Annotated in this window: 54 protein-coding genes and 1 other RNA gene (1 of these 55 running past the window's edge); 33 read left to right on the forward strand and 22 right to left on the reverse strand. The window is 50.5% G+C overall.

Annotation, left to right across the window (positions count from 1 at the left end; genetic code table 11):
- Window positions 1-211: 211 nt before the first annotated feature.
- The 3 genes from ACFSW8_RS13515 to ACFSW8_RS13525 all read right to left on the reverse strand — a co-directional run bounded on the left by ACFSW8_RS13515 (window position 212) and on the right by ACFSW8_RS13525 (window position 2,479).
- On the reverse strand, window positions 212-541 hold the full coding sequence (locus ACFSW8_RS13515; protein WP_377088874.1) for a hypothetical protein: 330 nt from the start codon (window positions 539-541) through the stop codon (window positions 212-214).
- A gap of 263 nt (window positions 542-804) precedes the next feature.
- Window positions 805-985, reverse strand: a non-coding RNA gene (gene ssrS / locus ACFSW8_RS13520) — 6S RNA.
- 72 nt (window positions 986-1,057) lie between these two features.
- Complete coding sequence (locus ACFSW8_RS13525; RefSeq protein ID WP_377088875.1) at window positions 1,058-2,479, reverse strand: glycerol-3-phosphate dehydrogenase/oxidase; 1,422 nt, start codon at window positions 2,477-2,479, stop codon at window positions 1,058-1,060.
- Window positions 2,480-2,533: 54 nt separating this feature from the next.
- Between ACFSW8_RS13525 and ACFSW8_RS13530 the strand changes: the two genes are divergently transcribed.
- Window positions 2,534-3,253, forward strand: a complete 720-nt coding sequence (locus tag ACFSW8_RS13530; protein WP_377088876.1) for a glycerophosphodiester phosphodiesterase — start codon at window positions 2,534-2,536, stop codon at window positions 3,251-3,253.
- Window positions 3,226-4,011 (forward strand): hypothetical protein, encoded by a 786-nt coding sequence (locus tag ACFSW8_RS13535; RefSeq protein ID WP_377088877.1) that lies wholly within the window; start codon window positions 3,226-3,228, stop codon window positions 4,009-4,011. Before ACFSW8_RS13530 ends, ACFSW8_RS13535 begins: the two co-directional genes overlap by 28 nt.
- Before the next feature lie 41 nt (window positions 4,012-4,052).
- Here ACFSW8_RS13535 and ACFSW8_RS13540 read toward each other — a convergent pair whose 3' ends face one another.
- The 5 genes from ACFSW8_RS13540 to tgt all read right to left on the reverse strand — a co-directional run bounded on the left by ACFSW8_RS13540 (window position 4,053) and on the right by tgt (window position 8,392).
- Window positions 4,053-4,742, reverse strand: a complete 690-nt coding sequence (locus ACFSW8_RS13540) for an SDR family NAD(P)-dependent oxidoreductase (RefSeq protein WP_377088878.1) — start codon at window positions 4,740-4,742, stop codon at window positions 4,053-4,055.
- Between the two features lie 38 nt (window positions 4,743-4,780).
- Window positions 4,781-5,566: a hypothetical protein gene (locus ACFSW8_RS13545; protein ID WP_377178501.1), complete on the reverse strand. Its 786-nt coding sequence runs from the start codon at window positions 5,564-5,566 to the stop codon at window positions 4,781-4,783.
- Window positions 5,567-5,666: 100 nt separating this feature from the next.
- On the reverse strand, window positions 5,667-6,800 hold the full coding sequence (gene lpxB / locus ACFSW8_RS13550) for a lipid-A-disaccharide synthase (protein WP_377088880.1): 1,134 nt from the start codon (window positions 6,798-6,800) through the stop codon (window positions 5,667-5,669).
- Window positions 6,801-6,902: 102 nt separating this feature from the next.
- Window positions 6,903-7,211, reverse strand: coding sequence for a preprotein translocase subunit YajC (gene yajC / locus ACFSW8_RS13555; RefSeq protein ID WP_377088881.1), 309 nt, complete (start codon window positions 7,209-7,211; stop codon window positions 6,903-6,905).
- 11 nt (window positions 7,212-7,222) lie between these two features.
- On the reverse strand, window positions 7,223-8,392 hold the full coding sequence (gene tgt / locus ACFSW8_RS13560) for a tRNA guanosine(34) transglycosylase Tgt (RefSeq protein WP_377088882.1): 1,170 nt from the start codon (window positions 8,390-8,392) through the stop codon (window positions 7,223-7,225).
- Between the two features lie 648 nt (window positions 8,393-9,040).
- Here tgt and ACFSW8_RS13565 point away from each other — a divergent pair.
- Window positions 9,041-9,394, forward strand: a complete 354-nt coding sequence (locus tag ACFSW8_RS13565; protein WP_377088884.1) for a hypothetical protein — start codon at window positions 9,041-9,043, stop codon at window positions 9,392-9,394.
- A gap of 477 nt (window positions 9,395-9,871) precedes the next feature.
- Here ACFSW8_RS13565 and ACFSW8_RS13570 read toward each other — a convergent pair whose 3' ends face one another.
- The 4 genes from ACFSW8_RS13570 to pyrB all read right to left on the reverse strand — a co-directional run bounded on the left by ACFSW8_RS13570 (window position 9,872) and on the right by pyrB (window position 12,713).
- Entirely contained in the window at window positions 9,872-10,300 is a 429-nt protein-coding gene (locus ACFSW8_RS13570) for a hypothetical protein (RefSeq protein WP_377178503.1), read from the reverse strand.
- Between the two features lie 346 nt (window positions 10,301-10,646).
- Window positions 10,647-11,291, reverse strand: coding sequence for a hypothetical protein (locus ACFSW8_RS13575; RefSeq protein WP_377178505.1), 645 nt, complete (start codon window positions 11,289-11,291; stop codon window positions 10,647-10,649).
- 232 nt (window positions 11,292-11,523) lie between these two features.
- Window positions 11,524-11,811 (reverse strand): hypothetical protein, encoded by a 288-nt coding sequence (locus ACFSW8_RS13580; protein WP_377088887.1) that lies wholly within the window; start codon window positions 11,809-11,811, stop codon window positions 11,524-11,526.
- Window positions 11,812-11,813: 2 nt separating this feature from the next.
- The gene (gene pyrB / locus ACFSW8_RS13585) at window positions 11,814-12,713 is read right to left on the reverse strand and encodes an aspartate carbamoyltransferase (protein WP_377088888.1); all 900 of its coding nucleotides are present in this window, start codon (window positions 12,711-12,713) and stop codon (window positions 11,814-11,816) included.
- Window positions 12,714-12,874: 161 nt separating this feature from the next.
- On the opposite strand from pyrB, the gene ACFSW8_RS13590 reads away from it, so the two are divergent.
- From ACFSW8_RS13590 to ACFSW8_RS13725, 28 genes are all read left to right on the forward strand, one after another.
- Complete coding sequence (locus ACFSW8_RS13590; protein ID WP_377088892.1) at window positions 12,875-13,933, forward strand: M42 family metallopeptidase; 1,059 nt, start codon at window positions 12,875-12,877, stop codon at window positions 13,931-13,933.
- Between the two features lie 138 nt (window positions 13,934-14,071).
- A complete protein-coding gene (locus ACFSW8_RS13595; RefSeq protein ID WP_377088893.1) occupies window positions 14,072-15,331 on the forward strand; it encodes a 3-keto-disaccharide hydrolase in 1,260 nt (419 codons plus the stop codon).
- Between the two features lie 32 nt (window positions 15,332-15,363).
- A complete protein-coding gene (locus ACFSW8_RS13600) occupies window positions 15,364-16,689 on the forward strand; it encodes a Gfo/Idh/MocA family protein (RefSeq protein ID WP_377088894.1) in 1,326 nt (441 codons plus the stop codon).
- A 241-nt stretch (window positions 16,690-16,930) separates the two neighbouring features.
- On the forward strand, window positions 16,931-18,031 hold the full coding sequence (locus ACFSW8_RS13605) for a formylglycine-generating enzyme family protein (protein WP_377178507.1): 1,101 nt from the start codon (window positions 16,931-16,933) through the stop codon (window positions 18,029-18,031).
- Between the two features lie 38 nt (window positions 18,032-18,069).
- Window positions 18,070-19,047, forward strand: coding sequence for an FAD:protein FMN transferase (locus ACFSW8_RS13610; RefSeq protein ID WP_377088897.1), 978 nt, complete (start codon window positions 18,070-18,072; stop codon window positions 19,045-19,047).
- A gap of 5 nt (window positions 19,048-19,052) precedes the next feature.
- Window positions 19,053-20,438, forward strand: coding sequence for an MFS transporter (locus ACFSW8_RS13615; RefSeq protein ID WP_377088898.1), 1,386 nt, complete (start codon window positions 19,053-19,055; stop codon window positions 20,436-20,438).
- A 31-nt stretch (window positions 20,439-20,469) separates the two neighbouring features.
- Window positions 20,470-21,540, forward strand: coding sequence for a Gfo/Idh/MocA family protein (locus tag ACFSW8_RS13620; protein ID WP_377088899.1), 1,071 nt, complete (start codon window positions 20,470-20,472; stop codon window positions 21,538-21,540).
- Window positions 21,541-21,630: 90 nt separating this feature from the next.
- Window positions 21,631-22,554, forward strand: coding sequence for a 2-dehydropantoate 2-reductase (locus tag ACFSW8_RS13625; RefSeq protein WP_377091442.1), 924 nt, complete (start codon window positions 21,631-21,633; stop codon window positions 22,552-22,554).
- 287 nt (window positions 22,555-22,841) lie between these two features.
- Entirely contained in the window at window positions 22,842-23,828 is a 987-nt protein-coding gene (locus ACFSW8_RS13630; RefSeq protein ID WP_377088901.1) for a 2-hydroxyacid dehydrogenase, read from the forward strand.
- Between the two features lie 265 nt (window positions 23,829-24,093).
- Window positions 24,094-24,840: a cytochrome c3 family protein gene (locus tag ACFSW8_RS13635; RefSeq protein WP_377091443.1), complete on the forward strand. Its 747-nt coding sequence runs from the start codon at window positions 24,094-24,096 to the stop codon at window positions 24,838-24,840.
- Window positions 24,841-24,876: 36 nt separating this feature from the next.
- Window positions 24,877-28,302, forward strand: coding sequence for a TAT-variant-translocated molybdopterin oxidoreductase (locus ACFSW8_RS13640; RefSeq protein WP_377088902.1), 3,426 nt, complete (start codon window positions 24,877-24,879; stop codon window positions 28,300-28,302).
- Between the two features lie 50 nt (window positions 28,303-28,352).
- On the forward strand, window positions 28,353-29,837 hold the full coding sequence (nrfD, locus tag ACFSW8_RS13645) for an NrfD/PsrC family molybdoenzyme membrane anchor subunit (RefSeq protein WP_377088903.1): 1,485 nt from the start codon (window positions 28,353-28,355) through the stop codon (window positions 29,835-29,837).
- 41 nt (window positions 29,838-29,878) lie between these two features.
- Window positions 29,879-30,433: a DUF3341 domain-containing protein gene (locus tag ACFSW8_RS13650; protein ID WP_377088904.1), complete on the forward strand. Its 555-nt coding sequence runs from the start codon at window positions 29,879-29,881 to the stop codon at window positions 30,431-30,433.
- A gap of 29 nt (window positions 30,434-30,462) precedes the next feature.
- On the forward strand, window positions 30,463-31,125 hold the full coding sequence (locus ACFSW8_RS13655; RefSeq protein WP_377088905.1) for a c-type cytochrome: 663 nt from the start codon (window positions 30,463-30,465) through the stop codon (window positions 31,123-31,125).
- A gap of 43 nt (window positions 31,126-31,168) precedes the next feature.
- Complete coding sequence (locus ACFSW8_RS13660) at window positions 31,169-32,659, forward strand: hypothetical protein (RefSeq protein ID WP_377088906.1); 1,491 nt, start codon at window positions 31,169-31,171, stop codon at window positions 32,657-32,659.
- A 61-nt stretch (window positions 32,660-32,720) separates the two neighbouring features.
- Window positions 32,721-33,053 carry a hypothetical protein gene (locus tag ACFSW8_RS13665; RefSeq protein ID WP_377088907.1) on the forward strand — a complete coding sequence of 111 codons (333 nt, stop codon included), beginning with the start codon at window positions 32,721-32,723 and terminating at the stop codon, window positions 33,051-33,053.
- Between the two features lie 40 nt (window positions 33,054-33,093).
- Window positions 33,094-34,554 carry a cbb3-type cytochrome c oxidase subunit I gene (locus ACFSW8_RS13670; protein WP_377088908.1) on the forward strand — a complete coding sequence of 487 codons (1,461 nt, stop codon included), beginning with the start codon at window positions 33,094-33,096 and terminating at the stop codon, window positions 34,552-34,554.
- A 40-nt stretch (window positions 34,555-34,594) separates the two neighbouring features.
- Window positions 34,595-35,359, forward strand: coding sequence for a cytochrome c family protein (locus ACFSW8_RS13675; protein WP_377088909.1), 765 nt, complete (start codon window positions 34,595-34,597; stop codon window positions 35,357-35,359).
- Between the two features lie 76 nt (window positions 35,360-35,435).
- Window positions 35,436-36,212 carry a c-type cytochrome gene (locus ACFSW8_RS13680; RefSeq protein WP_377088911.1) on the forward strand — a complete coding sequence of 259 codons (777 nt, stop codon included), beginning with the start codon at window positions 35,436-35,438 and terminating at the stop codon, window positions 36,210-36,212.
- Between the two features lie 42 nt (window positions 36,213-36,254).
- Window positions 36,255-38,102, forward strand: coding sequence for a cytochrome c oxidase subunit I (locus ACFSW8_RS13685; protein WP_377088912.1), 1,848 nt, complete (start codon window positions 36,255-36,257; stop codon window positions 38,100-38,102).
- Between the two features lie 47 nt (window positions 38,103-38,149).
- Window positions 38,150-39,859 (forward strand): cytochrome c oxidase subunit 3, encoded by a 1,710-nt coding sequence (locus ACFSW8_RS13690; RefSeq protein WP_377088913.1) that lies wholly within the window; start codon window positions 38,150-38,152, stop codon window positions 39,857-39,859.
- A 72-nt stretch (window positions 39,860-39,931) separates the two neighbouring features.
- Window positions 39,932-40,282 carry a cytochrome C oxidase subunit IV family protein gene (locus tag ACFSW8_RS13695; protein ID WP_377088914.1) on the forward strand — a complete coding sequence of 117 codons (351 nt, stop codon included), beginning with the start codon at window positions 39,932-39,934 and terminating at the stop codon, window positions 40,280-40,282.
- Window positions 40,283-40,310: 28 nt separating this feature from the next.
- Window positions 40,311-40,514: a hypothetical protein gene (locus ACFSW8_RS13700; protein ID WP_377088915.1), complete on the forward strand. Its 204-nt coding sequence runs from the start codon at window positions 40,311-40,313 to the stop codon at window positions 40,512-40,514.
- A 14-nt stretch (window positions 40,515-40,528) separates the two neighbouring features.
- Complete coding sequence (locus ACFSW8_RS13705; RefSeq protein WP_377088916.1) at window positions 40,529-40,732, forward strand: hypothetical protein; 204 nt, start codon at window positions 40,529-40,531, stop codon at window positions 40,730-40,732.
- 30 nt (window positions 40,733-40,762) lie between these two features.
- Entirely contained in the window at window positions 40,763-41,587 is an 825-nt protein-coding gene (locus tag ACFSW8_RS13710; RefSeq protein ID WP_377088917.1) for a cytochrome c oxidase subunit II, read from the forward strand.
- A gap of 144 nt (window positions 41,588-41,731) precedes the next feature.
- Window positions 41,732-45,046 carry a C25 family cysteine peptidase gene (locus ACFSW8_RS13715; protein ID WP_377088918.1) on the forward strand — a complete coding sequence of 1,105 codons (3,315 nt, stop codon included), beginning with the start codon at window positions 41,732-41,734 and terminating at the stop codon, window positions 45,044-45,046.
- A 157-nt stretch (window positions 45,047-45,203) separates the two neighbouring features.
- Window positions 45,204-45,596 (forward strand): response regulator transcription factor, encoded by a 393-nt coding sequence (locus ACFSW8_RS13720; RefSeq protein ID WP_377088920.1) that lies wholly within the window; start codon window positions 45,204-45,206, stop codon window positions 45,594-45,596.
- Between the two features lie 79 nt (window positions 45,597-45,675).
- The gene (locus ACFSW8_RS13725) at window positions 45,676-46,590 is read left to right on the forward strand and encodes an SPFH domain-containing protein (protein WP_377088921.1); all 915 of its coding nucleotides are present in this window, start codon (window positions 45,676-45,678) and stop codon (window positions 46,588-46,590) included.
- A gap of 11 nt (window positions 46,591-46,601) precedes the next feature.
- Here the strand turns inward: ACFSW8_RS13725 and ACFSW8_RS13730 are convergent, their stop codons facing one another.
- Both ACFSW8_RS13730 and ACFSW8_RS13735 read right to left on the reverse strand, forming a co-directional pair.
- A complete protein-coding gene (locus ACFSW8_RS13730) occupies window positions 46,602-47,417 on the reverse strand; it encodes a PEP-CTERM sorting domain-containing protein (RefSeq protein WP_377088922.1) in 816 nt (271 codons plus the stop codon).
- A gap of 201 nt (window positions 47,418-47,618) precedes the next feature.
- Window positions 47,619-48,494, reverse strand: a complete 876-nt coding sequence (locus ACFSW8_RS13735) for a hypothetical protein (RefSeq protein ID WP_377088923.1) — start codon at window positions 48,492-48,494, stop codon at window positions 47,619-47,621.
- A gap of 175 nt (window positions 48,495-48,669) precedes the next feature.
- Here ACFSW8_RS13735 and pyrE point away from each other — a divergent pair, with 175 nt between their 5' ends.
- The gene (pyrE, locus tag ACFSW8_RS13740) at window positions 48,670-49,239 is read left to right on the forward strand and encodes an orotate phosphoribosyltransferase (RefSeq protein ID WP_377178509.1); all 570 of its coding nucleotides are present in this window, start codon (window positions 48,670-48,672) and stop codon (window positions 49,237-49,239) included.
- A gap of 162 nt (window positions 49,240-49,401) precedes the next feature.
- Here the strand turns inward: pyrE and ACFSW8_RS13745 are convergent, their stop codons facing one another.
- The 5 genes from ACFSW8_RS13745 to pssA all read right to left on the reverse strand — a co-directional run bounded on the left by ACFSW8_RS13745 (window position 49,402) and on the right by pssA (window position 54,061).
- Window positions 49,402-50,409, reverse strand: a complete 1,008-nt coding sequence (locus tag ACFSW8_RS13745; RefSeq protein WP_377178511.1) for a PEP-CTERM sorting domain-containing protein — start codon at window positions 50,407-50,409, stop codon at window positions 49,402-49,404.
- 203 nt (window positions 50,410-50,612) lie between these two features.
- Window positions 50,613-50,828, reverse strand: a complete 216-nt coding sequence (locus tag ACFSW8_RS13750; protein ID WP_377088927.1) for a hypothetical protein — start codon at window positions 50,826-50,828, stop codon at window positions 50,613-50,615.
- Between the two features lie 161 nt (window positions 50,829-50,989).
- Entirely contained in the window at window positions 50,990-52,426 is a 1,437-nt protein-coding gene (locus ACFSW8_RS13755) for a glycoside hydrolase family 10-like protein (protein ID WP_377178513.1), read from the reverse strand.
- Between the two features lie 84 nt (window positions 52,427-52,510).
- Window positions 52,511-53,110 (reverse strand): N-acetylmuramoyl-L-alanine amidase, encoded by a 600-nt coding sequence (locus ACFSW8_RS13760; protein ID WP_377088929.1) that lies wholly within the window; start codon window positions 53,108-53,110, stop codon window positions 52,511-52,513.
- Between the two features lie 108 nt (window positions 53,111-53,218).
- Window positions 53,219-54,061, reverse strand: coding sequence for a CDP-diacylglycerol--serine O-phosphatidyltransferase (pssA, locus tag ACFSW8_RS13765; RefSeq protein WP_377178515.1), 843 nt, complete (start codon window positions 54,059-54,061; stop codon window positions 53,219-53,221).
- Between the two features lie 77 nt (window positions 54,062-54,138).
- Here pssA and ACFSW8_RS13770 point away from each other — a divergent pair, with 77 nt between their 5' ends.
- Entirely contained in the window at window positions 54,139-54,681 is a 543-nt protein-coding gene (locus ACFSW8_RS13770) for a rhodanese-like domain-containing protein (protein ID WP_377088931.1), read from the forward strand.
- A gap of 58 nt (window positions 54,682-54,739) precedes the next feature.
- On the opposite strand, the gene ACFSW8_RS13775 is transcribed toward ACFSW8_RS13770, so the two are convergent.
- The 3 genes from ACFSW8_RS13775 to dprA all read right to left on the reverse strand — a co-directional run.
- On the reverse strand, window positions 54,740-55,813 hold the full coding sequence (locus ACFSW8_RS13775) for a peptidylprolyl isomerase (protein ID WP_377178517.1): 1,074 nt from the start codon (window positions 55,811-55,813) through the stop codon (window positions 54,740-54,742).
- An 81-nt stretch (window positions 55,814-55,894) separates the two neighbouring features.
- Complete coding sequence (locus ACFSW8_RS13780) at window positions 55,895-56,242, reverse strand: P-II family nitrogen regulator (RefSeq protein WP_377088933.1); 348 nt, start codon at window positions 56,240-56,242, stop codon at window positions 55,895-55,897.
- A 146-nt stretch (window positions 56,243-56,388) separates the two neighbouring features.
- Window positions 56,389-57,347 carry the 3' portion of a DNA-processing protein DprA gene (dprA, locus tag ACFSW8_RS13785; protein WP_377088936.1) on the reverse strand. Its footprint extends 157 nt past the window's final position, so the window shows 959 of its 1,116 coding nt (coding positions 158-1,116); its start codon lies beyond the right edge, outside the window — the gene reads right to left on this strand; the stop codon is at window positions 56,389-56,391.

The following is a 57,347-nucleotide window of genomic DNA, read 5'->3' on the forward strand; positions in this document are numbered from 1 at the left end:
GATGGATCGAAGAAGTCGTAAGTCGCTGATGGATAAACTACAGCTCCTTAAGTGAACGCGCATGTGTGTGTGCCTGGCAATTCGGGAAGTGATTCTTGGTTGCCAGGCATTGTTTTACGAATGAGAAGGCAGAAAAAAGCCACCAATCTGAGGAGAATGGTGGCCGTTGTTATGGCCGCTGGGGGTGCGTGCGGCCTGGGTTATGAGTTGTTTAGAGTTGGCTTTTGAGTACTGCGTATTCTTTGCGCAGAGTGCTGAGTTCTTCCTCGACTTTAGCCATTTTCTTGTGGATTTCACCAAGTCGTTTGAGAGTTTTTGTGATATCTCCTGACTTAGCTTTACGTCGAGGTGATGGGGAGCCAGCTTCTTTAAGCCAGTTACCGATGGTGAGTTGGGAAACCTTGAATTGACGGGAAGCAGCGGCAGCTCCGCCACGGCCTTTTTCAGCGTTATGCTTATCCACAAAAGTGAGGATTTCAGCTTTTTCAGCGTTGGTGTAGCGCTTGCCTCTACTTTGTGCTTTAGGTGCTTTCTTTGCCATAATGATATGATTTATTAGTGAGCTAACAAGTTAATGCAAGTATTATTTATATCATGCTTACTGAGTGAGCTGTTGGAGATATAGTTGGTGAAGTTATCACAGTGAGTATTATTGGGGGGAGGACGCGACCAAGCGGTGAGAAGGAAGCTTGCTACGAGAGGGGAGATATCAACGCAAAGGTTATGGGCATTCCCATTCTATGAGTGGGGGCGAGAGGTGTGGCGGAGTTCTATTGCCAAGGGGCGCGTTGCTACTAGGAAGGAAAAAACACCGCCATGCCGTCCACAGAACTGTGGCCACTGATCCGAAAGCTCAGTAGGTGGGAACATCCATTGGTCCTTTGTCTTCCTGAAAAGGCGTGACATCAAACCTCCGGGGCAGCTCCCGTAATATATATATCGGCCTGGGCACGTACTGTGATAGTGACGAACATGGCAGCAGAAGGAATATAGGGAGTAATGCGCTTAGAGCAACAGGAATCGCTAACAAAACGTGTGTAGATTTTTGAGGGGGTGGTTAAGTACCTGATTTCAATGATTCTAGGGTAGCGGCAATTGAGGGAGTGAGTGCTTTCGTAGTTTGTGAGTCGAGCATGGCGTGGCGGGTTCTTCTAGCAAGGATATCGTCGGGGGTTCTAGCGTAGAATTGGTGAAAGAATTCGTGGATATGCGGGGTGGGGTCGATAGGAGGGTCATCGACTTTGTGTAGTGGGGGGAGAGCACCATGATCAGTGAGGACGCGTTGTTTTGTTTGGCAGGCTTTTGGTGAGAGGGAGTGGGATTTGATGGCAGCATCGATGGTGTCTTCAGCCATTTTCCTGCAAGTTGTCCATTTGCCACCGAGGATCGAGATGAGACCGTTGCTGGAGATATCTATGATATGTTTACGAGAGAGGGCGGCGGTGGAGCTTTTTTGAGCTCGGCTGACAAGCGGTCGGAGGCCTGCCCAGCTCGAGGTGATGGTAGAGGGATCGAGTTGGAATGCGCATTGAGCCTCATTTACGAGAAAGGCAATTTCTTGTTCGGATGGAATGGGGTGGAGCTCGGGAGCTTCGGTGGCTACATCTGTTGTGCCTATGAGGGTGTGGGCTTTCCAGGGGATGGCGAAGAGGACTCTACCGTCAGTAGTTTTTGGTATAATGAGGGCGTTCGTTGAGCCGAGGGCATTGCCGGGTACGACGATGTGTGAACCACGGGAGGTTTGAATTTTCCAGTGGATACTGGATGCGGTGGATTGTCGGAAATCGTCGGAAAAAATACCCGTGGCGTTAATGACAAGCTTTGAACGCATTTTCCATGTTTGTTGGGTTTCGGTGTCGCGGACGTGCACTCCATGGACTTTGTGATTTTGAGTGAGGAGGGAGTCGACGCTGAGGTAGTTGACTGCCAGGTTGCCTGAGGCATTGATGCACTGGGCGAAAGCGACAGCTAAGGCAGCATCATCGAATTGGGCATCAGAATAGGCGACTCCACCTGTAGGGGAGGGTTTGGAATATTGGGGGAGAGCTTCGTGTAATGCTTTTTGGCTAAGTAGTTGTGCGGGGTGGATATTTTGGTGGCCAGCGAGTGTGTCGTAGAGCCACATTCCGAAGCGGTAATAGTATTTTGCGAGGGGGGAGTGGGTTGGGAGGATGAAGCGTTGAGGGCGAGCAAAGGCGGCAGCATTGTTTAGGAGAAGGTGGCGTTCTTCGAGAGCTTCACGGACGAGACCTATTTCCCCTTTTTGTAGGTAGCGAACGCCTCCGTGGATGAGTTTAGTGGAGCGGCTGGATGTGGCATTTGCGAAGTCGTTGGCTTCTAGGAGAGCCACTTTATAGCCACGGCTAGCGGCATCCCAAGCCGTGGCTAGGCCTGTGGCTCCACCGCCGATCACGATGATGTCCCAGAGTTTTTCATTCTGAGCTTGTGCAATGAGTGAAATACGTGGGTCTGGGAGCATGATGGGATGAAGTAAGGGATTGAAATTTCAGCTTAGACTATGAAATAGTTAGATGTGAATGAGAAATTACCATTGATGGTGATAGGGCACAGGGGCTGTGTTGGTAGAGCGGCTGAAAATACGCTAGCAGCAGTCAAGTTAGCGATTGAGCAGGGATGTCGCTGGGTGGAGGTGGATGTCCATTTGTTAGGTGAGAGGCTTGTTGTGATTCATGATGAGAGGGTAGATAGGACAACGGACGGAGTGGGTTGTATCGGTGACCTAGGTTTAGATCGGTTACGAGAGTTAGATGCGGGGGGGGGAGAGAAGGTGCCATTCATTGAGGAGGTTCTCGATGTTTGTGAGGGGAAAGTGGGGGTGAATATTGAGCTTAAAGGCAAGGGGGTAGCTGAGGCTGTAGTTAATATGTTAGAGGGGCGAAGGTGGGAAGATGAAGTGATAGTTTCGAGTTTTGATTGGGAGATGCTGAAGCGTGTTAGGGAAATGCATGATAGTGTGCCCATAGCGGTGTTATTTTCGAAAGCGCGGGAGTGGGAGGGGGCGATTCAGCAAGCTTTGAGCTTAGGAGCTAGGTGGGTGAACCCTAGTTTGAGGGCTTTGGACAAAGGGTGGGTAAGGTATGCTCAAGGGGAGGGATTGATGGTGGCTGTGTATACGGTTCGTGGAACGGGGGATTTAAGAAAAGTGATCGATAGTGAAGCTGACGCTTGCTTTGTGGATGATCCCAAGATGGTAATGGAGGCGTTATGGAATGGCTACGACATGGATGGTTAGTGATGATTTGTGTATTGGGGGTCTCGTGTTCTTCCTCGATTGATGTGGAGACGATTGAGCAAAACAAGCCGGTGATTCGGGCGATCAACAAGATGCCGAGTGGTGGTGGTTATTCGACGATGGCAGTCGCGCACAATGCATTGGCGAGGTCGATTCAGGTATCAGAAGGTGGGTTGGACCTTTCACCTAAAGTGGCGCGTCCAAGTTATTGTTCGGGAGCAACCTATTTAGTTTTGTTAGGGATGGTGGAGGAGGCGCTTGAGGGGGGGCAGTTGCAGTTGAGTGCTGCTGAGTTGGAGGCGCTAAGGATGCGAGGTGAGGCCGATGGTGTGGGGATGTGGGGGCGATGGAATGCCAATGGGCCTGGAGCGGCGAAGGTGCTGAAAGATTTAGGAATGGGGGTGAACTTTGAATCATATGCTGATGCACGGCCTGGAGACTTCATGAAGATTTTTTGGACTGATGAGATTGGGCGCAATGAGTTTGGGCATTTGGTTGTTTACTTAGGCACCAGCGAACGTGGAGGTGAGGAATATGTGACATTTTGGTCGAGCAACCAAGCTCGTGGTTACGGGGTGAAGTCGGTACCCAAGTCCTCTATCAAGTGGGCAATCTTTTCGCGTGTCACGCATGTGGCCGGTGTCAAAGGAGTGGATACGTTAGAGAGGGAGGATCGTTATCTATCGAGCATGTTGATGCGATCCTACACAAGGGACAATGTTCGGTCTCGCTGTAGGGTGCGCCGCTCGTTAAAATAGCTGTGTTGGGGTAGCGCGGGAATATAGATCACGGAGTGGTATTATTTGGTAATTGAGCTGATACCTCCGTCGGCGGTGATGATTTGGCCAGTGATAAATTGGGCTTGGGAGCTGAGAAGGAAGCTCGCAATGGCAGCGAGATCTTCAGGGTTTCCCACCTTATGGAGTGGGTGGCGTTTGGCGGCGGCTTCCTGTTTTGCCTCGGAATTGAGGAGAGGGGAAGCGAGAGTGGTATTGGTGAGAGATGGGGCAATAGCATTGACTCTGATACTTGGAGCCCACTCGGCAGCGAGGGCTAGGGTAAGACCTTCGACGGCAGCCTTGGCGGCGGAGATAGAACTGTGAAAGGGAAGGCCATGTCGTGCGGCGACGGAGGAAAAAAGGACGACTGAGGGGGAGGGTGATTTTTTGAGTGAGGGGAGGGCAGCCTGAAGAATATGGACTGCACCGAGGTAGTTGATTTCCAAGTCATGCATGAAATCTTCGCGAGTGAGCCGGTGGAAGGGCTTCAGGGTGATGGTGCCTGGGCAGTAGACTAGGCCATCTAGGGAGTTAGGAAGTTGAAGCTCTGAGGGGATTGTTGCATCGAAACTCTGGATGGAGCAGAGTCCAGGGGGGAGGTTAGTTTGGCTACGCGTGGCAGCGTGCACTTTGTGGTTTTGTTCTAGCAGCTGGGCAATGAGAGCTTGGCCAATCCCAGAGTTTCCTCCGACAACGAGATAGTTTTTCATCTAGCATAGATACACCCAAGTTGGGGCATATGCACGGATTACTTTGCTGCTTGGAGGATGAGTTTGCGCAGTTGTTCTGTCGCATTGAGGGCGGCAGTGCTGATCGCGGGGGTGAGCTCGTTTAGGGGAGAGCTTTCTAGAATCGGGTGTGTGATGGCGAGGAATGGGGGGGATTGTTGGCTAAGCATTTGGCTGACTGGGAGATTAGAATCTACTAGGGACCAATCATTGATATCGTTGATAGAAACAGACTCTTGTTCCTTGATTACGAGCAGGCATGCAATGGATTGGTCGTGCTTGAAGACGGATTTTCCGAGTTGTTTGGCGTGTTGTGCGGGAGATGCTTGTTCAGGGGTGAGCACGAAGCGGATGCTTTTAAAGTTCGAGGACTCAAGTAGTGAGCGGATGAGAGAAGGAGTGATGCCGAGTTTGACGGCAGCGCCTTTTGATTTTGAGCCCGCAAGTTCGATGACGACGACCAGGAAGGAGTCTTTTTCGGCACCTGGGATGTCTGTGTATGAGAGTTTTATCGTTTCTTCTCCGTGGAGTGAGGAATTTACCTCATGAAAGGAAAGTCCGGTTCCGCCCGGGCTGGTGGCGCCTTGGATGAACTTTCTGGCTGACTGGGTATTGCGTCTTCCCAGTGGGGTGGAGGTGTTACGGGTGCCGAGGATGAGAGCACGTTCAATACCTGAATCAATGTGAGGGGCATTGAGGGTGACGGCTACTTGGAATTGTTCTTGGGCTTGTTCTTCCTCATTTTGGCGAAGGTGGTGGAAGAGGCTAGTGACTGTGCCAAGAGCTAGGCCGACTGGAAGCAGCATAATGATCCACCAGTATTTGCGGGCACTTTTCTTATTGGACTCTTGGGACATAGGATGCGCTGTCTGGATTCAGGTTGCCAGAGCTGTCGTCTGAAAGTGTCTATTGTGCAAGTACTTTTGCAATGCAGTCAGCAGCGCGCTGGTGGCAGCCTGGGGTGCCGAGTTTTTCGGCGGTGGCTAGGAGCTCGGACTGCACTTTATGTGTGTAGTCAGGGTCCGCGAGGAATTTGTCGAGTGCGTGTTGGATGTGGCAGGGGTCTGCGTCACCTTGGACAAATTCTTCCACGACTTGTTTGCCAGCGAGGATGTTGACGAGGCCGATGTAGTCGACTTTGACTAGCATTTTGCCAATGAAGTAGGTTGGCCAAGCGATACGGTACATCAGGCAATAGGGGAGTCCGTAGTAGGCGGCTTCTAGGGTAGCTGTACCGCTGGCGATGACACCACAGGCGGCTTTTTGCATGAGCGAGTGGCTATCTCCGGTGCTGATGGAGACTAGGCCATCAGGGAGCTTTGCTTTGTCAAGGTAGCTCTGCATGCTCTGGGCTAATTTGGGGGAGGCTGCAGGAGCTTGAAATCTGATGGAGGGATGTTCGCTATTGAGCCTACGAGCGGCTTCTAACATCACTGGGAAGAGTCGAGCAACCTCGCGTTCTCTACTACCAGGGAAGAGGCCAACGAGTTTCGGGTCCCTTTCGGTGGATATGGATTTTTCGCGGAGTTCATCGACGATGGGATGGCCGACGAATTCGGTAGGGAGGCCAGCGGATTCGAAGATTTCTTTTTCAAATGGGAAGATGCAGATCATTTGATCGAGCAAGTTTGCCATTTTGGGGATGCGGCCTTTATTCCACGCCCAGACTTGTGGGCTGATGTAGTAGATAATTTTGGTTTGGGGGAGGGCGTCGCGCACGGCTTTAGCCATGCGGAGGTTGAAGCCTGGGTAATCGATGAGGACGAGAGCGGTGGGGGCGGTGGCGATGATCTCCTTAAGCATGAGATCAAATTGTTTTTTGAACCAGGAGTATTGTTTGAGTACTTCCCAGATTCCCATGACAGCAGCATCTTCGACCCAGTCACGTATCTTACCATCGCTGGCTTTTTGCATCTCGGGGCCACCGGTGCCGAGAATTTGGGCATTTGGGATGGTATCTTTGAGCGCGTGGATGAGTTCGGCGCCGTGGGTGTCCCCGCTGACCTCGCCCGCAATCAAATAGATGGAAGTATTCTTCACTGGTTAGGGTGTATAGAACGGGGCGTTAGAAGTTTCAAGTTTCAAGCTCAAAAAGAAAAGGCCTCTCGGTTAGGAGAGGCCTTTGTGGAGGGTGGAAAGGGATTACTTATCGTCTTTTTTGGTGACGACAGTGGCAATAGCAGAGCGGTCGTATTTAACGAAGGTGTTATCTGCGATGCGAAGTGAGACAGTGGAGTCACTGACGGAGTTTACTGTGGCGTGCATTCCGCCGATAGTGATGACCTTATCTCCTGCTTTAAGAGAGTCTTGTTTCGCTTTGAGTTCTTTTTGGCGTTTTTGTTGTGGGCGGATCATGACGACCCACATGACAACAAAGAGGATACCAAACATGATAAAGGTCTGAGCGGGGTTGCCGCCTCCGCTCTGGGCGAGTGTGGTGAATGTGTTCATAGTGCTATTTATTATTTAGAATTTGCGGTGTAGCGAGCGATGAAGGCGTCTTTGAACTCGGTGAAGTTTCCGTTGTCGATGGCCTCACGTGCTTGCTCCATGAGTTGTAGGTAAAAATGCAGATTGTGGAAGGAAAGCAATCTTAAAGCGAGCATTTCCTTGGCGCGCCAGAGGTGGCGGATGTAGCTGCGAGAGAATCGGGCGACGCTGGGGTGGGTGGTTTCTGTCAGCGGGCGTTGGTCGAGCTCGAATTCTTTATTTTTGATATGGATGGGGCCATCGTGTGTGAAGGCGAGTCCATGGCGGGCGACACGGGTAGGCATGACGCAATCGAACATGTCGACTCCCCGGGCGATCATTTCGAGCATTTGCGGTGGGGTGCCGAGGCCCATTGCGTAGCGTGGCTTATCCTGGGGGAGGTGGGGGACGGCATTGTCGATGGCGCGGATCATTTCGTATTCCGGTTCACCCACTGAGATGCCGCCGACGGCGTAGCCATCGAAGCCGATTTCGATAAGTTCTTTAGCGGATTGTTCACGGAGGTCGGCGTAGGTGGAACCTTGAACGATGCCGAAGGCGAGCTGGCGTGAGACTTCAGTGGGGTTAGCGATGAGGCTATTGTCGAGTTGCCAAGGGACGATGGAGCTGCGATTTTCTTCATGCCATTGTTTGCAGCGTTTGGCCCAACGCGTTGTGAGGGCGAGTGAGTCGGCAGCGTATTTTTCATCGCATGGGTAGGGGGGGCATTCGTCGAAGAGCATGGCGATGTCGGAACCGAGGGTGGCTTGGATTTCCATACTCGATTCAGGGGAGAGCATCATTTTGGAGCCATCGAGGTGGTTGGCAAAAGCGACGCCTTCTTCTGAGATCTTGCGTAATTTTGCAAGTGACCAAACTTGGAAGCCGCCTGAGTCTGTGAGGATTGGCATATCCCAGCTGGAGAATTTATGTAGGCCTTGGGCTGCGCGGATGACATCGAGTCCGGGGCGGAGGTTGAGGTGGTAGGTATTACCGAGGATGATTTGTGAGCCTAGATCGACGAGATCATCTGGGTGGAGAGTTTTGACTGTGCCTTGGGTGCCGACGGGCATGAAGATGGGGGTCTGGATGACACCGTGGGCGGTGGTGAGTTGGCCGCGTCTAGCCTTGGTTTTGTCGTCGGTTTTGAGAAGTTTGAACATAGCTTAGATGGGAGGGTTTGAAGCATTTTATTGAGAAATGTGCCACAGAATAAACTGATAATGAGGTGTGTAGGTGTTGCTATAACTTCGATTTTGCTGAAAGGTGTGGAAAATGTGACAGGTTTGTGTCATAAAATAATAACTTTAGGGTTGCGCGATTTGAAAAATGCGCGTAGTTCTCAAAGCATCAAACGATTCAACTGATGAGCAACCACTATCCATATGCCTACTTTATCAAGTTTTCCTCCGGGAAGTCTTGGGCAGGTATGATGTCGGGTGGCATTCAGAAACATTCCAAGATTTCCCAGTGGTCCTCCAAACAGAAAGGAGGAACGCGAGCTGCATAAACAAGTATATTTCAACAGATACGAATTCAATGTGGCTCGCTTTCCAAAACAGGAAGCGAGTTTTTTTATGCTTAGTTTCCGGAAAATGAGCTCACTGGAATAGAAGATGACGCGACACGGTGAAAGACCAGCACAGCCAACAACGTCTTTCTGGTGTCCGTCGATGACCTCCCAAATGGGCTAACTTTAAAATGACTGAATGGATCAGTCGAACTCTCCTTGTTTGTATAACTGGGAGTGTGTATAATGCTATCAATAAAATTTAATAACGAGGGGAATCTCTCAATCTAGACTCAGAAAAATGACAACTTTAGTAGATAATAATGATAAGGAAGTGGCAGTAGATGCGGTAGTTGCTGCAACGGAACTTGAGCTTTTAGTGGAGCTCACAGCGAAGGAGCGGATTGGGCCGGCAATGTTGGTTCAGAATCTTTTGCCGATTTTAGAGGAAGAGCCTGGTCTTTTGGTAGACGTGGTTTTGCAACTTACTGATCCCAATCGGGATTTCACAGTAGTGGCACCCGAGGAATACCAGAAGGCGTATGCGGCGGTGTTGACCGCTCCACGCGTGCGGGCGCGCCAGGTCTTGCTACGTGCATTGGCCGACAGTGCCAATCGAGCGGGTTATGCGGGGCTTGAGAATCAGGCAGCGTAATGCGGCTCTCATGCACCTTTACTTATGGTGAATAGGCCAAAGCGTTTATTCTTTCACCTTTTCTCTTTTTGACCCCGTAGTGGGATAAGAAATCTATACGCCATGTATTGTGTTGAACCCACCCTTTGCCGAGGGTGAAATAGAACGAGCCACGGGTGGTGACCTGTGGCTCGTTTTTTGTCTATGAGATGAAGGGGCTTATTTTTGCGTAGATTTTTGGGAGCCTTTGGCTTCGGTGAGGGTGATTTTGCGGAAACTCACTGATTTTTTGATTTCGCTTCAAAGCTCAATTTGTACTTAGTGTTAGATTTGAGTTGGATGGGGCGTTTACGCTGAGTGTGCGTTCTCTGTTGTCATTGAGTGCGTTTCCTGTGAATGAGGGTGGGCGGCGCGGAGTTGAGCTTTGGGGGCTCGTGTCAAGGAGTCGGCTGAATGAAAAAATCAGTGGGGATGTGTGATTGCGTCACTAGGACGAGGTTAGTCGCTCTGTGTCATATTTTTTGTTTTTGTTAGTAGCTGTCGGAATTGTGCTTCGTCAATGAGCTCGACGGAGGTGTTTGCTCGGGCAACGAGCCATTTGCCGGAGAAGGAGGGAGTGCTGCTGTGGAGTACGATATTCTCCAGGGTTGTGTCTGCAGGGCTTGGTGGGCAGTAGACCCATGGTTCTGGGAGTTTGGCTTTGTCAGCTGGCTGGTAGTAGAGCTCTTTTGTTGTGAGTTCTTGGGAGGAGTGAACGAGGCTTTCAAGGTTTTCAGGAAAATCTTCTAGATTGCCACGAGAGGCAAGATGGAGGTGGGTGATGAGGATTCTTGCCTGAGTTATAGCTGTATTGGCTGGACTATAGCGATTGCTCTGAAGGATGGGGCTTTTCGCAACCCAGATGGTTTGGTGGACGATTCCAGTCATGGCTACTGACATCCCGAAGAGCATGAGGGTGAGGGCGCATAGACTGAGTGTGTTTTTTAACGGCCAGTGAGGTGATCGGGGGCTCTGTTTGTGAAACCACAGAATCATTTTGTGAAGTAAGTATGTGGCTGAGAAGAGGGCAAAGATGAAACAAAAGATGAGTTCAAAGTTCCAAGAAAGGAGTGGGAATACTCTGAGAATATGGAGCGCCCAGCCAATTACGAGCATCACAAAAAACTGCAAAACCCCAATTTGGACAAATGTGGCGCAGAATAACACTGCAAAGAGTATGGCTGTTATACGTGCGATTCTCGGCCCTAAGCGGCGAGGAGGTTTTGTTGGTTGTTTACTCACGGAATAAAGCCTCCTGAATTTTTGTAGTTGGCCAGAGTGTAACTGTTCCGTCTGTTAGGATGACGATATGGTTAGAGTTTTGGGGCTCTGAAGCGTACGCGAGTAGAGTGGGGGTGGAGGTGTTGATGCTGAGCCCAGCGCGGTAGGAAAAGTTAGATTGAGCATTTGTTAGGAGCATTGCATCAGTGAAGAGTGAGGCTGGGAAGGCTCCGTCGTGTCGTTTAGCGGATTCCATTAGAGAATCGCGCAGCTCAAAAGCGATAGGGAATAAGTCGACTTGATGTAGCTCTTTGGATGTGTCCTTTAGTTTATAGCCGTATCCATTTTTTTGCCAAGCGCCGGGAGTGAGGAGTTCACGAGCACCGGAAATCATAGTCAGGATGACATAGAGAAAGAGCCCTGAGACAAGTGCTAGAGCGAGAGCTTGTCGGTATTTTAGGTGGGGTATTTTTTCAAATGACTTGGCGAGGTAGTTCCAGAGCCATTTGACGAAAAGGGCCATCAAGAGGTAGCTGGCGATGAAGAAGGAGAGCGACTGGAGTCGCATTTCCGCCACATCAGTTAGGGTGATGACTGTCATGCCAGCGCGAGCAACGCCACAGAGGAGGAAGAAAGTTAGAAAAGCAAGACGCATCATTGGGAGTGTATGGTTGGAGCTCAGGGGCGGGCAATATAAAACCATCTCTCGACTCGGAATAGACGAATGAAGGAAGGTTAAATCTTGCGAAATTTGCGCTATGCGATTTTAGAGTAAATCAGATTACCTAACAAAATCTGATCTTTGTCCTTTAGTTGCCTCGCGCGTTGAGTGAAGTGGCCCGTACTAACAAAGATGATGGTGATGGGGGGAGTTTATCTAGTTGTGGGGCTTAGGCGAGAGCTTCGGCGATTTGCAGCCATTCTTGTTCGAGGCTGCACGTGGGGAGTTCTTTACTTGCTCTATGGTACCAGTAGGAGGCGTTGGACAGGTCGCCTTCGACGCGGTGGAGGTAGGCGTGGATCCAGGCGCCGGCTGGGTCGGGTATTTCATTGCACATATCGTGGGCGAGGTGCCAGTTACCGGCTTGTTCGGTCCAGAGGGCTTGGTGGGCGGGGTTGAGATTTTCAGGCATCGGGGAGCCTGAGTGTGCTGAGAGGAGGAGTTGGCTGGCGTTCATTGTTAGATTTCTAGAGCTTCGGCGATGAGGGCCATACGTACGGGGACGCCATTGAGTGCTTGTTCGAAGTAGCGTGCTTGTGGGAGGTGGTCGACGCGTTGCATAATTTCGTTCACGCGTGGGAGTGGGTGCATGAGAGTGGCGTCGGGTTTCATGGTGCTGACCATTTCAGGGGTGAAGATGAAGGCATTTTTGACTTGGTTGTATTGTTCGATGTCTTCGAAGCGTTCTTTTTGCATACGGGTATCGTAGATGACATCGGCATTGGTGAGCACTTCATCGCTAAGTTCGTAGTGGATGGAGTCTGCAGGGCTGAGGTATTCAGCCGGCATTTGGATGGTTTCAGGTGCGACGAACTGGAGTGAGACGCCCTCGAACTGACGTAGGACTTTGGCGAGTGAGTGGACTGTACGTCCGTACTTGAGGTCGCCGACAAAAGCGACTTTGAGGGGTTCTTGGCCGATTTTGTGATGTTTGACGATGGTGTAGAGGTCTAACAACGACTGGGTGGGATGTTCACCACTGCCGTCGCCACCATTGAGGACGGGAACGGGTGAGTAGTGGGCTGCGACTTTGGCTTCCCCTTTATTTTTGGTACGGATGGCGATGACATCGGCATAGCCGCCGACGATACGGATGGTATCTTCGATGACTTCACCTTTCGACTGTGAGGAAAATGTGACGTCACTTTCAGAGATGACATTGCCACCGAGTCGGAGCATGGCTGTCTCAAAGGAGAGGCGAGTACGGGTGGAGGGTTCGTAGAAGAGGGCGCCGAGGATTTTACCATCGCACATTTTTGAGCCACCCTGTTGGAGGATGTGTTCCATTTCGGCGGAGCGCTGCATAATGCGGTCGAGGTCCGACTTATTAAATTGGTCAGCAGTGAGGACGTGATTCATGGTTGGCGGGAGTGTGGCTTGGCATGTTGGATCATGGAAGTCGGAAATCAGAGATTGCCGAGAATCTGTGTTCTTTCGGTGCACGGTTGCTAGAGTGGTTTTGGAACGGAACAGGCACTTTGTCCTTTCCTCGGTGTCATGAATGGGACTAGATCCGACTCATGGCTATAGATGTAGATTTGCTTGCCCGCGTATGTAAGGCGCCAGGAGCGCCGGGATATGAGATTGAGATTCGCGAATTGGTTCTCAAAGAATTAGAAGGATTGGTGGATGATGTACGCATTGACAGTATGGGGAATGTGGTGGCGTTGAAGAAGGGGAAGGATTCTTCCAAGAAGGTGATGGCTGCTGCGCACATGGATGAGATTGGATTTATTGTGACGCACATCGACGACCAGGGTTTTGTGCGTTTTGCGCCGCTTGGTGGATTTGATCCAAAGACTCTCACGGCTCAGCGTGTGTTGATTCACGGCAAGAAGGACGTACTAGGGGTGATGGGGTGTAAACCGATTCATATTATGACTCCTGAAGAGCGTGGAGCTAAGTTGAGTTTGGACGATTACTTTATTGATACAGGCTTAACGAAGAAGCAGCTGGAGAAGATTATCCAGCCGGGCTCACCGATCACGCGTGAGCGTGAGCTCGTGGAGATGGGAGATACTGTGAATGTGAAGTCACTGGACAATCGAGCATCAGTCTTTGTGTTATTGGAGGCATTGAGAAAGCTTAAGAGCACGCGTCGCAAGCCGGCATATGATTTTTACGCGGTATTTACGGTGCAGGAAGAAATTGGCATTCGAGGTGCGAATGTTTCGACCTTGGAGGTGCAGCCTGATTTTGGGATTGGCTTAGACATTACATTGGCGTGTGACACGCCGGGTGTACCAGACCACAAGAAGATAACGCGTTTGGGCGAGGGTGCAGCGATCAAGGTGATGGATTCCTCCTGTGTGTGTGACTACCGGATGGTGGAATTCATGAAGAAGACTGCTACGGCGAAGAAGATCAAGTGGCAGACTGAGATTTTGCCAGCGGGCGGCACGGACACAGCGGGTCTGCAGCGTATGACTCCTGGTGGTTCTATCGCAGGAGCGATTTCGATTCCGACGCGCTATGTGCATCAGGTCATTGAGATGGCGCACAAGAAGGACCTCGATGATTGTATCAAGCTGTTGGCAGCCTGTGTTTGTGACCTCGATAAGTACGATTGGTCGTTCTAGTAGACCACTCGAATTAAGATGTAAGAAAAGGGTAGGTGTGAGAGCCTGCCCTTTTTTCTTGTGTCATTTTTGGTAAATATTCGTGATATTGTAAGATCTTTGATAAAAGTGCGTACTTGGATCACACTACGAGAAAACATGAAATTGATTAAAACACTGATAGTAGCAGGCCTTTGTTCTCAGTTAAGTCTTGCTGAGGAAGGGTTTATCGAGCTCTTCAATGGGAAAGACCTCACTGGATGGCAAGGTGAAGGGTATGAAGTGAAGGATGGAGCGATTTATTGCACTCCTAAGGGGAAGAATTTGATGACGGCTAAGGAGTACTCGAACTACGTACTCGATTTTGAATTTAAGTTGCCTCCTGGTGGCAACAACGGCTTGGGGATTCACTACCCAGGTAAGGGGGATGCAGCCTACGTCGGGCTCGAATTACAGATCCTTGATGACACTGCTAAGAAGTACGCCAAGCTCAAGGATTCCCAGTATCATGGTGGGATTTACCAGCTTCAAGCGGCTAAGCGTGGGCATTTGAAGCCAGTCGGCGAGTGGAATAAGCAACGTGTGATTGTGAATGGTAATCACGTGACAATTGAGCTCAATGGGGTGGTTATCAATGATGCGAACCTTGATGAGTTGGCTGAGAAGTTTCCTAAGCATAAGGGCGTGAAGCGTCGTTCAGGTTTTGTCACATTCTGTGGTCATGGCGATCCAGTGGGGTTCCGCAATATTAAGATCAAGGACACCACGCTGCCTGAAGTAGATCTCACTGGCTTCAGCGCTATGTATGACGGCAAGAGTCTTGCAGGTTGGAAACAAGATCCCGGTCACGAAGGCCACTGGCAGCCGCGTGGCGAAGTGCTCTATTATGACAGCCAGTCTAAGGCAAAGGATAAGAATCTCTGGACTGAGAAGAGCTACAAAGATTTCACGATGGTCTTTGATTGGCGGTGGGCTGATTATGCCAATGCGCGTCGCTTGGACCGTCCTGTTCTCGATCCAGCAACAGGAGAGGCGAAGAAGGATGCCAATGGCAAAGCGATTACGAAGAATGTGATCGAGCTCGACAGTGGGATCTACATGCGTGGCAACAACCGTTCGCAGGTGAATCTCTGGAATTGGCCATGTGGTTCAGGTGAAGTTTATGGCTACCGTACGAATCGTAATTTCAGTCAAGAGATTCGAGCAGCGTTGACACCAAAGGTGCCAGCTGACAATCCGATTGGTGCATGGAACAGAATGGCGATCACGCTCAAAGGTGATCGTTTGACAGTCGTGCTAAACGGTAAGACAGTGATTGAGAACGCACAGCTACCGGGAGTGCCAGCTGAGGGACCTATTGCCCTGCAGCACCATGGCAGTGCCCTAGAATTTAAGAAATTATATATCAAAGAACTTTAATACACAACAAAACAGCAAACCACACACCTATTATGTCTGATCAAGATACATCAAAGATCCTCAGTGAAATCACGCGACGTGATTTTACGAAGAAGGCAAGCGTTGGCGCCGCAGCAGTCGGCATGGCACCTCTCCTGTTCCCCAATGTGGGAGCCGCAGAAGGTGGAGCAAAGAAGAAGTTTAAAGTTGGGGTTGTCGGCCTAGGTGGTCGCGGTTCTGGTGCCGTTAAGGATATCCTTAGGGCTGACCCAGACACGATCCTATGGGCAGCGGGCGACATTTTTGAAGATCGCATGAAGCGCATTGGATCATTTGAGAAGCAATTTTCTGGTCGTGTTGACACAGATGGTGGCAAGCGTCACTTTGTGGGTTTTGATGCATACCAGAAGGTGATTGATAGTGGAGTGGACATTGTTTTGCTCACCTCGACACCTGCTTTCCGACCATTGCATTTCGAAGCTGCTGTTGCAGCTGGGAAGCACGTTTTCTTGGAGAAGCCGATTGCCTTGGACATCCCAGGATTGAAGAGCGTGGTTGAGAGTGCCAAGAAGGCTCAGAGCAATGGTCTTTCCGTGCTTACAGGCTTAGTATGGCGTTACAGCCCGCACTTGATGGAGCTTCACAAGCGCATTCAGGATGGAGAAATTGGTGATGTTCTCACCGCGTCATCTGCCTATTCTGGTGGTGGTCGTCCAAACAAAATGCCGGACATCAAGTACAAGCCGGCAAGTATGTCTGACATGGAGTGGGCGCAGCGTTACTGGCAGAGCTATCTTGAGCTCGGTGGTGACGGAATCTTGGAATTCATGATTCACGGCATCGACCGTATGTCATGGGCGATGGGAGATGGCATTCCAGTGAAGTGTTATGCGAATGGTGCGAACATCCATCCGGTGAAGGGAGCGAACAGCTGGGATAGCTTCAGCTTGCGCTACGAATATGCTGACGGTCGCATTGCTGACTTCTTAGGGCGTCAGATTCCTGGCACTTATTCACCAAGTGGTGATACCATCGTTGGTACGAAGGGGCAGGCCTTGGCGAAAGGTCACAATATGTCCATCGTTCGTGACGGAAAGACTGTCTGGCAGAAGGGTGGAGGTCTTGGTTACGTCAACGAACATAAAATTCTCACGAAACACATTCGTAAGGGTGAGGTGTACAATGACGTTCTCGACAAGATGGCGAACAGCCATGTGGTTGGGATCATGGGTCGTACTGCAGCGTACACTGGTAAATTGATCACTGGTAAGCAGATCATGAGTTCGAAAGATCTCTTGATTGAGACGAAGGGAATGACTTTCGACACTCCATTCACTGCGCGTCCAGCGGCTATGCCTGGTAAGACAAAGTTTGTCTAACATGGCTTAGTGACATTTATTCATTAGCAATGATTTTGTCAGCGTTGGCCATACAAGTGGTCAACGCTGATTTTATCTAGGTAAACAAATGACGAGTAGATATGAGTCTGTGAAGATGGACTCATGTATCCTTGGGGGCAACAAGGTCCTTGTTGACAGGGTGAGAGGAATTTTGAAACTGAGATGAGAAGGCGTTGAAGTCGCCTAACAGAATAAAAATTTAATGACGGCAATGACTAGCATGATGAAGAGTAAAGGGATTTTAGCACTTGTGGCAGTGATGGGTATGCAGGCGGGGGCGAAGGAGGCTGATGTGAAGCCGGCCTTAGCGAAAGATGGTTTTGATGAGGAGCAGATGCGACTGGCGCAGGTGATTCACAAGCGCATTGTGGATTATCAGCAGATCAAGAAGCAGACGAACAATGGCAAGGAAGAGGGCTTAGAAGCCTATAAAGAGACGCTCAAGACTGGGGCGCAATTTGAGATGTTGCCAGTCAAGGGGGGGAGCTTCACGTGGAAGGGTGAAGAAGAGGGAGATGTCCTGGAGGTGGAGTTGTCTCCATTCTGGATGGGTAAAGCAGAGGTGACTTGGGAAGAGTATGAGCCATTCATGCTCACGGAGATTCCGCGTCAGAAGGACGGACAGGTCCTCGATTTTATGCGTGAGCAAATCAAGAATGACATTGATTTACTAGCGCGTCCTACTCCTCCGTATCACCCGATGACTTATGGGATGGCACGTGATGGTCATCCGGCAGTGAGTATGACTCAGCATGCGGCGAACAAGTATTGCCAGTGGCTGAGTTACCAGACAGGGCATTTTTACCGACTCCCTACGGAGGCTGAATGGGAATATGTATGCCGCGCAGGGAGCAAAGGGAAGTACAGCTGGGGTGACGATGACGCCAAAGCTGGTGAGTATGCTTGGGTGGCAGGAGATGGTAGTTCTCAATACCAAAAGCCTGGCCTGAAAAAGCCCAATGCTTGGGGGTTTTTGGACATGCATGGCAATGTTCTAGAGTGGACTTTAGATCAATATGTTGCGAACCGGAAAGCTTACTTTGGGAAAGACAAGGTAGTGAATCCGTGGGTGAAAGCGACGCAGCCCTATCCGCACGTAACAAAAGGTGGGCATTGGAAGCAGACGCTGAAAGAGATCGAAGCTGGAGCGCGCTACAAGTCTGACCCTATGTGGAAAATTTCTGACCCACAGGATCCGAAGAGTTTGTGGTATCACACGAACACTCCGTGGTTAGGGATGCGAGTGGTGCGTCCGAAGGAGATTCCTAGTGCTGAGGAAATGTACCACTATTGGAATTCTGGTGTAGAAGAGGATGAATAAGACGCGGTAGCCGTTTTGGCTCCGTATCATTTGAATTGATGAGAAAGATTGGAACACTCTTCCTCTTACCATTTTGGTGTCTACTGGCGGTGAGCTGTGGCTCAGAGCCAGTAGAGTCGCCGGAGGTGGTAGGCGCATTGGAGAGGTATCAATATGCTGAAGCGCATATTGGTACGACAGTGCGCCTCGTGTTCTACTTAGATGATGAGGATCAAGCTGATGCCTTAGCCGCGCAGTGTTATGCGAAGCTCAAGGTTTTAGAGTTGGTCCTTTCTGATTATAAAGCGGAGAGCGAGGTCAGGAAGCTATGTGCGCTCCCTATTGGTGAGGCACATCCTGTGAGTGGGGCGTTGTTTGATGTGCTTGAGCGTGCGCAGGAGATAGCGGAGAAGTCGGGGGGGGCGTTTGATGTGACCATGGGGACGCAATCGCAAGCGTGGCGGGCGCGCGAGGAATTGGAGCCCAGTGCAGTGAGTTACAAGGATTTAGTTTTAGATAAGCAGCAAAGATCGGTCACTTTGCTGAAGCCTATGGTGATTGATTTAGGAGGGATAGGCAAAGGCTACATGGCCGATGCGCTTATGGAGGTTCTCAGAGGGGCGGGGGTTAAGTGTGCTGCAGTGGTTATTGGTGGCGAGACGGTTTTAGGTGATGCTCCACCAGAAAAAAAAGGTTGGCATATCGGTATTGAGGATCCAGAACACAAGATAGTTGGAAAGGTTGTGTTAGAAAACACGGCTCTTTCGACTTCTGGGGATAGTTATCAATTTTTCGAAGCTGATGGCCAACGCAGATCACATCTGATAGATCCGTCCAGCAAGCAGAGTATGAGCAATCGGCTGAATGTGATGACTCTAGCAAAGAGGGCGATAGATGCTGACGGATGGGCAACAGCTTTGCGGGTTATGCCCATTAAGAAAGCGATTAAGATTGCTAACGCTGAGCCGGATCTAGAGGCACTATTTATTCCCTATCAAAAAGACACTATAGCGACTGATCGCTTTCCAACACACTAGCTACCATGAGCAGCACAAACAACAACTACACAAAACTATCGGTCATGATGTTCCTGCAATTTTTTGCATGGGGGTCATGGTTTGCCACTTTAGCCCTAGCAATGGGGAATAACGGCCTGGGGGCATTCATAGGTGGAGCCTATGAGAGTGCGCCTTTGGCTGCGATATTTGCACCACTTTTTCTTGGTTTGATCGCAGACCGTCTTTTCCCATCAGAGAAAGTGATGGGTGTACTGATGCTTCTTGGTGGGGGGATCATGTGTGCAATTGCGAGTTTAGCTCCGGGTGGGGCTGATAACGGGCAGACAATTGTGTACCTTATGGTTGCCTACATGTGTTGTTATATGCCGACTCTAGGATTGGGTAATACGATCACTTTCACGCATTTGGCGCAGGAGTTGTTTCCTAAGGCTCGGGTGTGGGGGACAATCGGCTGGATTGCAGCAGGATTAGGTGTGGGGGCTATCGGCTGGTCAGCAGACTTGAACATTTTCTGGTTGGCAGCAGGATCGAGTTTGGCTCTTGGTCTCTATAGTTTTGCTCTGCCGAGCACGCCACCACCAGCTAAGGGTAAGCCAATTGATCTAGGGGCTCTTCTGATGTTAGATGCGGTCAAGCTTTTGAAAAAGCCTGCATTTTTGGTGTTCTCGATTTGTTCGATGCTGATTTGTATTCCTTTGGCTTATTACTACGGGCAGACCTCAGCCTTTTTAGGGGCTACAGGATTTAAGCAGGCAGCGGCAACGATGACATTAGGGCAGATGTCAGAAATTTTCTTCATGTTGCTGATTCCATTCTTCTTCCGAAAATTGGGTGTGAAGACGATGCTTCTAATTGGAATGGGATGTTGGGTAGCGCGTTATGCATTATTTGCGCTTGGAGCTCCTGAGCAGATTACGTGGATGCTTATTCTCGGAGTTGCTCTTCATGGGATTTGTTACGACTTTTTCTTTGTGACTGGCTTCATTTACACAGATAAGACGGCTCCTGCGGATGTGCGTGGGCAGGCTCAGGGCTTACTTGTTTTTCTGACGCAAGGGCTTGGAATGTTCTTTGGGTTCCGCATGGCTTTTGGAGGCACGTGGCCGTTTTCAAGTGTGGCTCTACCTAACACCTATGGTGAATATGGAGCGGCACCTGCTGGGCATGGACCGCTCATGGAGAATATTAAAGAAGTGGCAGGGGAGCAGGCTGCCCCATCATTTATTGAGTCTCTCATGGGGATGTTTGGGAAGGGATTTCCGGAAGGGGTGGATGCGAATTTATTAGCTACAGCAATGACTGACTGGAAGAATTATTGGATTTTCCCAGCTGGTATGGCGGCGGTGATTTTTGTGATCTTTGCTCTGACATTCTGGGACAAGGTGAAGACTGACGACGAGGAGAACTAAGAATTTTTTTAACCAACAACACAGATAGATTATGATTAAGATTTTATGCGCTGGCGCAGGCCACATGGGGCGTTCACATGCACTTGCTTACCACAACATTCCTGAGTTTGAGATTGTGGGGATTTGTACGCGTTCTGCGGGTTCCCGTGAGAATTTGAATGAAGAACTCGGCGGTGGTTATGCACTGTACGAGGATTTTTATAAGGCACTTGAGGAGACGAAGCCGGATGCTGTTTCGATTTCCACTTACCCCGACACGCATGCTCCCTTTGCGAAGGCTGCATTTGAGGCGGGTTGTGATGTTTTCATTGAGAAGCCATTGGCTGAGACAGTGGAGGAAGCGCAGGAGATTGTGGATTCGGCCAAGGCGAATGGGCGCAAGTTAGTGATTGGATACATTTTACGTCACCATCCATCCTGGCAGAAGTTCATCGAGATGTCGCATGATTTAGGTAAGCCCTTGGTGATGCGCATGAACTTGAATCAACAATCATTTGGAGACAACTGGGAGACTCACAAAAATTTGATGTCCTCTATCAGCCCTATTGTTGACTGTGGCGTCCACTATGTGGATGTGATGTGTCAGATGACTCGCTCGAAGCCGGTACGGGTTGCAGGTTTGGGGGCGCGCTTAACTGACGAGCTGCCGGAGGGTAAGATCAACTATGGTCACCTTCAGGTTACTTTCGAAGATGGTTCTGTCGGTTGGTATGAAGCTGGCTGGGGGCCGATGATGTCTGAGACTGCTTTCTTCGTGAAGGATGTGGTTGGGCCCAAGGGCTGTGTCACTATCGAGGCGAAAGACGCTGCCGGTGAGGGAGCTTCAGCTGACGTGGATGCGCACACGAAGACGAACACCTTGCGTCGCCACTATTCGGAGCTTGATGCCAATAATCAATTTGTGAAGCAGGATGAGTGGGTGGAGACTGGTGATGAGCCAGACCACGATGGGTTATGTCATCGTGAGCAGGAGTATTTCTTGAAGGCGATCAAAGAGAATATCGATCTCACAGATCACATGGATGATGCCATCAACTCAATGAAGATTGTGGCGGCGGCAGATAAGTCCTTCCGCACTGGGGAGATTATCAACCTCGACTAAGCTAGCGGCTTTATTTTTATGGCCTCACCTGAGTAGTTCGGGTGAGGCCATTGCTTTTTTTGGGGGGATCTATTAAGGAGGGCTTTGGAAATGAAAAGTCTTGGGAGAATTGCTATTGTTGGGGCTGGAGCTGTGGGGTCTTATTACGGGGCGCGCTTGGCTCAAGCGGGACAGGATGTGACTTTCTTATTGCGCTCCGACTATGCGCATGTGCGTGAGCATGGGATTGAGGTTCGCAGTGTGGCAGGCAATTTTAGCTTGGAGCAGGTGCAGTGTGTTGAGTGGTCTGAAGCGATTGGTGAGGTTGATATCGTGATTGTGGCATGGAAGACCACTGCGAATTCTATGGCGGAGGAGGTGATTCGTCCGTTGGTAGGTGAGAATACTGTGATTTTGACCTTACAGAATGGTTTGGGGAACTGTGAGCATCTCGCTGGTTTGTTTGGTGCTGAGCGCGTAGTGGCGGGTTTATGCTTTGTTTGTATCAACCGACTTGGGCCAGGTGTGATTTCTCACACGGCGTCAGGATTGATCCGGATAGGAAATTTTTCAGGAGGGAAGGATGCGCGATTGGAGGAAATCGCGGAGGTGTTTTCTGGTGCCCAGTTTCCCTGTGAGGCTGTGGAGTCGCTGGAGAAGGCCTTGTGGATGAAATTGGTATGGAATTTCCCCTTCAATGGTTTGGCGATTGCTGAGGGTGGGGTGGATACAGAAGTTTTGTTGCAAGAGAGGAAGTTAGAGCCGCAAGTGCGGGCTATTATGGCTGAGGTAATTGCGGTGGCAGCGGCGCTTGGGCACGCTATCCCTGAGAGTTTTATTGATCACCAGGTCGCGATCACATTGCCGATGGGGCCCTATCGACCCTCGAGTATGATTGATTATGTTGAGGGGAGAGCGGTTGAGTTCGAAGCTATTTGGCAGATTCCATTGCAGGTAGCTCGGGACGCGGGGGTGTCAGTGCCTGAGATGGAGGAGTTGGCGCAAAGGGTGAAACGGCGATTGGAGGAGAGGTGACACTTCGTGGTGCGAGGCAAGCCCAACGGGGGGAAGGGAAGGACTGTCTCCCTGAAAAAAACAAAAAACAGGAGACAGCCCCGTTGGGGGCGCAATCAAGTTCACCTATCTATCTAACAGAGTCAAGGAAATGGTGGAAGATTTAGATGGCAAATGAGTCACATGCTGTGCGATTTCGACGGGGAGGTTGAATTTATGGGGGGGATTCGGGGTGTGTGCGTATTTTGTGGAGGGGTGGGTATTTGAAATGAGTGGAGCTGTGGGGGGGAATATGTTTGTTAGTGGGCATGAAGGTAGCGTTTTACTCAGCAAAGGAATACGACAAGGAATTATTTGGGGAGCAGGAGGGCGAGTATGACTTCTTGTTTTTGAAAGATCATTTGGGGGAGGAGACTGCGGCTCTGGCTCAGGGGTGTCGGGCAGTGTGCGTGTTTGTTAATGATGATTTAAGTAGGGAGGTGCTTGAGCACTTGCGGCAAGTGGGGGTGGAAATGGTGGCTTTGCGCTGCGCTGGTTTTAACAATGTCGATTTGGTGGCTGCGGCCGAGTTGGGAATTGTGGTGGCACGTGTGCCAGCCTACTCGCCACATGCCGTGGCTGAGCATGCTGTGGCTATGTTGCTGACCTTGAACAGGAAGACGCATCGGGCCTACAACAGGGTGCGTGAAGGGAATTTTGAGCTGAATGGCTTGATGGGCTTTGATTTGGTGGGCAAGACTGTGGGGGTATTTGGTTCCGGTAAGATCGGTCTTGCGTTTTGTAAGATTATGCGTGGCTTCGGTTGTGAGGTTTTAGTTTGTGATCCATTTCCATCAGCTGAGGCCAAGCAATATCATCTTGTGGAAAAGGAAGAGCTCTTTGAGCGCTCGGATATCGTGAGTTTGCATTGCCCATTATTGGAAGAAACACATCACCTCTATGACGAAGCGACCTTTGCGCGTTCAAAGCGAGGCTTCACACTTATTAATACAGGTAGGGGAGGGTTGGTGAATGCGAAAGCAGCCATCGAGGCGCTGAAGTCTGGCCAAATTGGATACCTTGCCATGGATGTCTACGAGGAAGAAAAGGATTACTTCTTTGATGATCAATCATCCGGGATAATTCAGGATGATGTACTGATGCGTTTGATGACGTTCCCTAATGTTTTGATCACCGGGCATCAGGGATTCTTCACGAAGGAGGCGTTGGAGGGTATTGTGGAGACGACATTGGAGAATTTGAGAAGTTTCACACTTGGGGGAGAGATGCGGCATGCTGTTTCTGCAGATGCGTAGCTGGTAGAGCGAAATTGTTCCAAAAATCCCTGAAATATGGGCCTGTAGAGGAGGTGTCTAACTTTTCCTAACTAATTAGTTTGGGGGCTGCAGTGTGGAAATTTGAGTGCGCGAGTCAGAGAATGAATGAATTAGAAGAAAAATGAATCTGTGGTGGTTTTTCGGATTGCCAAGTCGGACTTCGTGTCGATACTCGCGCCGCCAAAATAGATCTTAAAAAAGCCTTGTGAAAAATTTCACAAGCACATACAAGCACCGACACGTCATGGCTAACATTTTTCCTCGCTGGACCAATTTACTACCTATCAAGATCGCGATCTGTGTAGGATCACTCGCTCTGGGTATAGTTATAGCATTCTCATACTACGCTACGCCAAAGACTCAGCGCGTGGGGTACATGCCAGATCAACCGATTCCCTACGACCATGAGTTGCACGTGAAGCAGCTTGGTTTGGATTGCCGATTCTGTCACTCATTCGCTGAAGAATCTGGGCACGCCAATGTTCCTACGGCTGACCGTTGTTGGACCTGTCACCAGCACGTAAAGACTGACAGTGAGAAGTTGGTTCCGCTACGTCGTGCTATCGACAAGACTTACGAAGGCTACACAGGTGAGCCAGTGAAGTGGGTGCGTATTCACAAGTCGCCAGACTATGTGTTCTTTGATCACTCAGCTCACTTGAATCGTGGTATCTCTTGTGTGAGCTGTCACGGTCAGGTCAACGAGATGCGCACTGTTTACCAAGCGAAGGATCACTCCATGGGGTTCTGTCTCGACTGTCACCGCGCACCTGAGAAGCATCTTCGTCCGATCGAAGAAGTTTTCAATCTTGATTACACTGCAAAGAACTACGTTGAGTTGAATCCAGACTTTGCGGCGCAGGTAAAAGCCTTTGATTCTGAATTTGACGCTGCTGCTTCTGAGAAGGAAGTGCAGGAGAAGGTCGGTTCCTTCCTGAAAGCGCACTGGAATGTTTCTCCGAAGGAGAGCTGCGCAACATGTCACCGTTAATATCACATTTTCTAACTACCAACTTTTCTGCCTAAAATGAGCAAACGCAAATGGCAACATCCTGAACTACCTGCTGACGAGAACGCGACAAAGGTGTGGCGCAGCGCAGGTGAACTCGAAGATACATCTGGTCTCCGTCAGTGGTTAGAGCGTGAATTTCCACGTGCTGCTGAATCCATGATTGATGAGGAGGATCGCGAGTCCTCACGTCGTGATTTCCTTAAGGTGATGGGCGCATCTACAGCGCTTGCTGGCTTCGGCTTGGCAGCGTGTCGTCGCCCAGAAGAGTTGATCGTTCCTTACGTAAATGCTCCTGAGTGGGTGATTCCAGGTAAGCCACTTTATTATGCTTCCTCCATTCCTACAGCAGGTGGTGCAGTGCCAGCTGTAGTGACTAACTACCAAGGTCGTCCAACCAAGCTTGAGCCTAACCGCATTCACCCAAGCAACGATGGTCAGGACGCATTCGCACAGGCTTCTATTCTTGATCTTTACAATCCAGCGCGTTCTCGTGACTTCCTAAATAAGGGTAAGAAGGTGGGGCGTGCTGAAGCTGTGAAGCAACTTGCTGCACTCACTCAGTCAGGCAAGGTTGGTTTTGTGTTCGGTGAGGATGACTCCGCTACCCGTACACGTCTCCGCAAGGAGCTCGGAGCAAAGCTAGCAGGAGCTAAATTCTATGGGTACGAGGCGCTTGCAGGCGCAGGCCGCAAAGCATCCAACGAGGCTATTTTTGGAGCTGGTGCTGAAGTGGTTGCTGACTATGGCAATGCTAAGTGTATTCTCTCAATTGATTCTGATTTCCTTGAGCTCGACAAGCAAGGTCCAGTGAAGGGGTTCTACGACCGTCGTCACGTGAATGGTCGTAACTACGATAAGGACGCGCTTCAGAACCAGAAGAACTTAAACCGTCTCTATATCGCTGAGCCAACTTACTCGCTAACAGGCGGTATGGCTGACCACCGTGCACCGGTAGCTCCATCACAGATTGGGCGTTTCACAGCCCAGTTGGCTAAGGAGCTCGGAGTGGTAGTCACTGTCCCAGGTGGTGAGTTTACAGGCAAGAAAGCTAAGTGGATCAAGGAATGTGCAAAGGATCTCGCAAAACATCGTGGCGAAGCAGTGGTGATGCTCGGTTCACGCCATGCTAAGGAACTCCACGACTTGGCTCACCTCATCAATGAGAAGCTTGGTTCCTACGGTAAGACTCTCAATGCGGTTCAGACTCAGAAGGCGGGCCTTGGCTCTGCTGCTCAGCTCATCGCAGATGTCGATGCGGGTCAGCTCGACACAGTCATTCTTTTGACGCCAGCGAACCCAGTGTACGAGAACGATACACTGAAGGCCGCTCTCTCTAAAGTGAAGACTGTACACCTTGGACTTCGTTTGGATGCGACTGCACATGCGGCAGACCTCCACGTTCCAGCAGCTCACTACTTAGAAAGCTGGGGTGACTCCTTCACAGCTACTGGTGTTTACACCATTGTTCAGCCAATGATCTTGCCACTCTACGGTGGTGTTTCTGAGCTTGAACTTCTTCTAGCAGTTCTCGACGGCAAACTCCACGACGCAACGGGATCAGCAGTTTCACCAGCCTACGCGGCAGTGCGTAAGACATTCGAAGCTCAAGCGAGCGACGCCTCCGGTGCTAAAGCCAAGCAGGCAGCTTGGATGAAGCTTCTCCGCGAAGGTTTTGTGAAGAGTGCTTACCCAGCAGCAGCGGCAGCAAGCGCGCCAGCAGTACCAACACTCACAGCTCAGCCTGAGCCAAGCAAAGAGAAGCTTGATATTGTCTACGCGACAGATGGTTCCGTCTTCGATGGTCGCTACATCGACAACGCATGGCTCCAAGAAGCTCCAGATCCGGTAACTAAAGTTTGCTGGGATAACGCGATTTACCTCTCACCAGAAACTGCAAAGGCAGTTGGTGTCTACGAAGAGCTTGTTGAACTTGAGAAGCAAGGTGCAGCCTGGTGGGGTGCGCTTGGTATCAAGAAAGACACGATGCTCAAGAAGTCCGATGTTCCTGAGGAAGGTGAGGGCCCAAGCCTATTTGCTCCCGTAGCGAAGATCACTATCAATGAGAAGACACTCGAGGCTCCTGTAATCGTTTCCTTCGGTATGGCTGAGAACGTCATCTCTATCCCGCTTGGATACGGCCAAGGCTACGATGAAAACTTTGCTGAGTCCTTCAAGAAGGGTGACTACGTGTACAGCACCGATACTAAGAACGACGTTTCTTGTGTAGGCATTAACACAGGCTTCAATGCTTATCCACTCCGTGGCGACGTTGACTACTTCGCACAAGGTGCAAGTATTGCTCGTGCGGAAAGTGGCTCAACCTACAAGATGGCACGTACCCAAGAGCATCACTCCATGTATGGACGTGCGATCGCTCGTGAGATTTCAACAGCTGAGGACAAGAAGTACCACAAGGACTATGCCGCTCAGCTCAAGGGGGTTCAGAAGCAGGGTATAGATTCCCACATGCCGAAGAACATGAGCCTCTACAAGCCAGAGGATCGTAACGGTACTCCACATCTTTCCGATAAGTCCCAGCAATGGGCAATGACTGTAGACCTCAACGTTTGTAATGGTTGTAACGCATGTCTCGTCGCCTGTCAGGCTGAGAATAACATCCCAGTAGTGGGTAAAACTCAGGTTGCTATGGGACGTGAAATGCACTGGATTCGTATGGACCGTTACTTCGCAGCACCAGACAAGTACCAAGAAGGTACCGATGAGTGGGAGAAGTCACCAGAGATGATTCCGCAGCCAGTTGCTTGTGTGCAGTGTGAGTCAGCACCTTGTGAAACTGTTTGTCCGGTCAACGCGACTGTTCACACTGAAGACGGTCTCAACAGCATGGCTTATAACCGTTGTATCGGAACACGTTACTGTGCGAACAACTGCCCATACAAGGCACGTCGCTTCAACTTCTTCGATTACAACAAGCGCAACCCACTTATCCACAAAAACCTCTACAAGGGGCCAGCTGGTGTGAAGCAAGAGGGCGACGCGAAATCACTTCAGCGCAACCCTAACGTTTCTGTTCGTATGCGTGGTGTGATGGAGAAGTGTACCTACTGTGTGCAGCGTCTCCAGTCCGCTAAGATCGAAGCAAAGAAAGTTGCTAAGGAAGCGGCAGTCGCAGCTGCAGGTGGTTCTACTTCTAAGGAAATCACAGCGAAAGCGCTTATGCCTAAGACTGACGGTGTCCGCGTGGCATGTCAGGACGCATGTAGCTCAGGTGCGATTGTCTTCGGTAACCTCCTCGATCCGAAATCCATGATCCGCCGCATCAAGAATGCGAACAACGAGCTCATTAATGACCGTGCCTACGATCTGCTCAACTACATTGGGACTCGCCCGCGTACGAGTTATCTCGCCCGTGTGAAGAACCCTAACGTTCTGATGCCAGGCAAACAATACGTCGGTAAGGCAACCATTCACATGCACTAATCCGGAGCGCACTCAACTACTCTATCAAATCTTAATCAAGCACACCTATCATGGCTGATTCAGCACCTGAAACTACCGGCGATAAGAACTTCAAGCTACCTGTATTGGAGCGTGAGCAACTTATCCTCAACAACCGCTCCTATGCATGGATTACCGAGCGTATTGCCGGCATCGTGGAGAAACCACAACCACTGCTTTGGTGGATCCTCTTCATCCCATGTGCTATCATCGCTCTTATTGGCGTTGGTGGTGGCCTTTCCTACCTTGTTTCCACAGGTGTAGGTGTTTGGGGTAACACCAACCGCACGATGTGGGGCTGGCCGATCGTTAACTTCGTTTTCTGGATTGGTATTGGTCACGCGGGTACATTGATTTCTGCGATTTTGTTCCTGACGCGTCAGAATTGGCGAACCTCGATCAACAGGGCAGCGGAAGCGATGACGATTTTCGCGGTATGCTGTGCGGGTATTTTCCCAGCCTTCCACGTTGGTCGTGTTTGGATGGCATGGTTCCTTGCTCCCATTCCTAACGCGAATGCGATCTGGCAGAACTTCAAGTCACCACTTCTTTGGGACGTATTTGCGGTATCTACCTACTTCACGATTTCCTTGATTTTCTGGTACCTTGGTATGGTTCCTGACCTTGCGACGATTCGTGACCGTGCGAAGCCGGGCATCCGCAAGTTCCTCTACGGCGTCTTCTCGCTTGGTTGGCGTGGTGGTAACCGTCAGTGGAGCCACTACGAAATGGCTTACCTCTTGCTAGCGGCACTTTCAACACCATTGGTTCTTTCGGTTCACTCTATCGTTTCCTTTGACTTCGCGACATCCACAGTGCCTGGTTGGCACACCACAATCTTCCCGCCATACTTCGTGGCTGGTGCGATCTTCGGTGGATTCGCAATGGTGATCACAATCATGGTGCCAGCGCGTTCCATCTACGGCTTGCACGATGTGATTACGATGAAGCACATCGAGAACATGTCCAAGATCATCTTGGCGACAGGAACCATCGTTGGTTACGCCTACATCATGGAGCTTTTCGTGGCATACTACTCAGGTGCTAAGTACGAGATGGAGGCATTCAAGCTTCGTATCACTGGTCCTTACTGGTGGGCATACGTAGCAATGATGTTCTGTAACGTGATTGCGCCACAGGCATTCTGGTTCAAGAAGTGCCGTGAGAACCTCTGGATTGTGATGGGTATCTGTATGCTCGTGAACATCGGTATGTGGTTCGAGCGTTTCGTGATCATCGTAACGACACTCCCACGTATGTGGCTCCCAGGTGACTGGAAGTACTACGAGGCAAGTGCGGTAGACATCATGACCTTCATCGGAACCATTGGTATGTTCCTGACTCTCTTCCTTCTCTTCCTTCGATTCCTACCATGTATCAACATTGCAGAGGTGAAGTGGACGCTGCTTGAAGCTGACGCACACTTCGATGACAAGAAGGCACATCCTGACAAAGGTATTGCAAGCGAGGCTGCTTACCAATACGAGACCCACGAGAATCCAAACGTGGAATGCTAATCCCGCCCTTAACATCTTAATATTTACCTAATCACAGAACAGTGAGCACTACAGTAAAACGCGTCTACGGCTACCTCGCCGAATTCGAAAGCGCATCCGCACTCTACAAGGGTGCCGAGCAAGTGCGCGATGCAGGATTCAAGAAGTGGGATTGTTATTCTTCCTACCCAATTCACGGATTGGATGATGCAATGGGCGTCCGCCGTTCCATCCTTCCTTACTTCGTATTCTTTGGTGGATCTACAGGTCTACTTACAGGATTCAGCTTGGCATTCATCACTCAGGTATTGATTTACCCAACAGTGGTGCAAGCAAAGCCGGCTAACATCTTCACGACAGCGGCTTTCTTCCCGATCATGTTCGAGCTTACGATTCTCTTCTCAGGTTTCACGGTGCTCTTCTGCCTTCTCGGATTGATGGGCTTACCACGTTTGAACCACCCACTTTTTGCGAGCCGCCAATTCCACCGCGTTACTGACGACGGATTCTTCATCGCAATCGAAGCTCGCGACCCTAATTTCTCCGCTGAGGAAACGAAGGCTCTGCTGGAAGCAGCAGGGGGCAAGAATATCGAACTCGTCGAAGAAGAAGACTAATAACGAATTTTTTATACCACTCACGAACCATGCGTTACTTCTTTATCATCTACGCTCTCCTCGCAGTCCTCGTTGTTAGCATCGGCGGATTCCGCGGTGAAAAGTTTAAGCAAACACCGATTCGTATCTTCCCTGATATGGATGAACAGGATCGTATCGATCCTCAGGAAGGGTCTGATTTCTTCCACGACGGTCTCGGCGCACGTCAGCCAGTGCAGTCAACACTGCCACAAGGTCTCGAGCCCGCTGACCTCGCTGACGAGAACACAAAGACATTCACAAACGACAATAGCTACTACCACACTGGAATGTTCGACGAGAACGTTTTCGGAAATGGGCTTCCTGTTGAAGAACTTGGGCTCAATGAAGAGAACCTTCCAGCATTCATCAAGCGCGGTAAGGTCGCATTCAACTCTAACTGTGCAATCTGTCACGGTGTTTCCGGTAATGGTAAGGGCGTCGTCGCTTCTTACGGTGTACCTGGCGTTTTCAACTTGATCGACTCAACACTTCCTGATGGGGGCATGTATGACGTCATCGTCAACGGTCGCGGCAACATGGCAGCTTTCGGTTATCAAATCGACGTCAAAGACCGCTGGGCAATCATTGCCTACCTCCGAGCACTCCAATACGCACGCAAGGCACCGCTTGAGCAAGTCAAGGATGCCTACGAAGCAAGCGCAGCTAAGTAAATTTCCCACCCTAACACACACTCTCTACTAACTCACTAGTCCCATGGCACATCACGTCACATCACAGGACATCCCGGCGAATGGCGAGAAGATCGCTAAGAAAGACCTTGGTCTTCTTAAATTGATTTCACTCGTTGTTTTCGTAGCAGGAGCGATCCTTAGTTATATCCTCTTCACTAATGAAACGTGGGGATCTGGCTATGCCTATTCTTGGCTCTTCGCCTTCATCTTCTTCATCACCCTCGCGCTTGGTGGGTGTTTCTGGACCACTCTTCACCACGTTACCAACTCAGGTTGGGGGGTGAGTGTGCGTCGTCTCATGGAGAACCTTGGATTTGTGTTCCCATTCTTCGCCGTCATCGCGATCCCACTTCTCATTCCATCCGTACAGGACGATCTTTACGAGTGGATGAACCGTCATCGTTACGTTGAGCAGACCGTTGAAGCTATTGGCTACGACAAGGATGGCAAAGAACTCCCGAAAGAGACGCCTTTCAAAGAAGTTTCCGTATTCAATGCGAAGACTGTTGAAGGTACAGAAGACATCAACGAGCACGCACCAGGTGGTGGTTACACATCTCCGAGCAAACAGCAACTTTATGCAACGCACGTTCCATACGACCACCTTCTCAAAGTGAAGAAGTGGTACATGTCACTCGAGAACTGGATCACACGTGTTATTCTTTTCTTCGTTGTACTTGGTGCAGGTATCTTTCTTCTTCGTAAGATTTCTATCGACCAGGACACTGATCCTAACCCCACGACACGTCGTCTTATTCTCGCTCGTAAGCTCTCTTGTGTCGTGATGCCATTCTTCGCGGTGATTGCGACCTTCATCGCCTTCGACTTCATGATGGGCACTGACTACAAGTGGTTCTCCACCATGTATGGTGTATGGTTCTTCGCGGGTTGTGCGCTCAACTCCATGGCTGTGCTTATTCTCACACTTTGGTGGCTCCGCAAGAAGGGTTACCTTCTGACTGTCACTTCGAAAGAGCACCACCACGTCATGGGTAAGCTCATGCACGCCTTCGTGATCTTCTGGGCTTACGTTTCCTTCTCCCAGTTCATGTTGATCTGGTATGCAAACATCACTGAAGAAACATCCTACTTCCTTCTTCGTAACGCGTCTGATGGGTCCACTAACTGGAACCTTTGGAGCACGCTTCTCGTGTTCCTCCACTTCGCACTTCCATTCGTACTCCTTCTTCCACACTACGTGAAGAAGACTCCGAAGTTCTTCGTGCCGATCTGTATCTACCTTCTCGTAATGCACATCCTAGACCTTTACATCGCAATCATTCCTGAGCGTGGACCGTCACTCTCAGTGATGGGTAAGTTTAAAGATGCAAACGGTGAGGTGATCCAGGACATCCTACTCACTGCACCACACCCAGCCTACCTCGGTGACATCGTAGCATTCGTTACAGTTGGAGCGTTCTTCCTCTTCGTCTTCCTCCGCAACCTTGGTAGCGCGAACATCTATCCAAACCGCGACCCACGCATTCTCGAGTCCGCAAATCTCCACAACTAAGAATGAGTCACAGACTCACTATCTAAAGCAAAACAGATAACACTTAACTGACACTCATTCCATGGAACCGAATTTAAGAGACACACCATTGCGCCGCTTCAACACTTTTTGGTGGGGGCTGGCACTCTTCCTCGCATTCGCTATCGCAGCTGTGATCGTCAAAGGCTTTGTTGCTGACGAGCGTATCGATGCTGAGACCGAGCGTGGTAAGGAGCGCACTGAGATCTACAACAAGATCGTTGGCCAGCAGCTCGATGAGCGTAATAGCTACAAAGACAACGGAGACGGCACTGTGAAGGTGAAGCCTGAAGATGTCTTCGGCCTCGGCAAAGAAATGGGACTTCTTGATGGCCCAAAAGCTTCTGACAAGAAGCACAACAAGCAGTTCGACTAAGTGACGAAGTAACACACAATTTCTAACGATACATAGATTCATGGCATCAGAAATCACAAGCCAACAAGTAGAAGACAAGGTATTGAGAGCGAAGATCGACCGCTCTCTACGTCACCCAGTGATGTTCTTCTTCACCAGCGGAGCAGCATGGCTCGCGGTCTCACTCATCTTGGGTGTGATTGCATCCGTTAAGTCGCATTCACCAGGCTTCCTCGGTGACTGTTCACTCTTCAGCTACGGTCGTACTTTCCAAGCGCATATGGCGACCTTCCTCTACGGTTGGGCCGCGCAAGCCGCGTTTGGTACAATCATCTGGCTCATGGCTCGCCTATCCCGTCAGGAGAGCAAGAAGGCTGGTGTCGTACTCACTATTGGTCACTTCTGGAACTTCACAGTGAGTGTGGGAACCATCGGAATTCTCCTTGGGGGAGGCACAGGAAAAGCATGGATGTACTTCCCTGACTTTGTATGGCCTATCTTACTTGCTTGTTACTTCGGCATTGGCATTTGGTCCGTGATTGCTTTCCGCGTTCGTCGTGGTGGCCACGTGTACATTTCACAATGGTACTTGATGGCAGCGCTCTTCTGGTTCCCATGGGTATTCCTCACAGGTAACCTCTTCGTGAACACATTTGCTGCTGACGGCAATGGTGTGATGGCTGCAGGTATCAATGCTTGGTTCCGCTCAGCCTTACTCTTCCTCTTCTTCATCCCAGTTGGTGTAGCGAGTGCTTACTACATCACTCCTAAGGTGACTGGTCGCCCTGTTTACTCATACAAGCTTGCTCTTCTCGGATTCTGGGCGCTTGCGATCATCGGCCCATGGGCAGGTATGCAGAAGACAATGGGAGCTCCACTCCCAGCATTCCTTCAATTCGTTGGAGCAGGTGCTGCGGTTCTCTTCATTATTCCAGCACTTTGTGTTGCGGTAAATATTCTCAAGACGACATCTGGCAAAACCAGCACTGTCGCACACTCACCCTCATTACGTTTCACGATTGCAGGTGTGATTGGACTTCTCGCAACGACAGTAGTTGGTGGCATCTTGGCACTTCCTGATGCACTTCGTTACACACAGTTCGCATTTGGTGGTACCTACGGATACGAGATCCTTGCCCTTTACGGCTTCTTCTCAATGACCATGTTTGGTGCGATTTACTTCATCGTTCCCCGCGTCACTAACCGTGAGTGGATCTCTGGCGGTCTTATTCGCCAGCACTTCTGGCTCTCACTTTACGGTGTGGTCTTCATCGGTCTCTTCTGTGGTATTCTCGGAGCATTCATGCACGGGTACAGCCTCGAAGCTCTCGATGTGCCAATCGAGTCCTCACAAGACCGACTCTTTGCCTACACAGTAGGTATCTCCACTGGCTGGGTATTTGTTGCACTCGCTAACGTATTCTTCTGCCTCCACCTTCTCTTGATGTGGCTCCGCCTCGGTCGCCGCAGCAGTCACCCAACATTGCTCGAACACCACGAGCCAACATTGCCAGCTGCTTAATTCTCATCATTTCTAATATTTTCTAACGATTCACGAAACCATGACTGTAAAAACATTCTTCGTAGGCCTCATCGCAAGTTTTGCGCTTCCATGGCTTGCTGTAGTGGCTGTGCCATACGCTACGATGCGTGCAGTAGAAATTCCTCAATTCGACGAGGGAAATGACGGCCGAGAAGGGGCATACACACCAGTGAAATCTGGACGTGTTACTGACGGTTCCGAGCTCTACGGTGCAGAAGGTTGTGCCCAGTGCCACAGCCAGCTTTCACGCCCGACATACGCAGGTAATGACCTTGGTCGTGATGGACTTGCAGGGTTTAAGAAAGATCCTAACCGTGGCAACACCATGCGTGAGTCAAACCTTTGGGACTATGACCGTGAGCCATTTGCCTGGCTCGGTGAAACCCGTATGGGTCCAGATCTTGGTAACTTCGGTCGCCGCATGGAAGTTCGTGCCATCCTTGCAAACGAGGAACGCGCTAAAGAGCTTGGTGTGAAGGTTGATGAGTTGCCACAGGCTGAGAAATTTAACGTGGAAACAGCAGTTTACACACACCTCTACGATCCACGTGCTGAGAATGAGAAGTCAATCTGCCCATCCAACAAGTGCTTCTTCAAGACTGAGCCAGTATTTGGTCAAGGGGCAGTGCACGCGCTTCCATTTAAGACTGCTGATGGCGAACAAATCGTACCAGGCGAGAAAGCCCAACTTTTGGCTTCTTACCTTCTCGGACTCAAGCGCGACGGCGATGTGCCATACGCAATGAACCACGCACGCGATAAGAAGAAAGCATCCGCTAAGTAACCTATTTTACCTCTCTGCGAGTTAGAAAAAACTTGCAGAACCCACCAATCCAACTCACCTAACCGCACACATTCCGATGTCATCTGATCAACAACCAGTAGATCCAACAAAACCGGATCTCGAAGAATCCACAAATGTTGCCCAGGCTCACGAAGAAGTGAACCGCAATGCAGCAGCGGCTTCCCGTGAACAACAGCTCCGCGAAAATGGTCTTGAGCCAGTTTCTATCTGGATCATGATCGCCGGCTTCATCGTTGCCGTTATCGGTGGCAGTGTTCTTCTTTCTTCTGAAAACCTTTTCTCCTACGACGAGTTCGTAAAGCAGGACTATGTCCGTGGTGAATTCAGTAGAGGTGAAGACTCACCTCTTCTTGCAGCGGCTCCTGATGCCTACATGAAGAAGGGTGCAGCCCTTTATAAGAACTGTGCTTCCTGTCACGGTACAGGTGGTGCGGGTACCGCTGGTGTTTTCCCGCCAATTGGTGGATCCGAGTGGGTTGAAGGTTCTGGTGTGGTGCCAGCCTTGGTAATCATGCACGGCCTCACAGGACCTATTGATGTAGCAGGATCATCCTACAATGGAGCAATGCCAGCAATGGCTGATGGCTGGAGCGACTATGACATCGCTGCTCTCATTTACTATATCCAGAACAGCTTTGGTAACAAAGTTGGTGAAGTTTTCTCACCTGAACAAGTCGCTGAGATCCGCGCAATCAGTAAGGAAATTGGCAAGAAGCCATTGACTGCAGCTGATTTGAAACCCCTTCTCGACAAGAAGTTCGAGGCAGCAGCTCTCAAACCTGAAACCATGCTTGATCTCAAGACTGGAGAAGTCGTTGACGCAGGCGAGTAAATCAACTAGATCCCACGCAACCTTTACACCACGAGTGACATTATGAGTGACCACGATCACCACGACCACAACCCGAACTTTGTACAAAAGTACATCTTCTCCACTGATCACAAGATCATTGGTATTCAGTACGGTATTACCGCCTTGTTGTTCCTCCTCTTCGGCTTCTTCCTGATGATGGTGATGCGTTGGAGCATCGCTTATCCTAACGAGCCGATCCCATCCTGGATTAGCTGGGTATTTTCTGACACTTGGCAAGGCCGTTGGTTGGTCGATGGCAAGGTGACAGGGGAGACCTATAACATGTTCGGTGCGATGCATGGAACGATCATGGTTTTCCTTGGTGTGGTGCCATTAGGCTTTGGTGCCTTTGGTAACTACGTGACCCCGCTGCAGATCGGTGCAGTGGACATGGCATTCCCGAAACTCAACATGATGTCCTACTGGATGTACCTCGTCGGTGGTCTCATGATGTGTGGATCATTCTTCTTGGAGTCCGGAACTGCAAAATCTGGTTGGACGAACTACCCACCACTTTCCGCGATTGCAGATTCCCAGCACCCTAACCAATTCTTCACTGGTCAGACTCAATGGTTGCTCGGTCTTGTGATGTTGATTTCCTCATCCTTGTTAGGCTCGGTGAACGTGATTACTACGATCATCAACCTACGTGCGAAGGGTATGACTTGGATGCGCCTTCCATTCCTCGTTTGGGCAATGTTGGTGACAGCATTCCTTCTTCTTCTTGCATTCCCGCCACTTGAAGTTGCTGGTATCATGCAGGTTGTCGACCGTTTCTTCGGTTCCTCTTTCTTCCAACCATCTGGTCTCTACACCGCATCCACTGGTGTGATCGAGCAGGCAGGTGGTGGTTCACCACTCTTGTTCCAGCACTTGTTCTGGTTCCTTGGTCACCCAGAGGTATACGTACTTCTTCTTCCGGCGATCGCCGCTGTAGCGGAAATCATTCCAGTGAACACCCGCAAGCCACTCTGGGGCTACAAGTCCATGGTCTACGCGGTGATGGTACTTGGTTTCCTCTCCTTCATCGTATGGGCGCACCACATGTACATCACAGGCATGGGCTCAGCGATCTCTACCTTCTTCCAGATCACTACAGTGCTGATCTCGGTACCATCGGTTGTTCTGATTACTTCACTTCTCATCTCACTCTGGGGTGGTTCTATCCGCTTCACGATGCCGATGATCTGGGCATGTGCCTTCCTACCGATGTTCGGTATCGGTGGTCTCACAGGTCTGCCACTTGCCTTCAACCTTGTCGGTCTTCACCTTCACGACACTTACTACGTGATTGGTCACTTCCACTATGTTGTGGCACCAGGTATCCTCTTTGGTCTCTTCGCAGGTATCTACCATTGGTATCCTAAGATGTTTGGCCGTCACATGAACAACCTTCTCGGTCACATGCACTTCTGGCCGTCCTTGATCTCTATCAACTTCGTGTTCTTCCCAATGCTTATGCAGGGTATGGCAGGATTCCACCGTCGTTGGTACAATGGTGGTGACGCCTACGTGGTCGACGCTGACTCCACTAACGTATTCGGTCAGATCGTCCGTGATAACATTGAACTTAACGTAGTGATGTCCGTTGCAGTTTTCGTACTCGCAGCAGCACAGATCCCATTCATCATCAACATCTTCACAGCTTGGTTTGCAGGTAAGAAGGTTGAGAATGACAACCCATGGGATGCAACCACTCTCGAGTGGGCGACACCAACGCCTCCAGGACACGGCAACTTCACCTTCGATGTTGCAGTCTACCGTGGGCCTTACGAATACAGCCGCCCAGACCGCGAGGAAGACTTCCTTCCACAGTGGGAAGAGCCAGCTAAGAAATCTGAATCCACTGAAAGTAACGCGTCTCAATAAGGTTAGAGGCAATCACCATCTTCAAACTACCAACTGAATCATTTCAAATGGAAATTCCTTATATCGTTAACGCCCGCAAGGACACTGGGCTCAACAACTCCAAGATTGCTATCTGGTTGTTCCTCGCATCTGAGGTAATGCTCTTCGGTGGTCTCTTCTCCTCGTACATCTTCTTGCGAGTCTTTGCTGACTACCCATGGCCTGAGCGTGCACTTCCTGTCCTACCAGGTTTGATCAACACCTTCATCTTGATCGCATCCTCAGTGACAGTGGTCTTTGCATGGGCAGCTCTGAAGTTGCGCAAGTGGGGGATGTTCCGTGCAAACATGGGCTTCACCATCTTATGTGCTGCAGTATTCATGGTTTTCAAGGCCAAGGAATACGCTGGTAAGTTCCACCACCACGGTTCACAGACTGCTGACTATGGTTGGGTTGAAGGTCACCTCAAGTACGACAAAGCAGACCCTACTCACGGCAATGCATACAAAGTACAAGCTGACACAGTAAACTTCTCGCTGGACAGCACAACTGGCAACTACCTTGCGACCATCATCGAGCAAGGTGGAGACAAGCTGACTCTTGCGGATGCGTATATCGTTCGCGAGATCGATGGCGACCAATTCACCGAGAAAGTTCTTTTTGCTGCTGGCACCCAGCTCACAGCTGATGTGCTCGCAGACGCTAAGGAATACTTCATCACTGCTCGCACACACAACCAGAAGCTTCGTACACAACTTCTTAAAGATGCTTGGACTCAGATCCGTGATACCTCAAAGCACCCTGAGCTTGTTGGTTTCAAGGACTACGATTCTAAGGTTAAGAATGCCGCTGCGGATGTACACAATACTCTCGTCAAGAAGGCTGAAGCAAACAACGAGTTCCTTCTTGAGAACGGCAACATGGTTTTCAATGCCGATGGTGCTGAGTTCACACTCAACACTGGCTGGGGCCGTATCTCTAACTCCACGATTGGGGCAGACACAAATGTTTCTCTCCTCGACGGCACAGTGCTCACTGGTAAGGCTGGTGATTCAAGCCTCCACTATGAGTACGTTGACGCTCTCGACTTCCGTCACCTCGTGATGAAGGCAGAGAAGAAGACACTCAACGTCAATGCACTCATTGAAAAGTCACCCATTCTCAATATCGAGGGTGAAGGTGGCGACAAGATCCGCGAGATCTGGGAAGCTCATAAAGTCTGGCGTGGATTCCTCGCTGAGGACCTTAAGACTCAAAAAGACTGGCTCACAGGCGAAGGCCGCGTGCCCACTGAGGTCGACCTCTACCGTGTCACATGGCACCAGATGGTTGCCTACGGCAAACTCAAGGAAGAGATGGTAGCAGCTAACAAAATCAGTGCTGATGCCCCACTTAAAGATGCCGTCACTGCAGAGAACTGGATGAAGGTTAAGGACGACCACCAGCCGAGCATGATCTACGACATCACAGGAATCACAGATGCTCACAAAGAGAACTTCCCGAAAGAAGTGACCATTCCACGTGACCAGGTGCGTTTCGACTCAGTCTTCTCCCCAAAGATGAACAACTACTACGCGATTTACTTCACCATCACAGGTCTTCACGGGCTTCACGTTGTCGGTGGTGCGATCGTCCTCGGTTACTACCTATTCTTTGGACGCAAGATGTTCCTCTCCAACCCAGATTGGCTTGCCAACCGCGTGGAAGTCGGTGGTCTCTTCTGGCACTTTGTTGACCTTGTTTGGATCTTCGTATTCCCAATCTTCTACCTCATGTAAGTCGCTCGGCGGCCTCCCCACGGGCCGCTGACTCTCTACCTCATTTTCTAACGCTAACGATTCATCAATCAAATGGCTGACACACCAGAAGAAATCAAATCACACTTTAAGCAATACCTCGTCATCGGTGGTATTCTATTCATCGGAACCGTACTCACAGTTGCTGTGGCGACAATTCCATGGATGGACATCGGTGGTCACGGCTTTGACCGAGACGACTGTATCCTTGGTCTTGCAATTGCGACAACCAAGGCGACCTTGGTGGCATTGATCTTCATGCACTTGAACCACGAGAAGAAGGCGATCTACTGGATCTTCCTCGGAGCCTTGGCTTTCGGTGCTATTCTCATCGCACTTTTCGGATTTGCGATGTATGATCCCATCACTTTCGACACCTTACTTCCTGAACATCCAGGGCAGTAAATTCTGAACCACTTACCGAACTAAGACCATGTCACTTCGAGGATTTCACATCTTCTTCATTTCCTTCGTTACCTTTTTCTTTGCTGTTGTTGCAGCGTATGGGTTCACACTGGGAGCGAGCCAAGATGCTGACTTCTGGCAGGCTGTGGCATGGGTTGCCTCTATCACTGCAGTGATCGTCCCCATCTATGGCGTTTACTTCATCAATAAGGCAAAGAAACTTTACAGTTAACTCACTCCAAACCTATGACAGCATTCACAGCTCTCTCATGTCTCACCTGTGCTAAAGCGTTTGAACACGCTGGAGCTAACGCGGCAGGACTCGCGATCCTCTTCATGCTCGCGATTGTGATTCCTGTCGTAACTACTATCGGAATCATGATTTTCCGCATTGCCCGTCGGGAAAAGGCACATTTCGATCCACAATTTGAAGACTCCTTCGAAGCTTAATTTATCTCAACCTACTTGCTATAGCACATTATGTTCAGCAACTTCACAATCGCATCTCTCTTTTCTCCATCCGAGTGGTTGGGGCTTCCAGAAAACAACTCTGCACACGGTGACCAAGTGGGTCACATGATGGATGTTATCACCTGGTTCATGCTCGCACTCTTTATCGGCTGGACGATCTTCTTCTTCATTTGTCTTTTCAAATTCACTAAGAAGAAGAATCCAAAGGCAGAATACCACGGTGTAAAGAACCACGTATCAACACACCTTGAAATTGGTGTGATCATCATCGAGGCAGTATTGCTCCTTGGTTTCGCATTGCCACTCTGGGCCGAGCGTACCGACACCTTCGATCGTGTCCTTGAGGAAAATCCAGTACGTGTCCGCGCGATTGGTTATCAATTTGGTTGGAAGTTCCACTATGCTGGTAACGATGGGAAGTTTGGTTACATCGACCGCGATTTGGTGAACACGCCAGGTGACGCATGTATCTATCCTGACGATCCGAATGGTTTTGACGATTTTGTAGCTTCCACATTGAAACTTCCAGTAGGACGTCCAGCAATCGTTAACGTGACATCCACTGACGTGATTCACAACTTCTCCATCATCCCAATGCGTATACAGCAGGATGCGATCCCAGGTAAGGATGTACCTATGTGGTTCACTCCACTTAACGAACTTGAGACCTCTGTCGTTTGTGGCCAGCTTTGTGGTGAAGGTCACGCTGACATGATCGGTACCTTGGTTGTTGAGTCTGAGAAGTCCTTCACTGACTGGGCTAGCAAGCTTAGCTCCGAGGCATACGAAGCCAACAAGGCTGCCTACGAAAAACGCCAAGCCGCAGCTCAGTAAGGGCGAGAGAATCACTTTCTTAGCGCACCATGGAATTCCATGGTGCGTTTTTTTGTGGGTGAGGTTTTAGTTTTGCCTGTACCCCTCGGTGACATCTGGCTTTCTGTGTAAGGTAGCTATGGTGTAATGACATAGTATTGAAGTATGCACACCTACCACCTAACCCTAGCTATGCTTGGCATCTGTGCCATAGCGCCGACGCCCATCTCCGCGGATGACAGGATTCCTGCGGCATTTGGAGAGCGAGTTGCTGAGCCTGCGCGTTTTCAAAATATTAGCCCTAAGGACAAGGCTGTCAGCAATGGAAAAGACGGCTATCTGATTGTCACCACGAATGACCTGACCCACAAACTGAAGGCCCTTCAGCCCTTCATCACTAACAAGGTCGAGAACCGTGGATTTAATGTCTATCTGGCTACTGAAAATGATTGGTCAGGTAAATCTGAAGCTGGGGCACGAGCACGTGAGCGTGGGGCGTTTCCGGGGAGGGTGCACGGCTTAGATATCTTGGACTATCTCAAACAGAACTATGAGAATCTTGGGGTGAAGTACGTGTTATTTATCGGTGATTCACGGCCTGACGAGGGGACAGTGCCGATGCTGAGGATTCGCCACAGTCAGAAGTATAAAAATTTCTTCCGTGAGACCGACCCTAAGAAGCTTGCGAGCCCTAAGATGCAAAAAGTCCAGAAGATGGCCCGCAAGGAAGATAAGCAATATGTAGAATGGGGCGAAGTAGTGTCAGACTATCCCTTTGTTGACCTCGGCACAGATTGGGATGCTGAGAAGCTTGGCTTTCTCGATGCCAGCAAGGACCCCAATCCTGAAGCGACTCTAGAGCCGGAGGTTTTTGTGGGTCGCATTCCGTATTACGGCGAAGAGAGTGAGTGGGGGAAAGCGGAGGATATTGATGTGATTCTCAAGAGGATTATCCGCTACGATAACGAGGAAGACATTGCTTGGCGCTATCACTATGTCCACGAATACGGCAAAGAAATGGAGATTCCTCGTTTCCTTAATGAGCGGGGGATCAATTACACGCTAGTGACCTCTGGTCACCGGGCTGCGAGTGTTGGAATGCCTTCAGTGCCGGCACGGGATGGTAGTGAGTCACCGTCGAATTTTGAGATCATCCAAGATTTTGGTGTGGGATTCATGAACACCCATTCGCATGGAGGACCGATGGGGATGTCTGGACTTCGTAGCGTGGATCTCGCTAATAAAGCCCATGATAAGTGGCCAACGGTCTTGACCTTGGGAGCATGTGATATTGGTCAAATCCAACACCCTAAAAACCTCGTGTACACCGCCCTTCGATTTCACAGTGTGGCTGTCTCGGGGGGGACTGGGTCGGTGACTGGCTATGGAGGTGACCAACGTTATGCGGCTCAGAATAGGCTGACGAAACATGACTTGTTGTTTGATGGTAAAAGTGTCGGAGAAGCCCACTGGGGCTGGTACGGCGCCCTTTATCGCAAGACGCGCGTTGTTCCGATGACGGGTGCGAAGATCAACATTTATGGTGATCCGTCGGTAGTCCCATTGCGGCATGGGCCCGTCCCGCCCTATCCATTTTTTGCGCGCCCGGTCACTGGTTTCTTCAAGGTGCTGCGTCAGGATGAGCGTCCGGACGCATCCACAAAGGTGCGAATCGCATTTGAAAATGCCGAAGCTAAAGCACTCACCGTGAAGGTGGAAGTCACTGAGCCTTGGCTCAAAGCGAAACAAGCAGAGGTGGCACTTCAAGCAAATGGGAAGGCATCCTTGGAGTTGCAATTGGATCAGGAGGCATTTGCCAAGATGGTGCCTGGCCGCTATGAAGCTCGTGTGCGCCTCAGTGATGACTCTGGTTATCTCTGTGAGCGCCGCTATGTACTCAAAGTTCCTGAGCCAAAGATGCGGGCCCTGTATACCTTTGATAAAGGTGGAAACACGATTCCTAACTTGTTAGGAAGTAAACACGCGCATCGCGCTCAATTACATTTACCTAAGTCGGTGACTAAGTGGAATGGACAGGGGGACAAGCCGGTAGCATACGTGGACGGCCATGTGCAACGGGGGAACAATGCCGCTTTTCCTGCGGAGGGCTACATCTATCCATTCGAAGAAGATGATTTCACCATAGCATCTTGGTTCCAATTAGAAGGAAAGAGTGTCTCTCCGAAAAAGCCGATCACCTTGATGTATGGCCGTGACTTTTTCAACCTCCAGAGAACCGCTTCAGGGATCAAGTTGACGGTGAATGCACATGGATCGAAAGAGGTGAAAACCTTGGAAGCAGCGGTGCAGTGGTCAGCTGGGAAATGGCATCATGTGGCGTTTGGCCTGGATCAAATGGCTGGCAAGCTTGTGCTCTTTTTTGATGGCAAGCAGGTTGCTGAGACGAAAGTACGTGCGATGCAAACTTATGCTGCGAGTCGTTTTGGTTTTGGACGTTTTGAGGGTGTTGTGGATGATTTCATGGTGCACAGTGCTTTATTACCAGAGAAGCAGCTGGCTCAATACAAGGATGGTTTCTATGCGGTGCGGCCACTACCTGCTGATCAAGCAAGTGGCATTGCTGCTAGCGAGGTTCACTTTAACTTTGTGGCTGGAAGAGCGCTTGAGGGTGCCGAGATTATCCTCCGTGAAGCGGGAAAACCGAAGACGATGCAGCGGATCAAACCAGATGAGCTTGGAGCCTATGTTGCCTACCAGCTCAAGCCGGAGACTGAGTACGAATGGCGTGTGCTAGGCGATTCGCATAAGGGGGCCACCTGGAGTTTCCGCACTACTGAGGAATGGTTGCCAAATCCTTCATTTGCAAAAACGCGCGAGGGCTGGAAAGGGAATGCCCGTTATGTGCGCCCGCAAAAGCGCCATGCAATTTCATTGCGCGAGCGATGGGAGACCGTGACAACGAAGCCGATGCAGGCTGATAAGCTATACACCTTGCGGGCCCAACTTACTGGACACGGGTACGAAGTGGAAGCCTTCTATATGGATGGAAGCAAGAAGGTTGTGCTCGCCGAGAAGTCAGGCAATGGTGACCTCGAGCTACACATTTTGAGTAAATCGGGCGGGAAGCAGGTGGGGAAACCGCTCCATCTGAACTTTAAGAGGCGTGAAGGGGCCCGTTTCGCGGACCTCTATCATGCTAGTCTCACAGAAGCTGAGCCAGGATCTGTCAACATGGCGCCTATTGCGAAAGAAGCTTTGGCTAGTTTCAGACCGAAGGTGAAGGTGGGACATGTGGGCTGGCAGTTCCCACTCGACGAACTTGTTGAAGATCCTGAAGGGCAGGCATTGACTTTCGAAGTCCTCAGCGGGCCATCTTGGGCATACGTCCAAGATGGGAATACTTTCTTTACCAACTATGGACCTGAAAGAGAAAACCGGGGTGAGAATACCTTCAGGGTTCAGGCAAAAGATACCAAGGGCGCTAGCTACGAGTTTTATCTGACAGTGGATGTTGAGTAATGCCATCTCTCGACTCGGAATACACGAATGAAGTGTGGTTAAGCCTAGTGAAGTTTACCCTACGCGATTCGCTCAATGGTATAAGGCTTTCTGACAAAAGCATGTATGGCGATTCTGCGGGGATTCTGAGTCCAACTTAAGCTGCGCTTAATGTTGATTGGCTCAGTCTCTCTACATGCATTTATTGGTGGTAGAACACAATACCCTTCTCTGCGAACGGCTTCAGAAGCTTTTCGAAGCCGATGGCGCTCATGTGGTATGCTCTGCTACGGTGGAGGAGGGACTGGCTTGTCTTTCTGAGCAAGCTTTTGACGCCTGTGTGATCGAGCATGCCTTACCAGCGATGGATGGGATGCAGATGCTAGTCAGGCTACGTGAGAGAGGTGACTACACACCCATTATTTTGCTGAGTTACGAAGTGGGGGCCCAGTTTCGGGTTCAAGGCTTTGATGCTGGTGCTGACGGGGTTTTGATTCATCCATTTGAGGAAGCTGAGTTAGCGGCGCGTGTGCGATCGCTAGTTCGCCGCAACCACGGGCATTGCAGATAGATTAGGAAATCATCGCTGATGAGAAAATTGGCACAGAATTACCATTGCGAGTTGAGGCAATTCTCAACAGGGTGAGCACATGTCAAATCCACAAGCTACTGGTAAACTCATCGGGGTGATTGTGCTCATTGTTTTTGGGCTCATCTTCCTCTCAATCTTTGCACCTTTCACCACGATTCCCTCTGGGCACGTCGGGGTGGCCACTCTCTTCGGTAAGGTCGACGAGCAAGAAATGACCGAAGGGTTCCATCTGATTAATCCATTAAAGAAGGTCTATAAAGTCGATTGTCGTAACCAAGAGGAAACTTTCAATGACCTCGGAGTGCCGTCTCAGGATCAGCTCTCAACAGAGGTGGATATTACGGTGAAGTGGCGCGTGAATCCCGAATATGCAGCGGAAGCTTTCAAGGAAACTGGTGATGCTGACAAACTCAAGCAAACTCACTTGATTCCGAAAGTACGCTCACTGACCCGCGAAGCAGGCAAGAGCGTCGTGCGAGCTGAGGATTTTTATCAAAACGAGGTCCAATCTAGCATGCAGAAACAGATCCAGGAGGGACTTCAAGAACTCGCTGCAAAAGGGATTTTGGTGGATGACGTATTGATGCGCCGCGTGGATTTGCCTCGTACGATTGTTGAGGGGGTCCATGAGAAAAAGCGCCAAGAACAAAAGGCGGAACAACAGAAAGCTGAATTTGAGCGTTTCAAAACGGAGCAGCAACAAAAAATTGCTCAGGCCGAAGCTGAGAGAGAAGCATCAGAGCAACAGGCTCTGCAACGACAGCTCCTCGCCGATGCCAAAGCTTATGAAATTGTAGCCGAAGCGAAGGCTCGTGCAGAAGCTATCCGGATTGAAGGTGAGGCACTGCGTGAGAGTCCAGACTTGATCAAACTCCGCGCTGTCGAGAAGTGGAGTGGTACCGTGCCTCGCGTCACACTCGGTGAACAAATGATCCCATTGATTAATTTGAGCGAGGAAGTGAAGGGGGAATAGAGTTCGCTTTGCTAGCGATGTCTTCGGCGCATGCATGACATGCCTATGATGCCAAGCATGGCTAGCATGCTTGTGCTCGGTTCAGGAACCTGAAGGTAGGCGAGTCCAGGATGGACGACGACTTGGCCATTGAGGCCACCTGAACCCACAGCACCTTGCGTGACATTGGTCGTGTAACTCCCTGTGAGGTTGGCGGCGAACAGGTCAATAGTACCTCCGTCACCCTTGGGTTTGTTGCTATTGTGACCACTTCCTCCTTGAGTTGTGAGCGTGGCGCCTTGCAGGTTCATGGTGGTTGCAGCTAGCGTGATGTTACCTCCATCTGTCCCCGATTGATTACCTTGGGTTGCGGTCCGGCCTACAGAGCTGATGGTCGAATTTACTAAGAGAGTGTTTTCTGCAACCAGAACAATGTCACCGCCGTCATTGCTAACGGACGATGAGTTGTAGCTCAAGTTAGCATTCAGTGTGATGTTGGATAGTGATAGTAGGGCAATGCCTGGGCTAGTGTTACCAGCATTGTTCACTGTGATCGTAACCCCCGCTCCTAGGTCAATAGAATCGAAAAGGTAGACGACATAGTCGTCGTAATTGGGATCAGGGGTCGTGAGGAATGTGCCCGTTCCCGAGCTGCTGCCTGAGTAGCTTCGAGTGGGTAAATCGAAAGTGAGTGTGCCACTGGTGAGGGCTAGTGTGCCGTTGCTGACGAGTCCTGTATCAGGGTCATTAGGGTCATAGGCTGCACCTGTGATTGCTGTGGCTGCGGTGAGAGAGGTTTGGGCAGTAGCCCAGAGAGCTAGGGGGAGAATGTGTTTTGGGAGATACATGATACTGGGGGGTTGTTTGCCTATTCTAACAGAAAAAGTGGTAAAATAAGTATGTTATTGGATCATTTGCTGTGTGCGAAGTCAATGTAATTCAGTTTGTTATGCCCTTGTTATGCCCTTGTTATGCCCTTGTTGTGCGCAAAAAAAAGCCCACACCGTGTGGTGTGGGCCATAAAAAAGGGGTGGTTGCGTTAGCGTTAATTATGCGCGTTTTCTACGCAGCAAGAAGAAGTTTCCAGCAATAAGAGCAAGTAGGGCACTGCTTGGTTCAGGAATCGCTGTCGTGAGGTAACTGAGGTCGCCATCTGGGAAATCCACATCGGTAAAGTCGAGTGGGTTCACATCTAGACCGCTACTCGTCCCTGTCCCATTTCCAGCCCCCCCTGCTGCTGTGATATTGAGATCATTGAAGTCGCCGGTGATTTCGTTGGCGAAGATAGTGACCGTGCCAGCGTCTCCACCATTGCCATTTTTTTTGGGATCGGCATCACCACCGTCAGCATCGAAGGTTGCCGAACTGGCATCTAGAAGGCCACCAGTAGCGATAGTGATGAGTCCAGCATCGTAGCCATCACTGTTTTTACCGTTTCCACCTTGTGATTGGATCACTGATGTCAGTGTCATATCACCTTGCGAGACGAGTGAGATATTTCCGCCCGGATTCCCCTGACCAGTGGTGGCGTCTCCGTATTCGAGGAGGGTGTTGAGAGTGAAATCACCGATTGAAAGGATGGCTAATCCGTTTACTGGCGCCGCGTTTGGGGTACCAGGTATAACATCAATGGTGACATTGGATCCGACGTTGAAAGAATCGAAGATGAAAGCCTTGTAAGTATCTCCATTGTCAGCGGTGACATCGACAGCGACATAGGTTTGTACTGTGTTATTAATCTTTAGCTCGCCGCTATCGGTGTCAAATTCGAGGGTTTCTGAACCAGTGAGACTGAGAGAACCGTAGCTGACGTAACCTGCTGGGTCAGGGTCAAATACGGCGTCGCGGATAGTTGCTGCAGAGCTTGTTGCTGTACTCAGAGCCAGTAGGAAAAGGCTGCTTAGAAGGATTCGTGTGACTTTCATGGGAGATGAGGGGAATATTTGGTCGCGATCGCTCGCTGTGTTTGCATTGGATCTTGGCGCTCGATACTCGTGATATAGGGAAAAGTCAAGGAAATGATTTCTGTTAGGTTGATATCGTGAAAGTAAGATGGGGATTCTTATTTACATTTTTGGGAGTGGTGATGATCTTGCGGGCATGTCTGAGACTTACGATGCATTGAAAGCAATTTTATTGGAAAAGTCAGTACGTACTGGTGAATTTACTTTGGCTTCTGGGGCGAAGTCGGACCTTTACATCGATTGTCGTGTGACGGCTTTAGATCCGGTGGGTGCGCGACTGGTTGGTCAATTGGGTTGGCAGGCGGTTCGCGAACGCATTCAAGCTGAGGGGCTAGAGATTGATGCGATTGGTGGGATGACGATGGGGGCAGATCCTATTTCATTGGCTGTTGGGATGAGTTCAGCGATTGAGCATCCAGAAGAAATGCTTCAGGTATTCAACATCCGCAAAGAACCTAAAGGGCATGGCCGGGGCAAGCAGATCGAGGGTAATTTCAAAGAGGGCGATCAAGTGGTGGTAGTGGATGATGTGATCACGACTGGTGGCTCAACCTTGAAGGCAATTGATGCGATCGAAGCGGCAGGTGGTACTGTTAAATTTGCGTTGGTCCTTGTGGATCGCGAGGAGGGGGGGCGTGCAGCAATTGAAGCACGCGGCATCCCTGTCGTTTCACTCTACAGCCGTAGTACATTGCTCGACGCATAGCGGCGCGCAGCCAAGATGAGGGCCTATTGCTCTCTGGAAGCTTGGAGATCGTGAAGGCTTCACTTCTTCTGTCAAAGATTCTTGGGCTGTGTCCTAAATTTTCAAATAAGCTCTGTGGAGGCGATACTCCATGGGGCTTTTTACGGTTTTAAATGACTGAGTTTAAGCGGCGCAGCGCTTGCGGCGCATGAGGTAGAGCAATCCAGCTGTGACGATGAGGAAGGCTGAAGAGGGCTCAGGGATGGCGATGTATGAGGGAGGCGTGATGATATCGTCTCCTGGCAGAGGGATGGCTCCGCCTCCGGGGTTATCAGTTAGAGCTCCATTGAAGGTGCCGTCCTCACCAACGACAGGTGTGGCTGGGTTGGCTCCTCCGCCTGTGGCCCCCCCGGTGTTTTCAATCGTGCCTCCTGTGACATTGTAGGCATCGGCGACGACAACGATGTCTCCACCGTCACCGCCACTGCCTCCATTATCAGTTCCTTGGTTGCGGCCGTCACCGCCTGTGCCTCCTATAGCTTCGATTGAGCCATTGAGGATGAGGTTGTTGGCTGCTAGGCTGATGTCGCCCGCTTGAGCGCCTTGGTCACCATCTGGGGCGGGGTTCCACCATGTGTATACGTTACCTCCATCGCCTCCATTGGCGTTCACTGATGCTCCTGAGCCGATACTCATCGTCCCTTCCGCAACGAGTGAGATGTTTCCTCCCGCTGTTGGAGCGCTGCCTATATCACGCCAACTAGTGCCGAAAGTGCCGTCTTGCCCGCTGAAGTCGAGGTTGGAGTTGAGGGTGAAGTCTCCCTGAGAAAGGATGGCTAAGCCATTGCTACCTTCGACTTCGATGGTTACGCCCGCATCAATGCTGATGGTAGAGAAATTAAATACAGCGTAGGGATCACCAGTGCTGGATTCGTAGGTGCTTGCGATTCCCACAGTGCCACTCTGGCCAGTGCTTGTGCTGAAGGTCCCATTCGTAGTGTTGAAGGTGATCGAATCACCGTCGTTCAAGCTGAGGCTACCTAGAAGAGTGTGCTCGAGGGCGTCGCCAGTACTGTTGAGGCCATCTGGGTCAAAGACCGCACCTGTGAGGCCGCTGTATCCTACAGTGGCAGCGCTCAGCGGTAGGCACAAGCTCAACAATAGAGCCATTATGTAGCGAGGGGTCTGCATAATTTGTATTTTTGTTACTTTGGTTGGGAGAGATAGGAGGTGCTTTTATTCCAAGGTATTTCTTGGGCACGCTCTTTCCAAGCAGTATAACTAGGCTGCGAGCAAGTAAAAAATAGCTTTAAATGGCTATTTTATTTTTTGTTAGTTGGTGGACTCTAGTTGCTACCAGTGAATGTTTTATGAAGAAAACGTTAACAAAAAAATTAGGGTTGGCCTGCAAGGGTGGCCTGAAGTTTTGGCTCTTCTTCTTGATCTGTGAAACTCTCAACTGTGGGCGTCTCGCTAGTTGGAAGATTGGCCTGTAACTGTGTATTATCCTCAGTGACATAGCTGGAGATGTCGACGGTATGAACGTAGGCTGCAGCTAGCCAAACTCCTAAGACGAGTAGGGATGAAGTGAGAAAGAGTTTGATCTTCATAGTTCTGTAGCCTCGATTGACAATTAAGTTACGTTGATGATCTGTGCATCTTTTCTAGCACTTGTAAAGCTAGAAATGGTGTCATCAAGGGCCTGCGGATGGCTGATGGGCTGGAAGATGTCAATGCTGATTAGCAAATGAGTGTATGAAATGGAGGGGGCTTAGCGCAGGTGGAGGGTGATGACGCGGGGGGCGCTGGCGGTACCGTAGCGGTCGACAGCGGTGACGGCAATGGCCGATGGTTGTCCTTTGAGGCTGATGCTGCGTTGGGAGACGACGGCAACGGAGCTCCATTGTTTACCATAACGCACTTGGATGGCGAAGGTTTGGACTCCAGGCACGCGGGTGATGCTGAGGATGGTGTTGCTTCCAGATTTACTGGCACCGATGATGGGGCTATTAGGGGCTTTCGATGAGATCCAGGGCATGGGGGGAACGAGAGCGGGGACGGAGTAGGCGCCTTTTTGTAGACTGGTGGTAATGCCCCCACGGTTTTGCATGAGGGATTTCATGCTCCAGTGGATGGAACCGGCCCAGTTGCGGCCGATGCTGCGGCTGAGTTGCACTTGTTTGGTAATTTCAGATGCGGGGCGACCAGGGTCTTCGGTGCTTTTGATACGCGCGGTGGCTATGCCTGGCCAGACTGGGCGTGTGCCTTGCTGACGCCACCAATTGAGAAGGAGGCTGTAGGATTGTTTAGTGGGTTGGTCGCGCCAATAGAGCTGTGGGGACAAGTAATCGAGCCAGCCGTTCTTGAGCCACTTTCGGGAGTCGGCACAGAGGTGGTCGTAGGCGTCGATGCCAGCTTCGATTCCGGTGGGAACGCCGGGCCGCCAGATACCAAAGGGGCTGATACCAACACGCACCCAAGGTTTAGTCGCTTTGACGGATTGGTACATGTTTTTGACAAAGGCGTCGACATAGGCTCGGCGCTGGGCGTTCGTTTTACCGTCTGGAAAATTTGGGCTGGGCCGTCCATTGACGACGGTGGGGTAGGGGTAAAAGTAATCGTCGATGTGGACACCATCGACGTCATAGCGTTTCACGACATCGAGGATGACAGCGAGTGCGCGTTTTTGGGTGAAGCTATCTGCAGGGTTGAGCCACTTGTATGTTTTGTAGGTTTTGACGTGCTGGGGGTGGGTGCGGGTCACGTGCTTGGATGAGGTCGCAAGGTCTTTATTGGGGAGGGCTCGGAAGGGGTTGAACCAAGCGTGTACTTCAATGCCTCTTGCATGAGCTTCCTTGATACAAAAAGCAAGGGGGTCGTAACCGGGGTACTTTCCCATTGTGCCGCTGAGCCAGTGGCTCCAGGGCTCGTAGCCTGATTTATAGAGAGCATCTGCATTGGGACGGACTTGGAAGATGACCGCATTGAGGTTGAGGCTCTGAGCTTTATTCAGCATGGCGATAAGCTCGGCCTTCTGTGTCGCAGGAGGCAGGCCCTTTTTACTCGGCCAGTCGATATTGTAAACGGTAGCTATCCAAGCCGCTCGGAATTCTCTGGGAAACTGTGGTGGTTGCTCGTTGCTCTGGACGTAGTGCTGGGCCTTGAGACCAAGGCTAGAAAGAAAGAGGATAGTTAGAATGCGGATCACGCATAGTGAACTAACAAGTGCGGCTCTTGATGAAAAGGTTATACGCCGATCTTTTTTCAGTGCTATGGGGGCCATCAAGGGAGCTTAGCGGTAGGCGAGGATGCCGGAGGTGATGGCGCTTGCGGCGAGCGACTGGTACCATGAGCGCTTGCACTTTTTTCTCTCAGAGTAGTTGCTGATATAGCCACACTCAACGAGTACCGCAGTGCAGCTCGTTTTATTGAGAACCGCATATTGGCCACCGAGGCGGGTCTTGCGGTTTTTGAGGCCCAGTGTCTGGACCATTTGGCTTTGAATAGATTCGGCTAAGCGACGTCCATTTGCGCTGGCGTAGTAGGTTTCAACGCCTCGCACGTATGTATGGGTGCTGGCATTGAAGTGGATTGAGACAAAGAGCGTGTTCCGGTATCTATTTGAGATACTCGCTCTTCTTGTGAGGCTGACCCATTGGTCGCTGGAGCGAGTCATGGTGACGGGGATACCGTGCGCTCGGAGAAGATTGGCTACTTTGTGTGCTACTTTGAGGTTGAGGTCAGATTCTCGAACCCCGCCCCAGATCGCACCTTTGTCTTTTCCTCCGTGGCCGGGGTCGATGACAACGTGCGTGAAGGTATTCGCAGCTAGCCATGCGGAGCTCATCATCCAAATTGAGCAGAGAAAGACGTATGTGCGAAGTGGGGTCATCAGGTCAGGGTGGTAAATCTGATCCTGTTTTTATAAAAAAATACCGTTAGAGGTCAATTTTTATTTAAATAAATTTAATTTTCTACCTTTTTTTATAAAAAATAGAACTCAACCTTCGACTTTTTCCTCGAGTGTTTTTTGCATACGTTTGGAGAGGAAGGGGCGGATGAGGCCATAGAGGAGGTAGAGGGTGAAGATGAGGGTTGGGGTGTACCAACGGGTTTGTTCATTGAGCAAGAGCATGAAAAACATGGCACCGATGACGACGCCCCAGAGGGAACCTTTGGTACGCCAGTCTACTTTTTTAAAGCTTGGGTAGCGCACGTTACTGAGCATGAGAGCTGAGAGCCCGAGCATGGTGGCGGCGAGAACATAGTTCCATGCGCCGAGGTTCGGGTCGGTTTTGGATGGGTCGTTGTAGAGGTGGATGATGAGGAAGGTGATGGAGGCGATGAAGCCTGCGGCCATTGGGATGGGAATGCCTCGGAAATCGAGGTTGTCTCCTGGGCGCTTTGGCATGTTGGCGAGGCAGTTGAAGCGAGCGAGGCGCATGGCGCCGCAGAGCAGGTAGATGAAGGCGATTGCCCAGCCGAGTTTGAAGTCACCGAGTTGTTCGGAAAGTGGGAAAAGGACAGCTTTGGAAACGAGCAAGGCGGGGGCCATGCCGAAGGAGACGACGTCGGCAATGGAGTCAAATTCTTGGCCGAAGGGAGATTCTTGGCCTCCGAGGCGAGCGAGTCGCCCATCGAGGAGGTCAAAGATGCAGGAGCCGAAGATGAGCATGATGGCCTGCTGATAAAACCTATAGGCTTCAGAGAAGTCTGAGTGCTGCATGCCTTTGAAAATGGTGAGGACAGCAAAGAAGCCACAGCAGAGGTTGCCCGCTGTCATTAGGTTGGGCAGCAGGTAAATTTTGGGTTCTTCGTATTGCTCTTCAGGCTTCTCGCTCATGGCACTCATAGCTAGGCATAATTGTTGGGTAAGAAACAGTGGAAAATACAAGGAGATGTGATTAGTGTGGCCGCGACATGGCTGAGCTTACACCCACAACAACGATGGCTTCTCTTCTGCGTACTTATCCCGGTGCACGCAGGGCACTTTTTGCGGAGTACCACATCGGCGGCTGCAGCTCCTGTGCCTATCAGGATGAAGAGACGCTCGAGCAAGTCTGTCAGCGAAATGAGATAGCAGTGGGGGAGGCGATCGATCACGTGCTGAAGAGCCACGAAGTCGACGCGGCGATGCTGATCACCCCGGCAGAAGTGCAAAAGTTACGAGAAGCTGGTGAGTCCATGGTGTTTTTGGACACACGAACAAGGGAGGAACATGAAGCTGTGGCCATTGAGGGCTCAGAGTTGATGACGCAAGAGCGACAGCAAGAGCTTTTTGGTACCGCGAAAGAGGACAGTGTCATCATCCTCTATGATCATACTGGAAGCCGAGTTCTAGACACCTGCGCTTGGTTCCAAGGGCATGGCTTGAAGGGGACACGAGGCATGCTTGGAGGCATTGATGCTTGGAGTCAGGAAGTGGACTCGAGTGTCCAGCGGTATCGACTCGAGATGGATTAACACTTCTCTCTGAGTTTATCCTCGGAGTTGGGCGTGGTGCCTAGAGTGACTCCGCTAGTTATTCAGTCCAATCGGCGCTGAGCAGAGCTTCGTGAATGACGATCTTCTCTGGGTGCTGAAGCCGGAGGTTTTTGCGGTATTCTTTGACTGCAGCTTTGCGGCGGGAGGTTTCTAGGGCAGCGACGATTTCAGCTTTGGACTCGTCAAAGCTTCGGAGGGTGGAGGCTTGCGTGTCGGTGAGTTCGACGAGGTGCCAGCCGATGGTGGTTTCGATGAGGCTGGTTTGGTTGACTTTTAGTTTCTCGACGGCTTGAGCGAAGTCAGCGGGGAGGCGCTGAAGGGACATCCAGCCGAGTGATCCACCGTGGTCCTTACTGCGCGGGTCTTCACTGAGTTTTAGGGAAAGCGAGTTAAAGTCATTTGTTCCAGACTGGAGGAATTCTTGGGCCTCGCGGAGGGCTTGTACGGCCTCATCCTCATTGTGCTGGAGTTTTGAGAGGAAGATGTGGCGCAGCTGGTAGAGCTGAGGTGTTTGGAGCTGTTCTTGGTGATCTTTGTACCAAGCTTTGGCTTCTTCGTCGGTGACGGCGATCCCTCGTGCGATATGGTGGTTGAGGTATTTTTGTTGTTGGAGGCGGGCTGCAATTCGGAATCGGAGCTCTTTTTCACCTTCAAACCCGAATTGAAGCATGGCTTTTTGCAATTCTTCAGGCGTGCTAAAACGGCTGGCGAAGCGTTGCATAGCAGCATTGATTTCTTCTTCGCTGACTGGAAATTCTTTGTCGTTGAGGGCGACCTTTTCTCTCAGCAAGGCGTGATCACACAGTTCAGCGAGGGCAATCCTGCGGAGGGCGGTGCGTTGGGAGTTACTGATTTCTTCGCGTGTGCGGCCGGAGCGCCAGAGTTGTTCGTCGACTGCGTAGTCGACTTGGCTGAGGAGGATGGGCTTGGTGAAGACGCGGGCGACAATGCCTCTTTCGATATCGTTGCCAAGTTTCTTTGCAGGGCTGCCTTGGAGTCGGTAGACTTGTTGTTTGAGTGGGCCTTCGAAAAGAATGAGGTCACAAAAGAGGTAAAGCATGAGGACGGACCAAACGCCGAGGCGAATCACAAACTTGGATGACATCTTCATCTGCCCGCAGTTGTTACCACTAAACATAAAAAAGCCACACAACAAAAGTTGTGCGGCTTAGAAAAAATGCGGTGAGATGGCTTAGTTGACAGCAACAGCCTCTGCGCCAGTTTCGCCGGTACGGATGCGGATCGCTTCGTCGACAGTGGAGAGGAATACTTTACCGTCGCCGATTTTACCGGTGTTAGCGCTCTTGACGATGGCTTCAGCCACAGTCTGTGCTTGCTCGTCGTCGACGACGATGTCGATCTTCACTTTAGGAAGGAAGTCTACTGTGTACTCGGAACCACGGTAGATTTCAGTGTGGCCTTTTTGACGGCCAAAGCCTTTGACTTCAGTCACAGTCATGCCCTGAACGCCGACTTCGGCGAGAGCTTCTTTCACTTCTTCGAGTTTGAATGGCTTGATGATTGCTTCGATTTTTTTCATAGCTTAAAACAATTGGTCTTGAATGAGTGAGAGCAAGCAGCGTGCCAACATTGTTTCTATTCAAGATTTTCCTGTGATTGTTACGAGGTTAGAGAAGGCTGAGGGTGCATGCAAGATAAGAAACAGCGATTGTTTGTCTGTAGGGATTATTCGTCTGTTCTGGGGATGCGGCGGAGGTATCTAGGGCCGGGCAATTGTCTAACAAGTCTTTTCATTTCAAGTTTAAGCAAGGTGCTGATGACGATAGGGACTGGGAGTTGGGAGCGTGTGACGATTTGGTCAAGTGAGCTTTCCGTGGCTTCGAGGGTCTGCAGGACGGTTGATTCATGAGCGTCAAGCTCAGGAAGTGGAGTGGAGGATGGTTGGAGTTCGAGTTCAAGCTTGAGGGGGAGCGCCTCCATGTCGTCGAGGATGTCATGGGCTGAGGTGACTAAGGTGGCTCCATCTCGAATCAATTGGTTGCAGCCCGCTGAGCTGGGTTGGTCGATAGGACCGGGCACAGCATAGACGGTTTTTCCCATTTCACTTCCGAGATTCGCGGTGATGATGGAGCCTGACCACTTCGGGCATTCGACGACAAGAATACCAGACGACCAAGCGGCTACGATGCGGTTGCGCATGGGGAAGGTGCGCTTATCAGGTGGGAGTTGGAGTGGGAATTCTGAGACGACTGCACCGTGGCCATCAGCGATTTGCTCTGCGAGCTTCATGTGCTCCGGGGGATAGAGCTGAGCGAGGCCGGAACCAATGACAGCAATGGTTCGCCCGCCGGACTCGATAGCTCCTTGGTGGGCTTGTGCGTCGATGCCTCTAGCTAAACCTGAGAGGATGCTGAAACCTGATTGGGCAAGCTGAGCACTCAGTTTGCGTGCACAGTCTCTGCCGTAGTGGGTGGTGCGACGCGACCCAACAACGGCTAGGGCGTGTTTATCTTTTTCTAGAAGTTCTCCCCATACGTAGAGAGCCAAAGGTGGGTCATAGATGTGGGAGAGTGTGGAGGGGTAGAGTGGGTCTTCTTGAGTGATGATACGGATGCCTCGTTGTTGTGCTTCTTGTAGCTCTGCTGACAGGTCCACGTGGTCCTCCCAGTGGGTGATCATCGTTG

Origin of the sequence: Rubritalea tangerina, from assembly GCF_042683245.1 — a bacterium.
GTDB classification, from domain to species: domain Bacteria; phylum Verrucomicrobiota; class Verrucomicrobiia; order Verrucomicrobiales; family Akkermansiaceae; genus Rubritalea; species Rubritalea tangerina.

Excerpts from the sequence above, each read along its gene's own strand:
- ACFSW8_RS13715 (WP_377088918.1), top strand. The coding sequence starts at position 41,732 with ATGCACACCTACCACCTAACCCTAGCTATGCTTGGCATCTGTGCCATA.
- ACFSW8_RS13690 (WP_377088913.1), top strand. The coding sequence starts at position 38,150 with ATGGAAATTCCTTATATCGTTAACGCCCGCAAGGACACTGGGCTCAAC.
- ACFSW8_RS13575 (WP_377178505.1), bottom strand. The coding sequence starts at position 11,291 with ATGATGCGTCTTGCTTTTCTAACTTTCTTCCTCCTCTGTGGCGTTGCT.
- ACFSW8_RS13565 (WP_377088884.1), top strand. The coding sequence starts at position 9,041 with ATGACAACTTTAGTAGATAATAATGATAAGGAAGTGGCAGTAGATGCG.
- ACFSW8_RS13700 (WP_377088915.1), top strand. The coding sequence starts at position 40,311 with ATGTCACTTCGAGGATTTCACATCTTCTTCATTTCCTTCGTTACCTTT.
- ACFSW8_RS13635 (WP_377091443.1), top strand. The coding sequence starts at position 24,094 with ATGGCTAACATTTTTCCTCGCTGGACCAATTTACTACCTATCAAGATC.
- ACFSW8_RS13775 (WP_377178517.1), bottom strand. The coding sequence starts at position 55,813 with ATGAAGATGTCATCCAAGTTTGTGATTCGCCTCGGCGTTTGGTCCGTC.
- ACFSW8_RS13655 (WP_377088905.1), top strand. The coding sequence starts at position 30,463 with ATGCGTTACTTCTTTATCATCTACGCTCTCCTCGCAGTCCTCGTTGTT.
- ACFSW8_RS13695 (WP_377088914.1), top strand. The coding sequence starts at position 39,932 with ATGGCTGACACACCAGAAGAAATCAAATCACACTTTAAGCAATACCTC.
- ACFSW8_RS13670 (WP_377088908.1), top strand. The coding sequence starts at position 33,094 with ATGGCATCAGAAATCACAAGCCAACAAGTAGAAGACAAGGTATTGAGA.
- ACFSW8_RS13750 (WP_377088927.1), bottom strand. The coding sequence starts at position 50,828 with ATGAAGATCAAACTCTTTCTCACTTCATCCCTACTCGTCTTAGGAGTT.
- ACFSW8_RS13600 (WP_377088894.1), top strand. The coding sequence starts at position 15,364 with ATGTCTGATCAAGATACATCAAAGATCCTCAGTGAAATCACGCGACGT.
- ACFSW8_RS13705 (WP_377088916.1), top strand. The coding sequence starts at position 40,529 with ATGACAGCATTCACAGCTCTCTCATGTCTCACCTGTGCTAAAGCGTTT.
- ACFSW8_RS13730 (WP_377088922.1), bottom strand. The coding sequence starts at position 47,417 with ATGTATCTCCCAAAACACATTCTCCCCCTAGCTCTCTGGGCTACTGCC.
- yajC (WP_377088881.1), bottom strand. The coding sequence starts at position 7,211 with ATGAACACATTCACCACACTCGCCCAGAGCGGAGGCGGCAACCCCGCT.
- ACFSW8_RS13605 (WP_377178507.1), top strand. The coding sequence starts at position 16,931 with ATGATGAAGAGTAAAGGGATTTTAGCACTTGTGGCAGTGATGGGTATG.
- ACFSW8_RS13630 (WP_377088901.1), top strand. The coding sequence starts at position 22,842 with ATGAAGGTAGCGTTTTACTCAGCAAAGGAATACGACAAGGAATTATTT.
- ACFSW8_RS13680 (WP_377088911.1), top strand. The coding sequence starts at position 35,436 with ATGTCATCTGATCAACAACCAGTAGATCCAACAAAACCGGATCTCGAA.
- ACFSW8_RS13595 (WP_377088893.1), top strand. The coding sequence starts at position 14,072 with ATGAAATTGATTAAAACACTGATAGTAGCAGGCCTTTGTTCTCAGTTA.
- ACFSW8_RS13770 (WP_377088931.1), top strand. The coding sequence starts at position 54,139 with ATGGCTGAGCTTACACCCACAACAACGATGGCTTCTCTTCTGCGTACT.
- ACFSW8_RS13625 (WP_377091442.1), top strand. The coding sequence starts at position 21,631 with ATGAAAAGTCTTGGGAGAATTGCTATTGTTGGGGCTGGAGCTGTGGGG.
- ACFSW8_RS13660 (WP_377088906.1), top strand. The coding sequence starts at position 31,169 with ATGGCACATCACGTCACATCACAGGACATCCCGGCGAATGGCGAGAAG.
- ACFSW8_RS13620 (WP_377088899.1), top strand. The coding sequence starts at position 20,470 with ATGATTAAGATTTTATGCGCTGGCGCAGGCCACATGGGGCGTTCACAT.
- ACFSW8_RS13610 (WP_377088897.1), top strand. The coding sequence starts at position 18,070 with ATGAGAAAGATTGGAACACTCTTCCTCTTACCATTTTGGTGTCTACTG.
- ACFSW8_RS13515 (WP_377088874.1), bottom strand. The coding sequence starts at position 541 with ATGGCAAAGAAAGCACCTAAAGCACAAAGTAGAGGCAAGCGCTACACC.
- pyrB (WP_377088888.1), bottom strand. The coding sequence starts at position 12,713 with ATGAATCACGTCCTCACTGCTGACCAATTTAATAAGTCGGACCTCGAC.
- ACFSW8_RS13525 (WP_377088875.1), bottom strand. The coding sequence starts at position 2,479 with ATGCTCCCAGACCCACGTATTTCACTCATTGCACAAGCTCAGAATGAA.
- ACFSW8_RS13780 (WP_377088933.1), bottom strand. The coding sequence starts at position 56,242 with ATGAAAAAAATCGAAGCAATCATCAAGCCATTCAAACTCGAAGAAGTG.
- ACFSW8_RS13580 (WP_377088887.1), bottom strand. The coding sequence starts at position 11,811 with ATGAACGCCAGCCAACTCCTCCTCTCAGCACACTCAGGCTCCCCGATG.
- ACFSW8_RS13615 (WP_377088898.1), top strand. The coding sequence starts at position 19,053 with ATGAGCAGCACAAACAACAACTACACAAAACTATCGGTCATGATGTTC.
- ACFSW8_RS13540 (WP_377088878.1), bottom strand. The coding sequence starts at position 4,742 with ATGAAAAACTATCTCGTTGTCGGAGGAAACTCTGGGATTGGCCAAGCT.
- ACFSW8_RS13735 (WP_377088923.1), bottom strand. The coding sequence starts at position 48,494 with ATGAAAGTCACACGAATCCTTCTAAGCAGCCTTTTCCTACTGGCTCTG.
- ACFSW8_RS13665 (WP_377088907.1), top strand. The coding sequence starts at position 32,721 with ATGGAACCGAATTTAAGAGACACACCATTGCGCCGCTTCAACACTTTT.
- pssA (WP_377178515.1), bottom strand. The coding sequence starts at position 54,061 with ATGAGCGAGAAGCCTGAAGAGCAATACGAAGAACCCAAAATTTACCTG.
- pyrE (WP_377178509.1), top strand. The coding sequence starts at position 48,670 with ATGTCTGAGACTTACGATGCATTGAAAGCAATTTTATTGGAAAAGTCA.
- ACFSW8_RS13545 (WP_377178501.1), bottom strand. The coding sequence starts at position 5,566 with ATGCTGCTTCCAGTCGGCCTAGCTCTTGGCACAGTCACTAGCCTCTTC.
- ACFSW8_RS13570 (WP_377178503.1), bottom strand. The coding sequence starts at position 10,300 with ATGACTGGAATCGTCCACCAAACCATCTGGGTTGCGAAAAGCCCCATC.
- ACFSW8_RS13745 (WP_377178511.1), bottom strand. The coding sequence starts at position 50,409 with ATGCAGACCCCTCGCTACATAATGGCTCTATTGTTGAGCTTGTGCCTA.
- ACFSW8_RS13710 (WP_377088917.1), top strand. The coding sequence starts at position 40,763 with ATGTTCAGCAACTTCACAATCGCATCTCTCTTTTCTCCATCCGAGTGG.
- ACFSW8_RS13760 (WP_377088929.1), bottom strand. The coding sequence starts at position 53,110 with ATGACCCCACTTCGCACATACGTCTTTCTCTGCTCAATTTGGATGATG.
- ACFSW8_RS13685 (WP_377088912.1), top strand. The coding sequence starts at position 36,255 with ATGAGTGACCACGATCACCACGACCACAACCCGAACTTTGTACAAAAG.
- nrfD (WP_377088903.1), top strand. The coding sequence starts at position 28,353 with ATGGCTGATTCAGCACCTGAAACTACCGGCGATAAGAACTTCAAGCTA.
- ACFSW8_RS13590 (WP_377088892.1), top strand. The coding sequence starts at position 12,875 with ATGGCTATAGATGTAGATTTGCTTGCCCGCGTATGTAAGGCGCCAGGA.
- ACFSW8_RS13535 (WP_377088877.1), top strand. The coding sequence starts at position 3,226 with ATGGAATGGCTACGACATGGATGGTTAGTGATGATTTGTGTATTGGGG.
- ACFSW8_RS13675 (WP_377088909.1), top strand. The coding sequence starts at position 34,595 with ATGACTGTAAAAACATTCTTCGTAGGCCTCATCGCAAGTTTTGCGCTT.
- tgt (WP_377088882.1), bottom strand. The coding sequence starts at position 8,392 with ATGTTCAAACTTCTCAAAACCGACGACAAAACCAAGGCTAGACGCGGC.
- ACFSW8_RS13725 (WP_377088921.1), top strand. The coding sequence starts at position 45,676 with ATGTCAAATCCACAAGCTACTGGTAAACTCATCGGGGTGATTGTGCTC.
- ACFSW8_RS13640 (WP_377088902.1), top strand. The coding sequence starts at position 24,877 with ATGAGCAAACGCAAATGGCAACATCCTGAACTACCTGCTGACGAGAAC.